The organism is Arthrobacter humicola (assembly GCF_022803015.1).
In the GTDB taxonomy this organism is placed as follows: Bacteria; Actinomycetota; Actinomycetes; order Actinomycetales; family Micrococcaceae; genus Arthrobacter; species Arthrobacter humicola_A.
Map to the genome: position 1 here is coordinate 1 of NZ_JAFKON010000002.1, position 55,587 is coordinate 55,587.

Sequence of the window (55,587 nt, forward strand, 5' to 3'; positions counted from 1 at the left end):
AGCATTTCCGCTGGTCTCCCTCGCGGCGACTTAGAAAACAATACACCCACCACGCCCCCACCGCAACTCCACCCCCCACACCCACCCCACCACCCAAAAACCCCGCCACCACAACCCAAAACCACCCAACCAGGCCCGCCGGCGTCGTAAGCCCGCAGTGTGTGGTGCGTCACCGCCGAAGGGAACAGTGGGGGCGTGAAACCGCCAAGTCCTTAAACGCGAGAAGGGCCGGCAACCAAATGGTTGCCGGCCCTTCTTCAAGCCACTGGCTTCAGGAGTACTGAATTACCAGGAAGACTTCGTGATGCCCGGGAGCTCACCGCGGTGAGCCATGTCGCGGAAGCGAACACGGGAGATGCCGAACTTCTGGAAGGTACCGCGCGGACGGCCATCGATGATGTCGCGGTTACGCAGACGTACCGGCGAGGCGTTGCGGGGCAGCTTCTGCAGGCCGAGGCGTGCAGCTTCGCGTACTTCGTCGGTTGAGTTGGGATCAACCAGGGCCTTCTTCAGTTCGAGGCGCTTTGCAGCGTAACGCTCGACGATGACTTTACGCTGTTCGTTCTTAGCGATCATTGACTTCTTAGCCATGTGTTTAGCGCTCCTCTCGGAATTCGACGTGCTGGCGGATTTTGGGGTCGTACTTCTTCAGGACCAGACGGTCCGGGTCGTTACGACGGTTCTTGCGCGTCACGTAGGTGTAGCCCGTGCCCGCGGTCGACTTCAGCTTGATGATCGGACGTACGTCCTTATCCTTTGCCATTAGAGCTTCACTCCTCGTGCCAGGATGGCGGCGACGACTACGTCAATGCCGCGTACGTCGATGGTCTTGATGCCACGTGCAGAGACCTGCAGGGTGACATTGCGGCGCAGGGACGGAACCCAGTAGCGCTTCTTCTGGATGTTCGGGTCGAACCGGCGCTTGTTGCGACGGTGCGAGTGCGAAATGCTGTGTCCAAAGCCCGGCTCGGCTCCGGTCACCTGGCAGTGTGCTGCCATGACGACTCTCCTCAAAAAATAAATGAAACGGCTAACGGAGTTCCCGTTGACCGTGCGTTGGGCGGCGTCCGCATCCGGCTCCCTCCCCCAACCGTCGTTGTCCGCGGGATTCAGGCAGACGGCACAAACCGTCTGGTTCCTCACTGCGGCGAAGATTGTGGGCCACGGGCACCTGGCGCCAGCGGTCTGTTGGACCGTCATTGCGAAGTGCCGGGATGCTGGGCGAATACAGGAATGCGCGCAACTTGAGCCCCTAACTACCGGCCTCCAGGCCGTCGATTTTTCAGACGGGTCCTGCCAACCGGAGCAATTGCACACGCTCCGCGCCACCTAGCGCCTACCAAGTCTACGAGTTCGGCGATTTAAAGACCAATCCGTCGCTGAATGGTGTATAGGGCGGTGGCCCCCAGCCAGGGCAGGCGTGGGGGCGGTGCCGTCCCAGGTCATATGCCCGACGAAGGCTTTTCACAGCGAAATGATAGGCAGCGGGGCAATTCTGGATCCATGAACACACAACTTCTGACGAACCGTCCCGGGATTCGCCGCAGCTCCGGCGGCGCTGTGAACCCCTTCAGGGCGCAGTACCGCCGGCGGTTGCTAAGAGCGGATCTGCTGACGGTCCTTTTCTGGGCGTCGCTGGCCGGCGCGGTCGCCTTGTGGCTGGCCGACGGCGGAATGGCCGGCTTCGCGACTCCAGCCGGTTCCTTCACCGCGCTGGGGATTGTGGCCGGCCTCGCCGGCATGGACCTGGTGCTTCTCATGCTGCTGCTGGCGGCCCGAATCCCACTCATCGACCAGACAGTCGGCCACGACCGCGCCCTTGAGTTTCACCGCAAGCTGGGCAAACCGGCCCTGTACCTGCTGCTGGCGCACGGAGTCCTCATTGCGATCGGCTACGGCATGGCGGAAGGGCTGGACCCCGTCAGCGAGTCGGTTGCCCTCTGGGTCCTTGTGCCTGACATGTGGCTGGCCTACATTTCCATGCTCTTGTTCATCGCCGTCGTCGTCACCTCCCTGGTAGCCGTCCGACGTCGGTTCCCTTACGAATTCTGGTACGCCGTCCACCTCCTGACCTACGCGGCCGTCCTGACCTCGCTCCCCCACCAGTTCAGTGTGGGCGCTCTCTTTGCCGAGGGAACCTGGCAGCGCTGGTACTGGCTGGCCCTCTGCATCGCGACCGGCGCCGCACTTCTCTACTTCCGGGTGGTCCAGCCTGTGGTGGCAACATTCAGGCACCAGTTGACCGTCAAGCGTGTGGTGCGGGTGGCCCCCGGAGTGGTCAGCATTGAAATGTCCGGCCTTCGACTGGACGAGCTGGCGGGCAGTGGCGGCCGGTTCTTTATCTGGCGGTTCCTGGCTCCCGGCCTGTGGTGGCATCCGCATCCGTTCAGCCTGTCCGCCGAACCCGTCCATTTCGACGCCGCCGGCCAGGGCACGCTGAGGATCACTGTCCGCAACCTGGGCAAGGGGTCATCCCAGCTGGCGTCGCTGAAGCCCGGCACCAAAGTGGCAGTGGAGGGACCGTACGGGCTGTTCAGCACGTCCGCGCGGAGCCGCAACCATGTGGTCATGGTGGGAGCCGGAATTGGCATCACGCCGGTTCGTGCCCTGCTGGAGAGCACGCCGTTCCAGCCCGGCAACGCCACTGTCATCCTCCGCGGCCACAGCGAATCCGAGCTCTACCTTGGCGAGGAGATCCTCGATCTCTGCCGGCGCCGCGGCGCCACGCTCTTCCACTTGACCGGCTCCCGCCCGGCCGGCGTCCAGACCTGGCTTCCGGAGCACGCCGCCCGTGCCGGCCACCGGCTTGCCAGTTATGACCCGAAGATCGCCGACGCCGACGTGTACGTCTGCGGCCCCTCCGTCTGGGCACACAACGTGCTTGAGGACGCCCGCGCAGCCGGCGTCCGGGAAGACCAAATCCACTACGAAAGGTTCGACTGGTGAGAACCCGCGCAGCAGTTTCAGCCGCCCTGGCGTCCGCCGGCATCCTCATCGCCGGCTGGCAGTCCGGCGTCCATGTAGCCGATACCGGCAGCTCCGTCGCAAGCGCGGCGGCCGGGACCACCGGGGCCACGGGTTCGTCCGGCTCAAGCGGAACGTCCAGCTCCAGCGGGACGTCCGACTCAACAGCTTCGTCCGGCGCGTCGGGGGCGGGCACCACAGGGGCCTCGGCCAAGGCCGTAGGGACGTACCCTGGCTCGGTCGTCCAGACCCGCTTCGGCTCCGTCCAGGTGCAGATCACCGTGCAGGCCGGGAAGATCACCGACGTCACGGCGCTCCAGCTGACCGATGCTGAACGCAAGTCCGTGCAGATCAGCAACCGGGCGGCCCCGATCCTGCGCGACGAGGTGCTCCAGGCCCAGTCCGCGGACGTGCAGACCATCAGTGGTGCCACGGTGACCTCCGAGGCGTACTTGAACTCCCTGCAGGCGGCCCTCGATGCAGCCAACCTCTGAGCTGGGCGGCTCTGCCCTGCAGGCCAGGACGTTTGGCTCGATGGGCACCGTTATCAGCCTGACCGTTCCAGCGGGGGCCGTCCCGGGAACTGCGGGCGGGGAGGGCGGGCTCGACGCCGCAAGCGCCGCCGTCGAGCGCGTCTTTGACGGGTTGGACGAAACGTTCAGCCTGTACCGTCCCGACTCCGAGGCGAGCCGGCTGGCGCGCGGGGAGCTTTCCCTGCGGGACTCATCCGCCGCGATGCGGGACCGCTACGCGGAGGCGCTCAGCTGGCGGCTCAGGACGGAGGGCGCGTTCTCCCCGGAACGGCCCGACGGCGTGCTGGACCTTTCGGGGCTTATCAAGGGCTACGCCATCGGACAGGCCGGTGAGGCATTGCGGAGCCGCGGGATCACCGACTGGTGCCTGAATGCCGGCGGCGACATACTGGTGATGGGCTCGCCCGTGCCGGGCAGCGGAACCGCGTGGGCGGCCGGCGTCGTTGACCCGATGGACCGCTCGGCGTTGCTTGCCGCCTACGAGCTGGGCGGACCTGGCACCCGGTGCGCCCTTGCGACGTCGGGCTCAGCGGAGCGGGGTGACCATATCTGGGCAGCGGGAGCCGGAAGCCGGACCGCGGGCTTCTCCGGCGCCGGGTTCGCCCAGGTCTCCGTGGCCGCGGCAGACATTGTCACCGCCGATGTGCTCGCGACGGCCATCGTGGCCGGCGGGACCGCGATGCTGCACCGGGCCACGGACGGTTGGGAGATCGATGTCCTCGCCGTCCGCCGCAACGGGGAACTGCTCGCGACGCCGGGGTTCCGCGCCTAGGGTGCCGTTCTAGAGGTGGGTCAGCTGGCCGTACTTCGGCTCCAGGCCGTCGCCGGACGACTTGCCGGTGACGCGCCGGACAACCCACGGGCCAGCGAATTCGCGGACCCACCGGGCATTCGCGCGGAGGGCGTCCACCCGGCTCAGCTCAGGAACCGGCGTCATGGGCGGGACGTCAATCGAGTGCTCGTGTGCCAGCACCGTGAGGACGCGCTTGGCCATGTTCGCGTGGCCGGCGGCAGACATGTGCATCCGGTCCGTGGCCCACATGCCCCAGTCGTAGTACTCGCTGAAACGCCAGTAGTCGACCAGCAGGGCCCCGTGGTCCCCGGCGATGCCGCGAACCAGTTCGTTGTAGATGGCCGTACGGCCGCGCATGGTGCCGAAAATCTTGGAGCCCCGCGCGTCGAAGCCGGTGAACATCACCACGGTGGCGCCGGTGGCCGTGAGCTTGCGGATCCCGGCATCGTATTCGGCCAGCAGGTCATCGATGTCGACCTTGGGCCGGAGGATGTCGTTGGCGCCAGCGTAGATGCTGACCAGGGTGGGATGGAGGGCGACGGCGGCATCGACCTGTTCGGCCAGGATCTGGCGGAGTTTCCGGCCGCGGATGGCAAGATTCGCGTACCCGAAGCCGGGATCGGCGGCGCCAAGCCCCTCTGCCACCCGGTCCGCCCAGCCCCGGACGCCGTTGGGCCGGGTAGGGTCGTCGTCGCCGACGCCTTCCGTAAAGGAGTCTCCAAGAGCTACGTAGCGGGACGTGAAATCCATGGATCCAGTCTGCCAGCAGTTGCCGTGAGCAACAAAGACGGGGATGCCCGACGTCGGACTGCGGCGCCTTCGGCTGTCGCGCTTAGATGCCGCGCAGGATCCAGTGGTCGTCGTCGAGTCGGGCCACGATCTTTTCGCCGATCCGGGCCAGGTCCGCGACGTCCTCGGGGCTCAGGGCGTCGAGGAACAGTGAGCGGACCGCCTCGACATGGCCCGGGGCGAGTTTCACAATCGTCTGCATCCCGGCATCGGTCAGGTGGGCCGTGGTCACGCGGGCGTCGCCGGGGTGCGGCCTGCGCTCCAGCCAGCCGCGGTTCTGCAGCTTGGTGACCACATGCGAGAGCCGGGACAGGGAGGCGCTGGTGCGCGCGGCGAGCTCACTCATGGGCAGGAAGCGCCCTTCGGCCTCGGAAAGCATCGCCAGCACGTTGTAGTCGAACAGGGAAAGCTTGCCCGCGGCGTGGAGCTGGGTGTCCAGGGCGGCCGGCAGCATGGTGTTGATGCTGAGCTGGGCCAGCCAGGCCCGGCGTTCGTCTGCGTTGAGCCAGCGGGGTTCGGTCATGGCTACATTCTAGGAGACTAGAAGCTTGACGATTCAACTTCAGCCGGGCATTTCCGGAAAACTTCCCGCCTGTCCGTGGCCAGCTACCGGTAGGCTGGCCGCATGTACGTAGTCTCCCTGACATACAAAGTCCCCGAGGACATTGTGGAGTTCCATCTTCCGGCGCACGTTACGTGGCTGCAGGCAGCCTTCGACGACGGCGTCTTCATGGTCGCGGGGCGCAAAATCCCCCGCACCGGCGGTCTGTTGCTCTCGAACGCGGACCGGGCCAGCCTTGACGCCGCACTGGCCAAGGACCCCTTCTACGTCAACGGTGTGGCTGAATTCGAGGTCATGGAATTCCACGCCAACCGGGTGGCTCCGGGCTACGAAAACCTGCTGGACAGCTGAGTCCCGGCGGCTACCTGGCGCCGGGCTGGCCGATGGCACGCTGGTCGTGCAGCAGTTTCTTCAAGCCGCCCTTGCGCGGGACCCGCACGGGTTCGGGCCAGCGCGGCCGGAGCTGATCGCCGAGGGTTACGCCGCGGAGCTTCCGCCCGAACAACGGCAATACCCAGTCGCGGACCCAGCGGCGCTGCCGGCGTTCCCACTCCCGCAGGCCCGGTTTCACGGGCGGTTCCCAATCCCTGGGTTTGATCTTGTGCGGCACGCCGAGGTGGTCCAGAACCTGTGAGGCGAGGTATTTGTGGCCTGCCTTGGACATATGCAGCCGGTCCGAATCCCACATCCGCGGGTCATGGAAGGCGTCGAAGCACCAGTAGTCCACCAGCACCGCGCCGTAGCGGCCGGCGATCTCGCGGACGCGCCGGTTATAGACGGCGTTGCGTTTCTTCAGCGGCTCCAGCAGCGCGGAGACCTTGACGTCGAAGCCGGTGAAGAGCACCAGGGTTGCCCCCGTGCCGGCGAGCGCAGCCACCAGGGACTCGTAGTCCCGCATGAGGGCCCCGATGTCCGTGCCGAAATCCAGGATGTCGTTGCCGCCCGCGTAGAGCGTGACGAGGGTCGGCTCCATGGCCACGGCGGGACCGAGCTGTTCGCCGGCGATGTGGCGCAGCCGTTTGCTGCGGATGGCCAAATTGGCGTACTCCCACCCCGGCTGCGCCTTGGCCAGCTTCTCCGCAACCCGGTCCGCCCAGCCCCGCACGCCATTGGGGAAGCGGGAATCGTAGTCCCCCACACCCTCGGTGAAGGAATCCCCCAAGGCAACAAAGACCCGCCGCCCGCCACGATCCGGAAGCAAAGGAATTGAATCCACCCGTCCAAACTAACCCCCGCAAAAAGCGGCCAGGGAAAGGGAGAGTTAACCCAAGGTGAGAACGGCACCGCGTGCAGCAGCGGCCGGCTTGCGTAGGAGCGCACCGAACGTGAGCCGAGCGCAAGGCCCTGCCGCCTCTTTGCAGGGAACGCACCGAACGTGAGCCACCCCCAAGACCGCCAGGCCGACGCCGGTGCTTTGCGAAGGAGCGCATCGCCGACCAGAGCCGAGAGAGGCCGCCCGCGGCGGCGGGAGGAAGGGCGGACCCGAGGGCCCCGAACTGAGCTTGCGAAGTTTGGGAAGGGTCCAACCGCTAAGCGACGGCAAAGCAGCGGTGGCGGGTGAAGCCCGGAAGAACTTGCGGAAGCGTCGCAGCAGGAACCGCAGGACCTGCAGGAGCGTCGGGGTGAGAACCGCAGGACCTGAGGGAGCGTCGGTTAGAGCTCGGCTTTCCCCTGCCGCCAGTACCCCATGAACGCGACCTGTTTCCGGTCAATCCCCACGTCCCGCACCAAGTACCGCCGCAACTCCTTGACGGTGCCCGCTTCGCCGGCGATCCAGGCGTAGAACGGCAGTGCCCCGGCGGGTTTGTCAGGGTTCTTGCCGGCTCCGATCGTCGCGGCGTCCATCCGGGCGGGGGTCTCCCAGAGGATGTCCTGGTCCACGTTCACGTCATCGGGTTCGGGCCCTGCCCCGCCGCCGGCAGCCTTGATGCCCACCCAGCCGGGTTCGGGAACGGCGGTGCGGACGGCTTCCTGCAGGAGTTCGCCGTGCGGACGTGAGCGGCCGATCAAGGCGCCGCGTGCCAGCCAGGTGATTTCGACGTCGGCGTCGGACCTCAGGTCCAGGAAGTCGCCGGGCTCGGGGACCTCCAGGAACGCATGTCCGCTGATGTACGACGGGAGGCTTTCCAGGATGGCGCTGATGGCCGGGACAGCGGTCTCGTCACCGGCAAGCAGTACGCGCTGGGCCAGGCCCGGCCGCCATTCGATGCCGGAGTAGGTCTCCGCCGTGACACAGTGCGCGGCCCGGTTGTTGGGTCCAATGAGGGTGAGGGCGTCGCCGGGCCTGGCGTTCAGGGCCCAGTTCGCGGCGGCTCCGCCGTTTCCGGCGGCGTCGAAGTGCATGACAAAGTCGACGTCGATCTCCGGATACACGGAGTCGAGGCGTTCCTGCCGCACTGTGTAGGTGCGCATGGAGCCACGGATCGCGGGATCCATGGCCAGCCATTCCTGGTGCCAGCCGGACTGCTCCGTGTGGAACACCGGCAGTGGCAGCTGGGTGCCGTCCCCGGCAAGGGACGGGATCATCAGCTTCACGCGCAGGTCCAGGGTTTCGCCGTGGACGCCGAAGCCACGCAGGGAGTACCCGCCGAAGGTGACCCGGCGGAAGTTGGGGCTGAGCTCCTGCACTGCGGCGACCGTCACGTCGAACGCCAGGGTCATTGGTTGGGTGGGCGGCTGGTTGCTTACGCCAGAGGGCGTATGGCGTACCCGCGACTGGCTGATGTCTGCTGCCGTGCCGCCTGTTGCACTGCCGGCTGTTGCACTGCTGTTAACTGCCCTCATGGGACCAACTCCAGGGTTGCTGTTTCTGATTTTGGGAACTCGGCGTGGTGCCGGCCGAGCGGGATGATCAACGGCGTGCCGGAAATGGGGTCGGGCAGCACCCGCGAGTCCAGGCCGAAGACGTCTCGGACCAGGTCCTCGGTGACGACGTCGGCGGAGGTGCCCTCGGCCACGATCCGTCCGCCTTTCATGGCGATGATGTGGTCCGCATACCGGGCCGCCAGGTTCAGGTCGTGCAGGACGATTGCCACGGTGGTGCCGCGGCGCCGGTTCAGGTCCGTGATCAGGTCCAGGACCTCCACCTGGTGGGCCAGGTCCAGGTAGGTGGTTGGCTCGTCGAGCAGCAGAATGTCGGTTTCCTGGGCCAGCGCCATCGCGATCCAGACGCGCTGGCGCTGCCCGCCCGAGAGTTCGTCGACGTTGCGTTCGGCGAGCTCCAGGGTTTCGGTGGCTTCCAGCGCACGGTGCACAGCGAGATCGTCACCCGCGCTCCAGCTGCGGAAGAACCCCTGGTGCGGGTAGCGTCCGCGGCCCACGAGATCCCGGACCAGAATGCCGTCGGGGGCGGTGGGGTGCTGCGGGAGCAGGCCGAGGATGCGGGCGAGTTCCTTGGCCGGGCGGGAATGGATGTCCTTGCCGTCGAGGGTCACGGTGCCGCCGGCCGGCTTCAGCAGCCTGGACAGGCCGCGGAGGAGCGTGGATTTGCCGCAGGCGTTGGCGCCCACGATCATTGTCACCTTCCCCTCGGGAATCTCCGCCGTGAGGCCTTCCACCACCCGGCGCTGGTCGTACTGCAGCGTCAGGTCCTTGGCGTTGAGAACTGCCATATCAGGCGTCCTTTCGGTTGGCCGTGACCAGGAGCCACAGCAGGAACGGTGCTCCCAGCGCGCCGGTGACCACACCGACGGGAAGGACGGTGCCGTCCAGCAGCAGGGGGGCGATGTTGGCGGCGAAGTAGTCGGCGGCCAGGACAATCAGGGCGCCGACGAACGCGCCGGCCGGAAGACTGGCCTTGCCCGTGAAGCGGCGCGCGATGGGGCCGGCCAGGAAGGCGACGAAGGCCACGGGCCCGGCAGCTGCAGTGGCGACGGCGGCGAGGGCGACGGCAACGGCCACCACGCCCAGCCGGGTGATGCCCACCCGGATGCCGAGTCCGGCGGCGGCGTCGTCTCCGAGTTCCAGGATGCGCAGCGGGCCGGCGAGGACGGCGGCGGCGGGCACCAGGACCAGCAGCGCCAGGGCCAGCACTCCGGCACGGTCCCAGCTGGCGGAATTCAGGGATCCGTTCAGCCAGATCAGGGCCTCGGCCGCGGTGCGGATATCGGCCCGCGTCATGAGGAAGGTGGTCACGGCGTTCAGTGCGGCGGCAATGCCGATGCCGGCCAGGATGAGCCGGCTTCCGGCTGCGTTGGCGTGATTGCCGCCGCCTGATCCGGGGGAACCGTTCCGCGAGATTGTGTAAATCAGGACGGCTACCGCCATGGCCCCGCACAGTGCCGCGCCGGACACCGCCGCTCCGGAGGCGCCGAAAACGACGATGGCGGTGACGGCGGCCGCGCTGGCCCCGTAGCTGATGCCGATCACGTCGGGACTGGCCAGTGGATTGCGCAGCATCGTCTGGAACAGGGTGCCCGAGAGCCCGAAGGCAATGCCGATCATGGTGCCGATGACTGCCCGCGGCAGCTTGGTTTCCATCACGATGAAGCTGGCGCCGGGGATCCGCTCGCCACCGGTGAGGCGGGCCGTGAGGATCCTGACGAAGTCCGGGACGGTGACGGTGTAGCTGCCCAGCAGGATGCTGACGGCGAAGAGCACAATGACGGCGAAGGCCAGCAGGGCCGTCCGGCCCATCAACGCACTGCCTATTAACACACTGCGCGGCGGCCCCACATTGGCGCGGACCGGGCCGGCGGGATCGGCCAGTTCGCACTCCGCGGGGGCGTTCTCCCCCAGCTCGCGCTTGACGTTGGCGAGGTCTGCCTTGCTCACAGCCCTGCCCCCTTCCCGCGGCGGACCAGCCACACAAAGACAGGCGCACCCACCAGCGCCGTCATGATGCCCGCCGGGACTTCGCCGGGCAGCAGGATGACACGGCCCACCACGTCCGACAGCAGGAGCAGCACCGGTGCCAGGACCAGCGAGAACGGCAGGATCCACCGGTAGTCCGGGCCGGTCAGGAAGCGGACGGCGTGCGGAATCACCAGGCCGACGAAACCGATCGGCCCGGTCAGCGCCGTGGCCGAGCCGCAGAGCAGCACAATGCCCAGCGCGGTGACGGCGCGGACCAGTCCGACGCGCTGACCCAGGCCGCGGGCGATGTCATCCCCGAGGGCCAGGCTGTTAAGGATCCGTCCGGTGAACAGGACAATCAGCGCCCCGGCGGCCAGGAACGGCAGCCCGGGCAGCACCACTGACCAGTCCCGGCCGGCGATCCCGCCGACCTGCCAGAAACGGAACCGGTCCAGGGTGTCCTGGCTGGAGACCAGGACGACGTTCATCAGCGAATACAGCCCCGCGCTCAGGGCCGCGCCGGCCAGTGCCAGTTTGACCGGCGTCGCGCCTTCCCTGCCAAGCGACGCGATCAGGTAGACGACGACGGCGGCTGCCGCGGAGCCGATGAACGCGAACCAGATGTAGCCGGTCAGGGACGAGACGCCGAAGACGTAGATCCCGGTGACGACGGCGAGGGCCGCGCCGGCGTTGACACCGATGATGCCCGGGTCGGCGAGCGGGTTACGGGCCACCCCCTGCATGGCCGCGCCGGCCAGTCCGAGGGCGCCGCCGGCGAGCAGGCCCAGCACGGTGCGGGGGATGCGGGCGTGGATGACGGCGTGGTTGCCGTCAGCGGGGTCGAACTGCGTCAGGGCCTGCCAGACGGTGCCGAGGGGTACCCCCCGCGCACCGACAGCCAGGGACGCCGCGCAGACCAGGACTAGTACGACGATGGCGGCCAGCAGCCAGACGGCCTGTTTGGCGGGGGCTTTCTTCCCGGGGGCGACAGGTGCGCCGGGCACACTGCCGGCGGGCGCCGTCGCCGGCGCCGTCGCCGTCCTGATTGTCATGGATGCGTGCTATTTCGCTGCGGTGGCGACTTTGTCCGCGGCGCCGGCCAGCTGGGGGAGGAACGTGTCCAGGGACCACGGCAGGCTCAGCGGCGACGAAGCGGAGATGGACAGGGTCAGCATGTTGTTCGAGTCGGCAACCAGCGCGCCGGTCTTGATGGCCGGGATCTGGCCCAGCAGCGGGCAAGCCTTGATGGAGTCGGTGGTGGCGGCATCCGGCACCCAGGTCACGAAGATGTCCGAAGTGAGTTCGTTGGCTTTTTCGGCGGACCACGGGATGAAGAATTCCTTGGAGCCCTTGGAGTTGTCCTCGACAACGGATGCGAGCTTCATGCCGATTTCGTTGAGGAAGCGGGGACGGTTGTCGTTGGCGGTGTAGACGTTGACGCCGTCGCTCTTGTCCGGTTCCAGGTTGCCGTAGATGAAGGTCTTTCCGGCGATCTGGGGGTACTTGGAGACCTTGTCCTTGATCGTGGCCTCGGTGTCGGAGACCAGCTTGGCAGCTTCGGCTTCCTTGCCAAGGGCCTTGCCGATGATGGTGGTGGAGTCCTGCCACGGCGTGCCGTAGGCCAGCTCCGGGTGCGCCACGACGGGGGCGATTTCGCTGAGCTTTTTGTAGTCCTCCTCCGTCAGGCCGGAGTAGGCGCCGAGGATGACGTCCGGGTTCAGCTTGGCGATCTCGGTGAAGTTGATGCCGTCAGCCTCGGAGAACTGGACGGGGGCCTTCGCGGAACCGAAACCGGCGCCGAGCTCTTCCAGTGCGGCGTCCTTCCACGGCGTGGAGCCCTTGTCATTACCGCCCCATTCGTTCTTGGGCACGCCCACGGGAACCACGCCGAGGGCGATCGCGACGTCGTCGTTGACCCAGGAAACGGTGACCACGCGCTTGGGCTGTTCCTTGATGGTGGTCTCGCCGAAGACGTGCTTGATGGTCACCGGGAAGGCTGTGCTGACCGGCTGGGAGGGAGCGTCCGCCGCCGTCGAGCCGGCAGGTCCGGTAGAGCAGGCGGTCAGGGTCAGCGCGACGGCGGCCAGAAGGGCTGCGGCCCGCACTGCGCTCTTGCGGCGGCGGCCGGCGGGGCGGCCGCCTGAACGGGTGAAAAGGGCGGAAGCCACGGAACTCCTTAGGTAAGTGATGCAAACCTAAGTAAGGCTAGCCTACCCTTTGTGCAATTAAGAAAGGTTTGAGTAACTTAATTATCTCAATTGCCCTGTGAAGTGCACCGGAGCATCGATGCGCCCCGCGTTGCACCATTAAAGACGTTGCACCACTCAAGGCGTTGCACCACTCAAGGCACAGCCACCCGGTGCGGGATGCGAACTGGACACGAATCCCGGGCTTTGCAAGGATGGCCTCGCCGGATAATCGGAACCGGCGATGTGTTGGGACGGGGGAAGTGAGCATGGACATCGCGACGATGACTGCTGCCACGGTTAGCGGGGTGGCCGCTGTGGCCTGCTCCGCGCCCTCGCTCCTGCCAGCCCGGCCCGCGCAGGCCCTTCCCGCGGAGTCCCGAACCAGCACGGACTAGTCCCGCGAGACGCCTTGCCCCACACCGGAGTCGCGGGCTGGCAGTCTTCTGCCCACAATCCGCCTGGCGGGCCGCGCGCCCGTCTGGCCGGAGCCATCCGATTTTCGAAAGTGTCCGTCATGCAAAAAATCACGGCGCAGCAGATCCGCTCGTCCTTCATCAACGCGAGCCGCTCAGAAGCCGCCAAACTCAATCTGCCCAAGAGCTTCGACACCCTGGATTGGGAAGCATTGGACTTCCTGGCCTGGCGGGACGCGAAGATGCCACTCCGCGGCTATCTCGTGGTGCAGGGGCCGAAGGGTCCCACTGGCATCATGCTCCGGGCCCCTGAAGGCGGGGCCAAGAAGAACCGTTCCGTGCTCTGCGAGCTGTGCCGGGACGTGTTCTCCAAGGACGACGTCCTGCTGTGGGTGGCCAAGCGCGCCGGGCAGTCCGGCCGCAACGGCAACACGCTGGGCACCCTGATCTGCGCCGATTTCCTGTGCTGCCGCAATGTCAGGGTGGAGCCTGCGGCCAACGAGATCAACCCGGACCCGGCCGCGGTCGTGCTGCGGCAGATCGAAGGGCTGGTGGCCCGCACAGCCCAGTTCGTGGAGCGCGTCCAAGGCAACTAGCCCCGACACAAGCAACGAGGGGTGAGGTCAGCGCAGGACGATGTCCACGGGGTTTGCCTCGGAGCGCCAAGTGCCCTCCGTGCCCGGACGTGCGGCAATCACCGGAGCCGTCAGGACGCCGGAACGGTTGGTGCGCTTGTCCCGGAGGATCTCCGTCACCGAGCCGAGGTGCCGGGAGAGGTCGATGACGTTCTCCGGCGCGGCCAGCAGGAGCTGGAAGCCGAACTCATGCAGCGCCTTGATGCCCGCGCCGGCGAATTCCTCCGAGGCGAGCACGAACGCCTCGTCCATCATGACAGTGCCGTACGTGGTGAAGCCCTGCTCGGCGATGCCCAGCTGGTAGCTCAGCGCCGCCGCCATGATGAACGCGGTGAAGCGCTGCCGCTCGCCACCGGACATGGAGCCGGTGTCCGCGTGCATGTAGACCTCGGTCTTCTTCGCGCCCTTCGCCGCCCCCTTGGCACCGGCGCCCTTGGAACCGGCACCCTGGACTTCGCGGTGTTCCTTGCACTGGATGAACAGGTGGCCGCGGACGTCCAGCACTTCGGCCCGCCAACGGCGGTCCTCCGGGGTCTGCGAGCCGAGCCGCTTCACGAGCGTTTCGAGCGACTTGTAGCGGGTGGTGAGCTCGGCGTCGTCGTCCCCCTCCGCCCTGGACGCAGCGGCGGACGTAGCGGCGGACGCAGCAGCGGACGCTGCAGTAACCGCCTTGCCGGGCCGGGTGTGCCGGACCTTGAGCGCGTTCTGGATGGCGTCCTTGAACTGCTTCGCCGTCGCCGGCAGCGTCTGCTTGATGTCGAGTTCCAGGAAGCTGCCCTCGTGGAAGTTGACCTCGGACAGGATCCCGTTCAGCGGCAGGATGCGGCTCGTGATGGCACGGCGCTCCTCGTCGAGCAGGTGCAGCAGGGTGGAAAAGGATTCGTGCGTCCGCTGGTTGAAGAACTGCCGGAACTCGGCCTCCTGGGCGGGCAGCCCGTCGCTGACAATCGCGTGGTAGCGGGATTCGAACTCCCCCGCGGCGCCGATCGAGGTGCCGTGGTCCGCGGAAATCGCCGTGCCCCACTCCCGGACGAAGCCCTCGAAAATGCGGGTGAGGCGCTCCGAGGTGGCCTGCCCGCGGGACTCGGCGACGTGCAGTTCGGCCAGGAGCCTGGTGCGGACCTGGTTGGCGAGGTTGTCGAGTTCGTGCATCTCCAGGACGTCACCGAAGCCGGTGAAGTACGGTTCCAGTGCGGCGACGCCGGCGTCCGACGGCGGTGTCTGCGCCAGCCGGGTGCGTGCGGCATCGAGCAGCGCACCAGCGGCGGTCATGCGCGCATCGAGGGCCTTGTACTCGCTTTGCAGCACGGCCGCGGATTCGGTGCTGGACTGGTGCTTGTGCCGCGCGGCTTCGATGCTGGCGCGGAGCGGTTCGAGGTCGGCCTGTGCGGCGAGGGCGTCCTTGAGGCGCTGCTCGATCCGGGCGAGCTCCTCGCCGGCCACGGCGGCCGAGACCTGTTCCCAGGGCCGGTGGTCCTCGGCCACCCGGCGCAAGGCTTCAAGCTGCCGGGTCATGCCCTGGTGCGACTCTTCCCGGCTTTGCGCCAGCTCGGCGGCCTTGGCCAGCTCCTGCTGCAGGTCCTCAACCTGGGCCGCCACGAGTTCGAGCTTGGCGGCATTGTCGAACCCGAGGACGTAGTCCTGGCGGGACGTGAAGCGGTCATCCTTTTCCACCGTGTGGCGGTTGCGCTTGACCACACCGCCCAGGCTCAGGCCCTTGTCCAGGCCGGCGAGCTCGTCCGGGTTTTCCACACACGGGTAGGCGAAGTCGAGGGCAATCCGTTCGCGGAGCCAGGCGCTGGACTGCGCAAGCGCCTGGGCGTGTGGCCCGGCGGGCAGCCCGGCATCGGTGAGGAAACTGAGCTTGGTCAGCAGGTCGCGATCGGCCACGTCCTCGACGGCCAGCGCACCGCCGGCCAGGGGCCGGGAGACGTCCACGGCACGCAGCGCTCCGCGCACGGAATGGTCGTTGAGGTAACGGGTGACTGCCGCGAAGTGCTCGCCCGGGACCAGCAGCGTGGTGGCCAGGCTCCGCAGCGCGCGCTCGGCAGCCGGGCGCCACTGTTCCTGGCCCTCGGCAAGGTCGATCAGCTCGCCGCCGAAGGGCATCTGCTCCTCGGGCACGCCCGCGGCAGCGGCAATGGCGCTCCGGTTTTCAATGCTCGACGGCGGCAGCAACGATTTGCGCGTCTTCAGCGAGACGAGCTCCTGCTGGGCCGCGGCGAGTTCGCGCTTCCGGGTGGCGTGGCCATCAAAGGCCTCGAAGCGCAGTTCCTTGAGCGCTTCGGAATCGTCCTGGAGCTCAGCCGAGCGTGCCGCGGCGTGCTCGTGGGCCTGATCCCAGCCGGCGGCCGACCACTGCAGTTCCAGCCCGGCGTCGGTCAGCGCCTTGCGGGTCGATGCCTCGACTTCCTGCCGGAGCTTGAGCCCCACCCGGGCGTTCTCCAGAGACTGCTCGATCGCGGATATCGCGTTGCCGCCCTGGTTGTTGTACTCGCCCTCCAGCTGGCGCAGTTCCTTGGCGAAGCCGTCACGGACAGCGCGTTCGGCGGCCAGGTCCGTGGCCTTCGCCTGGGCCAGCTCCTTCAGCCGCGCCAGGGTCTTCTCGTGCACTGTGACCGCGAGCTGCTGCTTGTAGGCCTCGAATTCCTCACCTGTTAGGTCCCGCAGCCGGTTCGCGTCCAGCAGCGCCTGCGCGTATTCCTTGTTCAGCCCGGGGACGGGAGCCAGCTGGTCGCGCTGCTGCCGGACGTCCTCGAGACGCTGCCGGATGGACATGAGGTTGCTGAATTCCTCGACCACGTCATCCGCCGCGGCCAGCGTGGCAGGGGCATCGAGGACCTGGTCGCGGAAGAAGGTGTTGACGCTGCCGCCGAGTCCCTTGCCGGCCTGGATGACGCGCAGCAGCGGAAGGGCCTGATCCGAGTTGATGCCGAGGAGGCGGCGGAATCGTTCGGCGAAGGCCTTGTGGACGTCGAAGATCTGGGCGTCCTGGAAGATCGCGTCCAGCGCCGACTTGGTGAACCGCTTCTCCGCGATGCCCTCGATCGCCGCGAGGTCCAGCGGCTTGTTATCGATCACGTAGTACCGGCCGACGCTGGATTCCGTGCCGTTCTTGGGCAGGTCGAAAAGCGCCGAGACCGTCACCCGCGTGCCGGCGGCGTTGTCGAACGTCAGCGCGACGGCGGACCAGGTCGCGCCGGGGCGCTGAAACGCACTCGCCGAGCCCTCCCCCACGGCCTTGTCGCCTACCTTGCCGCGCATGTACGTGAACGTGGTGCGCTTGTCCTCGACGGCGCCGCCTGCCCGCTGTGCCGCAGCTTCGTTGGAGCGCGGACGGGCATCGAAGACCCGAAGCATGGCATCGAACAGCGTGGACTTTCCGACGCCCGAATTGCCGGTCAGCAGTGTGCCGTTGCGGTCCACGTGCATCGTGTGGGCGCCATGGAATGTGCCCCAGTTGACCACCTGGACCAGGGCCAGGCGCATCTGGCCGGGGTTGGTAAGCTCGCCCATCGGGAGCATGGTTGCGATGCTCACTTGGTCTCCTCGGCTTCTTCAGTGTGGCTGGGTGACGACGACGGCGATGCCGCCCCTGCCCCTGCGCCGCGCAGCTGATCTTCGATCAGCTCAGCGCGCGGCTCCGACAGGCCCGATGCCACTCCCGGGGCGGCATCGCCGTCGTCGTCGCTGTTCAGGTCACCTTTGGCGTCCGTAGCGGTTGCTGCGCCGGTGTCATCATCACCTTCGGTGGCGGCGTCGGCGTCGTCGTCCGGGTCTTCCTCCGCGTTTGCCGAGGTGTCTGTGTCGAGCTCCAGGAGCGGCTCCGTTCCCGACTGGTCTGTGCTGGCTGCCACCAGGGCTTCGATTTGGGCCGGGATGTCGCCGATGTTTTCGAACGGCAGGGCCAGCGGGAGGGCGTTGGAGATGGTGTAGACCTCGTCCAGGCCCGTGGCGAGCAGGAGCTGACGGGCCAGGAGCTTGGTGATAGCGCGATTGACGACGTCGGCATCGCGCAGGGCGTCCTGCTGGCCGGTGGGCTGGTAGTGGGCGACGAGTTCGGCGATTTCCTCGCGCGTGATCGTCGGGTCCGTCTGTGCGGTGACGTGCCGGTCCAGGAGCAGGCGCAGGCGGAGCAGGACGATGGTCTCGACCCGGCTCAGGGCACGCTGCTGGCGCAGGATACTGGACCGCGTACTGCCGCCGATCGCCTCGGGGTCAACCGGGCGCAGGACGGCGACCTTGCGCTCGTGGTCCAGTTGCAGCGTCAGGAAGAGTTCGGAGAGGCGGCTGCGCAGGATCAGCTGGTTGTCCAGGAGCGTGGTCCACAGTTTTTCGTCGCGGCCGCCGTCGATGTAGGGGCCTTTGAGCAGCTTCACGAGCGCCTGCCGCACCTTCATGGGCAGCACGCCGGTGTCGCCCGGGAAGAGCGCGGCGCCGTCGACGAAGGTGTCCCGGGGGGTGACGGTGAAGGGGTCGCTCCGGACGTGGGCGCCATCGCTGTCCGCGGGCGCAGACTCGGACGCGGACAGCAGGTCCGCCGCCGCGGTCTCGGTCAGGGTCTCGGTCAGGGTCTCGGTCACAGTCTCTTCAGTCATGGTCAATCCTTCGCGAGCGTGACGACGGGCAGGTAGGCGGTGCGGGTGGTGCCGTCGATTTGTTCGAATTCGATTGGTCCCCAGGTCCCCCGGTCGAAGCCGGCGCCTTCGTGGAGGGTCTGCGACAACAGGGCCCGGATGGAGTTGATGTGGCGTTCCTCTGCCGGCAGCTGCGCCCAGGCCTCGGTGAGGGTTGAGGCCCCCGCGAGCGCGGCGCGGATGGCCTCCGGCTTGGCCTTGGCGGTCCGGGGCGAGCGCGCCCGGTCCGAGTCGGAGAACGCGATGGGGTCGGCCAGCTTGGGTGGAGCCGCGAATTCGTCAGGGTCGAAGAGCTTGACCATGGCCAGGGACTCGAAACCGGCGCTGAACAGCACCGGGCCGCGGACAAGGCCGGGCCGTTCGCGCTCGTACGGCAGGGTGCGGATCGCCTGCTCAGCCTCGCGCAGGACCTTCCGGAGCCGGACCGACTGCCGGAAGTCGTCACTTTGGACGTAGGTGTTGAGGCTCTCGCTGAGCTTGCCGTAGATCCGCTGGATCTGGCTGTGCTGGGTGCGGAGTTCGGCCACAAGGTTCTTGAGCGTCTCGCGTTCATCGTGGCTGAGCTCGTCCGCGAACTGCCGGCTCAGGACTTCGCCGATCGCCGACCGGAAGCGCAGCTGCTGTTGCGGGTCCTCCAGGAACGCGGTGAAGGAGCGGAACGTCCGGCCTTCGGGGCTCTGCCGCAGCCGCTTGTCGGCCTCGAGCACCTGGGCCATGGTGGCGCCCTTGCTGAGCGATTCCTCGATGATCTGGTTGCGCAGCTCCCCCACGAGCTCTTCGATCCGGTCACGCATCTTCTTGTAGTCTGCGGGCAGGCTGGCCGCGAGATCGAGGATGTTGCCTGCCGCCTCCACGGCCTCGTCGTCGTCGAGCAGCCCGTCGAAATCGCCGGAGCTGATGTCTTCCATCAGCTGGCGGCGCTCGTCGATCTCCTCCTCGAGGGATTCAATGCGAGCGCTCTGGTCCGGGTTGGTCTCGTTGGCGAGCTTCTCGACGTCGCCCAGCAGTGTGCCGAGCCGGGAGCCGTTCAGCGTGGACCGCTCACTGGAGAGGCTGTCCAGGAAAGCCAGGACGCGGGCAGCAGGCTCCGTGACTTCGTAAACGATCTGGCCCGACTGGTTCCGGCGGGTCAGGAAGTTCTTGCGGGTCCATTCGTCCGCGTATTTCTTTCCGGAAAGTGTGCCGTTGGCCGAGCCACTGTGCTGCTCTCCCGTGCCGGGGGCCTGCCGGCGGAGCTGCTCGAGGAAGGCGTCGACGTCGGCGTGGAACTGTTCCAGCGGCAGCTGCGCGCGCGTGCGGGTGAAGGAGGCCTGGAGCACGGCGATCACCCAAGGCGCCGAACGCGTCAGCGCCCAGGCAGGTCCCTTGGTAAGGAGCTCAAGGTCCCGGAGCCGGGTGCTGATGGCGTCGGCTGATGACACGGCGGAACGGGACACGCGCTCTCCTTCGGCTGCCAGGGGATGGTTTGGGGTGGCGTTGCGGGGCAGCGGATTCGAAAAACTGCCAGCTACAAGGTTAACGCAGGGCCCCGTCCGCATTTATCGTTGTCTGCTCCCCTATGTCGGCGCACACTGGAATGACCAGCCGAAGGGAGACGGTCATGCGCAAGAGAACGATCTGGATCACGGGGGCGGCCTCTGCAGCGGTGGTGCTGGGGGGAGCGTCAATTGCGGTCGGGGCCACCCAGGCCAGGGATGTCTGGTCCGGAAGTGCGGGCGCCCTCACCGCCAGGATCGGGAACTTTGAGATCGGTGACGATTCCGATGGACCGGCGCTCAGTGACGCCGACCGTGCCATGGCAACACAGGCTGCGTTGGCGAAGGTGGGCCAGGGCAGCGTCACCGAAGTGGAGCGGGATGACGACTCCGGCGCGGCCTACGAGGTCGAGGTACGCCTAAACGACGGGTCCCAGGTCGAAGTCGCCCTCGGCGCGGACTTCCAGGTCATGAGCCAGAGCGCCCCTGAACACGATGAAGACTGACACCGGGCAGCCTCCCGGCACTGGCAAGCGGTGCGACCCCCGCGATCGGCGAGGGTGCCGCAACACCGCCGTGACCTACGCCCCGGTAGCATTTCGATCCCGTATCAAGAGGCCGCCAATGTCCAAAGGACCCTAGTTCAGCACGCCCACGGCACCCTACGCTCGGGCTACTGGTTCAACCGGAGCAAATGGTGCAGGGGGAAGAATGCAGTTCGACCTAAGCGCAGTGGAAACCGGCACGATGGTGGTCATTGGAACCCTCGTGTTTGCCGTGATGATCGGCGCCTTCATGATGGTGTCCGCGTTCGCGGCCATGGTATTGGTCGGTGTCGGCCGGCTCGCCTGGTACCTCGTGGCCGGCGCGCTGGTGGGCCTGGTCCAGGGCATCAACCACAGTTGGGACCGGCTGGTCCACCACGCCTCAACGGTGGAGATGCCCGCCGATTTCCAGGTCGACTTCGGCACGGACTTCCGGTCCGACTTTCCGGGCCAGGCCTCCCCTAGCACAGGCACTTACCCGCGAGTAGTATTGCGGGACAGCTGAAGGGTCCTCCACCCGCGGCGGATCCAGGGCTCAAGCCGGTCACCCGGTTAGAGGAGATGCCCCGTGAGCTCCGCCATCGAAGACCCCGCCACCACACCCGGTACTCCAGCGTCAGATTCTCCAACATCAGGCATTCCGATTCCGGCGGCCGCCGGGGCCCCTGAGCACGTCGGCCCCGACGCGACGGCCGCCGACGCCCGCGCCATTGCCGAGGCCGCCCGCGAAACCAGCTGGACCCAGCCCAGCTTCGCGAAGGGCCTTTACCTCGGCAGCTTCGATTTGTCGCTGATTCACCCGTGGCCCGAGGCTCCCGCCGACGACGTCGAACGCGGCGAGGCGTTCATGGCCCGGCTGGCCGCCTACTGCCGCACGATGTCCGGGCGCACCATCGAACGCGACGACCGGATCCCGGACGACTATCTCAAGGGGCTCGCGGAGCTCGGTGTATTCGGAATGAAGATTCCCCGCGAATACGGCGGTCTGGGCCTCACGCTCGTGTATTACGGCCGCGCCCTGGCCCTGCTGGGCTCGGTGCACCCAAGCCTCGGCGCCCTGCTCTCCGCGCACCAGTCGATCGGCGTCCCGGAGCCCGTCAAGGTCTTTGGCACTCCGGCCCAGAAGCGTGAATACCTGCCCCGCTGCGCCGCCGGCGCCGTCACCGCTTTCCTGCTCACCGAGCCCGACGTCGGCAGCGACCCCGCCCGGATGGGCAGCACGGCCGTCCTCTCCGACGACGGCGACTCGTACCTCCTGGACGGCGTCAAGCTCTGGACCACCAACGGTGTTATCGCCGAGCTCGTCGTGGTCATGGCCCTCGTGCCGCCGCACACCGATGCGGACGGGACCGCCAATAAAGGCGGCATCAGCGCGTTCGTGGTCGAAATGGACACCCCCGGCATTACCGTGGAAAACCGCAACACCTTCATGGGGCTCCGCGGGATCGAAAACGGCGTCACCCGCTTCCACCAGGTCAGGGTCCCGGCCGCCAACCGGCTGGGCCGGGAAGGCCAGGGCCTGAAGATCGCCCTCACCACGCTGAACACGGGCCGGCTCTCCATCCCCGCGCTGTGCGTCGCCACCGGCCGGTGGAGCCTGAAGATCGCCCGCGAATGGTCCGACGCCCGCACCCAGTGGGGCCGGCCGATCGGCCAGCATGAGGCAGTGGGCAAGAAAATCGCCTTCATCGCCGCCAGCGCCTTCGCCCTGGACGCCGTGTTTGAACTCTCCGCGGAAATGGCCGACGCCGGGCAGAAAGACATCCGGATCGAGGCGGCCCTGGCCAAGCTGTGGTCCACGGAGATCAGCTGCCTCATCGCGGACGAGCTCGTGCAGATCCGCGGCGGCCGGGGCTTTGAAACGGCGGACTCCCTCGAAGCCCGCGGCGAGCGCGCCGTCGCCGCGGAACAGCAGCTCCGCGACATGAGAATCAACCGGATCTTCGAGGGATCCTCAGAAATCATGAGGCTGCTGATCGCCCGTGAAGCCGTGGACGCGCACCTGGCGGCCGCGGGAGACCTCGCCTCGGAGGACGCCCGCCTCTCCGACAAGGCGAAGGCCGCCGTCGGAGCCTCCGGCTTCTACGCGAAGTGGCTGCCCAAACTCGTGGCCGGCGCCGGCATGGACCCGCGCTCCTACAGCGACTTCGGCCGGCTCGCGAAACAGCTGCGCTACGTGGAGCGTTCCTCCCGGCGCCTGGCCCGGCAGACCTTCTACGGGATGGGCCGGTGGCAGGCCAAACTTGAGCACAAGCAGGCGTTCCTGGGCCGGATCGTGGACATCGGTGCGGAGCTGTTTGCCATGGCCGCCTGCTGTTCGCGCGCCGAGATGCTGCTGCGGACGCAGCCGGAACGCGGCGCCTCCGCGTACGAACTCGCCGAGGCGTACTGCGAACAGGCCCGCGTTCGCGTTGACGAATATTTCGACCGGCTGTGGCGGAACACCGATGACGCCGACCATGCCCTGGCCCGCAAGACACTGGCCGGGGACTACACCTGGCTGGAGGCCGGGATCCTCGACCAGTCCGAAGGGACCGGTCCGTGGATCGCGGACGCCAGCCTGCGTGCCTCCGTCCGGGAGGACCTGCACCGCAAGTACCGCCGACGGGCCGCCGCCACGGATAGTAAGCATCCTTGCTAACCGGATTCCGCCGTGGTTAGGTTGACGCCAGACCGGCACCTCCAGGGTGCCCGGTCATTCAGCGAAAGTGAGCAGCCCTCATGAGCAGCACCGCAGGCCCCGACGACAAGACAACACGCCACGCCGCGCAGGACGACGCCACAACCCGTCCGGTGACAGCAGTCCGCCACGACGACCCCGTCCGCGACGCACCGGTCCGCGAGACTGTCCACGACACTGTCGTGGAAGAGATCCCCACGCGCGAGACGGTAGTGGCCCGCGAGAAGGAACAGTTCGGCGGCATCAAGGTCGGCTCGGCATTCTTCGGCTGGCTGACGGCCACGGGTACGGCCGTGCTGCTCACCGCGCTGGTCGCTGCCGGCGGTACCGCCGTCGGACTGGCCACCAACACCGATGTGAACGACGCCGTCGACCAGGCCTCCAGCAACCAGACGGTCGGGCTGACCGGCATCATCGTGCTGCTCGTGATCCTCCTGGTCGCCTACTACTGCGGCGGATACGTCGCCGGGCGGATGGCCCGCTTCAACGGCGCCAAGCAGGGCTTCATGGTCTGGATCTGGGCCCTGATCGCCGCGATCGTCGTCGCCGTGCTGGGCCTGGTCGCCGGGCAGCGCTTCAACATCCTGGCCAACCTGAACAGCTTCCCGCGGATCCCGATCAACGAGGGCGAATTGAACACCCTGAGCATCATCGCGGCGATCGTCGTGGCCGCGGTGGCTTTGGTGGGCGCAGTGCTGGGCGGCCTCGCGGGAATGCGTTTCCACCGCAGGGTGGACCGGGCCGGCTTCAGCCCGGCAGCAACGGTTGAGAACCAGACCGTCAGGGACAACTCAGCCGGAGAGAACTCAGCACGGGACAACTCAGCCGGGCGCCCCTAGCCGCGACGGCGTCAGCTCCGGAGGCCTCAGCCGGCAACGACGCCATCTACGTAGTACCAGCGCCGGTCCACCCGCACAAAGCGGCTGCTTTCGCGGTGCAGGCCCCGTTCGCCCTCGTGCCGGTAGTGGGCCACGAATTCCACAGTGCCTTCGCTGTCCAGCGGGCCGCCGCGGCTGGTGGAGAGGATGTCCAGTCGTCGCCACTGCATGCCGGAGTCAAACTCCAGCTCAGCGGGCCGAGTGTCCGGGTGCCAGGTCCGGAGCAGGTACCCCGCGTCCCGGACCACGAAGGCGCTGTACCGGGAGCGCATGAGCTGCTCCGCCGTAGGCGCCTCGGCGTCCCCGCGATGGAACCGGCCGCAGCAGTGCACATACGCCTCGCCCGACAGGCACGGGCAGTTCCCCTCATACGACGCGGAATATGCCGCTTCCGGAATACTCACGGACCGGTCCGTGCCGGATGCTCCGGCGGGCTCGGAATCGGCTGCTGCGGCGTGCGTCATAAGATGTCCTTCCGGCGGGCCGGACGACGCCGGCGAGGCTGTCTCCGACTATAGACGCCCGGCCGGCGGGGCCCGTGCCCCGCCCCGCGGATAACGGCTTTGACACATATTCGCCACGACTGCCGCGGGCGGCACGGGGCCAGCGAAAAGTACGTATTGTTAAGGGGGCTCCTGCCCGCTGCGTGCTTGCGGCAGGGACCACGCTGAAGCAGGCCGGCAAGGAGAGGTGACATGGAAGATCCAACGACCATTGCGCTGAACCTGACTTTTTTCGGGACCCTCGGCGTGGCGTTCTTCATGTTCCTCGGCCTCTTCCTGGTCTTCGCCGCCACCCTCGTGCTCGCAGGGATCGGCCGGCTGGCGGCAGTCGTTGTCCTGGCCGTCGCCGGGCTCGTTCGCGGAACCCCGGTATCACGGGAAAATGGGGCTGCGGAAGAGCCGGCGCCGCACCGGCCGGCCAAGGCCGTGAAGCCCGCACGCCCCGCCCGGAATGCAGCCAAAAAGGAACCCGCGCTGTCCCCGGAGTGGGCGGCCGCCGTGGCCCGGGCAGATGCCCGCGCCGCCGCGAGGGCCAGGGCCGAGGCCGGACCCGCCGTCCGGGTCACCGTCCGGGACCTGCCCGACCCCCTGGCACCGGCACAGGACATCACGGAAGTCTCTGCCCTCGTGCAGTCGGCCACAGACACCAATGGAACACTTGGCGCCGTCCCGCGGGCGTTCAAAAAGCCGCCCATGCCCGCAGCGAAGTCCCTGCTGGACACCGGATCGCTCGTGGCGCTGCGTGGCACTCCGCCGGCCGGGAAGGCCAAACAGCCGCTCCAGGAACGCAAGGCCGGCTGAGCCCTTACCCCGGGCAGGCAAGTCCGCTACGTTGGAACCCATGGAATTCAGATACCTCGGGAACAGCGGCTTCAAGATTTCAGAAATCACGTTTGGCAACTGGCTGACCCATGGCTCCCAAGTGGAGAACGACGTCGCCACCCAGTGCGTCCGGGCCGCGCTCGACGCCGGTATCAGCACCTTCGACACGGCCGACGTGTACGCCAACACAGCGGCGGAGACGGTCCTCGGAGCAGCCTTGAAGGACGAGCGCCGCGAATCGCTGGAAATCTTCACGAAGGTCTTCGGCCCCACCGGGCCCAAGGGCCACAACGATCTTGGCCTGTCCCGCAAGCACATCATGGAATCCATCAACGGCTCCCTCACCCGGCTGCAGACCGACTACGTGGACCTCTACCAGGCACACCGCTACGACTACGAGACGCCGCTGGAAGAGACCATGCAGGCCTTCGCGGACATCGTGCGGCAGGGCAAGGCCCTGTACATCGGGGTCAGCGAGTGGACGGCCAACCAGATCCGCGACGGCCATGCCCTCGCCAAGGAACTGGGCTTCCAACTGATCTCCAACCAGCCTCAGTACTCCATGCTGTGGAGGGTGATTGAGGCCGAGGTGATTCCGGCGTCGGTAGAACTGGGCCTGTCCCAGATTGTCTGGTCCCCGATTGCCCAGGGCGTGCTGAGCGGCAAGTACCACCCCGGCAAGCCTGCCCCTGAGGGCAGCCGCGCCACGGACTCCAAGGGCGGCTCGCGGATGATCGAGCGCTGGATGTCCGACGAGGTCCTCACCGGCGTCCAGCAGCTCAAGCCGATCGCGGAGGAGGCTGGGCTGACCATGGCACAGCTCAGCATCGCCTGGGTGCTGCAGAACAAGAACGTGGCCTCCGCGATCATGGGCGCGTCCCGGCCGGAGCAGATCGAGAAGAACGTCGCGGCAGCCGGCGTGAAGCTGGACCCGGTGATCATGGACAAGATCGACGCCGTCATCGGCTCACTGGCCGAACGCGACCCCGCGCAGACCAAGTCCCCCGCCTCCCGCGAGGCCTAGGCCATGACCAACGCTCCCGAGCTTGCCGTCACCGGGTCCACCGGCCAGCTGGGCGCCCTGGTGGCCAGGCAGCTGTCCCAGGCCGGCAGCCAGCAACGGCTCCTGGTGCGGGACGCCGCCCGGGCACCTGAGCTCGAAGGCGCCGTCCCCTTCGTCACCACCTACGCCGAGCCGGAGCGGACGAAGACGGCGCTTTCCGGGGCGAAAACGTTGTTCATGGTCTCCGCAGCCGAGGCCGAGGACCGGCTGCAGCAGCACTATGCCTTCGTCGATGCCGCGGCCGCAGCGGGCGTCCAGCACATCGTGTACACCTCGTTCTTCGGCGCGGCGCCGGACTCCACGTTCACGCTGGGCCGGGACCACTTCGCGACGGAGGAGCGCATCAAGGCCTCCGGCATGGACTACACGTTCCTGCGGGACAACTTCTACCTGGACTTCCTGCCGCTGCTGGCCGGCGAGGACGGCGTGATCCGCGGCCCCGCCGGAGACGGCGTCATGGCTGCCGTGGCGCGGTCAGACATTGCCCGATCGGCCGTCACCGTGCTGCGGGACCCGTCCCTGCATGTGGGACGGACCTATGACCTGACCGGCCCGGAAGACATCTCGCTGGCCCGCGCCGCCGAACTCCTGACCGCCGGAACCGACCGGGCCATCACCTTCCACAACGAGACCCTGGCGGAGGCCTACGGGTCCCGCGCCTCCTACGGCGCCCCGCCATGGCAGGTGGACGCCTGGGTGAGCACCTACACGGCCATCGCCGCCGGCGAACTCGCCGGTCCGACGTCGGCGGTGCATGAGCTGACGGGCCGGGAACCGCTGAGCCTGGCGCAGTTCCTGGCCGAGGCGCACACGCTGTAGCCCCTGGACCGGAAGGGGCGGGACCGGTGCGTCCCGGTGTTGACGGTTTCCGGGCTGCGGCGTAGACCTGAGACCAGGTGATACCTACTAAACCGGCGGGTCCTTCACAGGACCGGGACCGGGCTGGTCCGGAAAGAATCGCGGCATGCCATGCCAAAGCAAATGTCCAGACACTCTTCTGTCCTGAAGAGTCCGCGCCGGCAGGCCGGACAACCCCGGGCGCATCCCGGCGAACCGAGCCACGGCCCGCTGACGGCGGAGGAACTCCAGCTCGCCGTGCGGAACCATTCCATGCCGCTCGAGGCCCTGCGGAGCGACACCACACCGCCCGGACTGCACTACGTACTCACGCACTTCGACATCCCGTTCATCGACGCCGAGCACTGGCATCTGTGGATCGGCGGCGCCGTGCAGCGGTCCTTCGAACTGAGCCTGCGGGCCTTGCTCCGGGCACCGAGCATCACCCTCCCGGTCACCCTGGAGTGCGCCGGCAACGGCCGGTCCCTCCTGCGGCCCCGCCCGCTGAGCCAGCCGTGGGTACTCGAGGGAGTCGGGACCGCCGTGTGGACCGGTGTCCCGCTCGCCTACCTGCTGACGCGGGCCGGAGTGGAGGACGACGCCGTGGAGGTGGTCTTCACCGGGGCCGACGCCGGCAGCCAGGGCGGCGTCGCCCAGCAGTACGCGCGCAGCCTGCCGATCGAGGAGGCCCTGCGTCCCGACGTCGTGCTCGCCTACCGGATGAACGGCGCGGACCTGCCGCCGCAGCACGGCTATCCGCTCCGGCTTGTGGTGCCCGGCTGGTACGGCATGGCGAGCGTGAAGTGGCTGACCTCGATCAAGGTTCTGACCAAGCCCTATGACGGTTTCCAGCAGGCGGTGGCGTACCGCTACCAGCATGATGCCGAGGATCCCGGAACCCCGGTCACCTGGATCAAGGTCCGCTCGCTCATGGTGCCCCCGGGCGTCCCGGATTTCTTCACCCGGAGCCGGATCCTGCCCCCGGGACCGGTGATGCTCACCGGCCGGGCCTGGTCCGGGCAGGGCGCCGTGCAGCGCGTCGACGTCGGAATCGACGGAAAGTGGGCCGCGGCCCATCTGGAGCACCCGGCAGCGCCGTTCGCGTGGTGTGCGTGGTCGATGCCGTGGGTGGCCGATCCGGGCGAACATGAGCTCTCCTGCCGTGCCACGGATGCCAGCGGCGCGGTCCAGCCGCTGGAACCGGAATGGAACTACCAGGGCATGGGCAACAACGTGGTGCAGCGGATCAAGGTCAGCGTGGCATAGCGCCCCACCCGGGGCGCGGGGAGTTAGCGGCCGCGCCGCAGGTGCTCCGCATTCAGTTCATCGAGCTGGGAATCCGTGAGCTCGTCAAAGCCGCGGGCCTCGCGTTTGTCGCTGCGGGAGAAGCGGATGAACATCAGGATGATCAGGGGCAAGTCGACAATTTCGCAGATGAACCACAGGACGTCCCCCGCCAGCTGCTGGTCACGCAGGGCGTTGGGGAACCAGCCCAGCGCAGACGGCGTCGATGCGACGTGATCCAGCACCTGGCCGTTGAGGCGCAGCAGGATCCCGGGCACGGCATCGACCAGCAACTCGATGAAAACAAACACGAACTCCATGATGAAGAACGCGCTGGAGCGGCGGAAGTCCGCGTCCTCGATGATCGGCAGGGCCATCATCATGCCAAGCAGCGGGACCCCGACTGTCAGGAGCGCCTCGGCCCAAGCGGCTGTGCGGAGGGTGTAGAACGCCGGAGTCAGGAAGGTGGAGAAGAGGGCAAGGCCCAGGAGCGGGGCGGCCATGGAGTTGCCGGCCAACCGCACCGCACCGTGGGCGAGCGCCCTGTTCAGCCGGCCGACGCCGCGCGGCGGCAGGGCCGTACGGGCGAGGGAGATGGGTTTTCCCAGGCCGATCAGCAGCGGCACCACGAAGAGCAGCAGGGAAATCTTGAGCGTGAAGGCCCACCGGAGCTGCGCGCTGTAGACGCCAGGGAACCCGCACGTCAGCACTGTCAGGGACCCAAGGCCCAGAAGATAGAACGCCAGCGTCCGCCACACGGGATGGCGGTGCCCGCGCGCCGCCGCGGCCCTCAGGCCCAGCGCATACAGCAACGCCGAGCCGCCGATCAGGGCGGCGGCGGCCCAGTCGATCTGCCAGGCGGTGAGGACTACATCAAGGGGCGGCACGGGCTCATGATAGATACCATTTCTTGGAAGACGCCGGGCCCGTGCCTGGCCGGGCGTCCCGGGGCAGGCCTCAGCATCCTCGTAGCCGGTCAGCACCTTGACCTTGTCCGCCGAGGCGGACGAGGGATCGAAGGTGTAGCCGATCCACTCCCGCGCGTGCCGCCGTGCCAGTTCCAGTCCCACCACGCGCTGGCCCATCGTGAGGACCTGGCAGTCGTTGGAGAGTACGGACCGCTCCACGCTGAAGCAGTCATGGGCGGTCGCGGCCCGGATGCCGTCCACCTTGTTGGCGGCAATGGCGACCCCGATCCCCGTGCCGCAGAACAGGATGGCCCGGTCCGCCTGCCCGTCCCGGATCAATTCGCCCGCGGCGATGCCCACGTACGGGTAGGGCTTGGCGAACTCCTCCGGGGCGTCGCCGCGGTTGACGCCTATATCGATGACCTCGGCCACCCGCGGGTCCGTCCGGAGGTCCGCCAGGATCTGGTCCTTGTAGTCCACTCCGGCTTCGTCCGCACCCACAATGAGCCGGATCCCTGCTCCCGGGCTCACGGGCGTGCCCCTGCAGCCTGCCGCACACCGGCAAGGTGCGGACCGAACACAGTGAACACCATCGCCAGGGACGTGGCTCCGGGGTCGGGTGTGCCCACGCTCTTTTCCGCCAGGGGCCGCGCCCGGCCCTTCAGCGGGCGCAGGGCCGCGGTGGCCTGGGCCGCGGAGGCAGCCTCCCGCGCAGCTTCCGCCCACCCGGCATCCGCCCCGGCCCCTGCGCTGGTGAGCCGGCTGAAGGTCCCGGCAAACGGGACCAGCGCGTCCACCATGGTCTTGTCGCCGAAGACCGTAAAATCACCGGCAATGCCGCGTCATTTTTCCGACTCCGACGGCGGCGCCGTCGGCCAGTCCGGTGCCGATCAGCCCGGCGAAGGCCGGGTAGTGCCCCGAGCCGCCGCCGGCCAGCACGGCCACCTTCGGTTGGCGGGGCCGGTACCGGCGGACGGCGCCGCCGGGCACCTGGCGCACCAGGTTCGCATGGACGTCGCAGAAGCCGGCGGGGGCTTCTTCGGCGAAATCGGACGGGTTGTTAAACATTCTGGTCATCGTGGGCTCTTTCAGCTGCTCGCGGTCTTCTCAACGGCGGGACTGCTAGTGGATGTGGCTTCCGCCGTTGATATCGATGGTGGTCCCGGTGAGGTAGGCGGACTCCTCGGAGGACAGGAAGGTGATGACGGCCGCGATTTCCTCGGTGCTGGCGTTGCGCCCCAGCGGAATTCCGGCGTTGATGGCCGCTTCCTGCTCTTCGGTGCTGCCCACGCGGATATTCGTGTCCACGGCGCCGGGGGTGATGGCGTTGACGGTCACGCCGGTGCTGCCGATTTCGCGGGCCAGGGCCTTAGTGAAGCCCAGGATGGCCGCCTTGGCCGCGGAATAGGGCACCTTGCCGAAGACGCCGCCGCCGCGCTGGGCAGAGACGGAGGACATGTTCACGATCCGGCCCCAGCCGCTGGCGATCATGTCCGGCAGGAAGGCGCGGGTGACAAGGTAGGTTCCCGTCGCGTTCACGGCCATGACCTTGTTCCAGAGCTCCAGGGTGGTCTCGAGGAACGGCACCGGGGAGGTGATGCCGGCGATGTTGGCGAGGGCCCCGACGGCGGGAAGGCTGCCGGAGCGGACTTCGGCGGCCACGGCGTTGTACGCGGCTGTCACGGAGTCCTCGCTGGCGACGTCGACCTCGTAGCCAAAGGCGGGAACGGTGAACTCGTTTCCGATCTCCGCTGCGACCTTGGCGGACTTCTCGCCATCGAGGTCCAGGATCACCACGGCCCAACCCTGGCTGGCGTAGCGGCGTGCGGTGGTGATGCCGATGCCCCGGTCCGAAGTTGCCCCGGTGAGGACGGCGGTGCGCTGGATGGTGCTCATGATGCTCCTTGGGTTGTTCGTTGGTGTGGCAAGTCAGATGAGGTCTGTGATGAAGCTCGCGGCCTTGGCGGCCGCCGCGGGGCGCTCCCCGTGGGTCACGTCCCGGGTCTCCAGCTCCAGGGAGAAGTGGCCGGTGTAGCCGTCGGCCGCGAGGGCCTCCAGACCGGCGGCGAAATCGGCCTGGCCGTTGCCGATGCTGAGGTTGATGTTCCCCGGCACGGCATCGCGCAAGTGAACATGGGCGATGCGGCCCTGATGGCGCCTGAGGTAGTCCAACGGATCCTCGCCGGCGGCCACGATATGGCTAAAGTCCATGACGATCCCGACCCCGGAACCGGCCAGCCGCCCGGCCAGCAATTCCGCGCGCTCGAGGTTCCAGCAGAACCGCAGGAAGTGCAGGGACTCGGTCCAGAGCTCGACGCCGAACACGTCGGCCCGCCGCTTGGCGGCGGTGAGTTGCGCGGCAATGGTGTCCAGGTCCTCGTCGAGGCTGCGGACCGGGTCGCGGCCGAGGGCGCCGCAGGGCAGGACCAGCGCCTTGGCGCCCGTGCCGGCTGCCAAGGTGAGCAGCGCGTCAAGGTGCCGGTTTCGTGCTGCGTGTGCGTCGGCGTCGGCGTCGAGCAAGGCGTTCAGGTCCCCGATGTCCCCGTTGACCGACCGGACCCGCAGCCCGGAGGCAACCACCTCGGCCGTGACGGCGGCGACGGCATCGGCGTCGAGGTCGTAGGGAACGTGGTCGCACACTCCGGGTAGCGCACCGAGATCTAGTTCCTCGAAGCCGAGGCCTTCGATGGTGCGCAGGGCCTCTGGCAGGCTCTGGTGGCGGAAGCTGATGGACGAGCAGCCGAGTCGGGAATTGAACATCGTCGTTAATCCTCTGGTTGCGCCCGGAGGCGGTGGTGATATGGACCACACTATAGAATTCGACTGTCAACAGTCAACCTTTGAAGTTGACTGTTGACATTGCCTTATGGCGCGGGTCACACTGGCGTATCATCTGTTAACAGTCGACAGTGTCGGTGCGGAAGCGTCGGCAGCTCTCTTCGAAAGGGATTGACATGAGCAACGAAGCTCTCACCATGCGGGGCCCGGTGCACGGCACCAGGGAAGCGAAACGGGTCGCGATCGGCTCCAGCGTCGGCGCCGTCATCGAAACCTATGACTTCATCGGCTTCGGCACAGCGGCTGCCCTGTACTTCGGTACGGCCTTCTTCCCCACCGGCGATCCTGTGACCGGAACCCTGGCTGCCTTCGCCACCCTGGGTGTCGGCTTCGCGGCGCGCCCGATCGGCGGCATCATCGGCGGGCACCTTGGGGACAAGGTCGGCCGCAAGCCGGTCCTGGTGGCCTCCCTGATCCTCATGGGCATCGCCACTTTCGTCATAGGCCTGCTCCCCACCTACGCCCAGGTGGGTCTGCTGGCTCCGGCTCTGCTGGTGTTTGTCCGCATCGTCCAGGGCCTGGCCTTCGGCGCGGAGTGGGGCGGCGCCATCCTCATGAGCTACGAACACGCACCCTGGAAATCGAAGGGAAAGTACACAGGCATGGTCCAGGCCGGCTTCCCGGTCGGGCTGCTGCTGGCCAACCTCGTGTTCCTCTTCAGCGTCCAGCTCGGCGGCGAACTCGCCTGGCGCATTCCCTTCCTGGCCAGCATCGTGCTGGTCGTCGTCGGACTGATCATCCGCTCCAAGGTCCCCGAATCCCCCGTCTTCGACGAGGTCAAGGACAGCGGCGACATCGTCAAGTCGCCCATCAAGGAGGTCCTGAAGACCGACTGGCGCAACATCGTCAAGGGCATCGGCCTGCGCATCGCCGAGACCGCCGGCTACGCCGTGTCCATCACTTACATGATTTCCTACCTGAACAGCCAGCACCTGGCCGACAAGTCGCAGACGCTCGTGGCCTTGTGCATCGCCTCCGCAATCGGCATCTTCGCCACCCAGGCCTGGGCACGGCTGACGGACAGGATCGGCCGGCGCCCGCTGTATATCTGGTCCTGCGCCTTCGCCGTTGCCTTCGCGGTGCCGATGTTCCTGCTGGTCAACACCGGACTGTTCATCTTCATCATCGCCACCCTCGTGATCTCCTACGCCGTCTGCCAGAACTCCCTGGCCGGCGCCCAGGGCCCGTGGTTCCCGGAGCTGTTCCAGGCCAAGACCCGCGCCTCCGGCGCCTCGCTGGCCTACCAGATCTCGGCCATGGTCTCAGGGTTCACCCCGTTCATCACCACATTGCTCTTCGTCAGCTTCGGCTGGATGGGACCGGCACTGCTCTTCGGCACCTACGCCGCCATCGGCCTGTGGGCCGCCGTCGCCACCCGTGAAACCTGGGGCAAGCGCGAACGGGATTTCGCGGATCAGGCTACCAAAAGCACCCCCACCCACGTGAGCGCGTAGATACGCACCGCCCGGAAGCCGTCGAAGGCCTCCCGCAGCAGCTCGCCACGTCATATCTGAAAGGAAGAATCGTGGTTTCAACACAGGAAATAACCACCCGAGGCAACGCCTCCGACGCCGAGGCAGAACGCCTGGCACGGGTCGAAGGGGCCGCCTACCGGATCCGCCACCATGCCCTGAACATGGGCGAAGTCCAAGGCCAAGGCTACGTTGGCCAGGCCCTCGGCGCGGCCGACATGCTCGCCGCGGTCTACGCGGACCAGCTCCGGTTCCGCGCCGACGACCCTGAGTGGGAGGACCGCGACCGGTTCCTGCTCTCCACCGGCCACTACGCGATCGGCCACTACGCGGCCCTCGCCGAGGCCGGAATCATCCCCGTCAAGGAACTGGAGACCTACGGCTCGGACGACTCCCGGCTGCCGATGTCCGGGATGTCCACATACACCCCCGGCATGGAGATTTCCGGCGGCTCCCTCGGCCACGGACTCTCCATCGCCGTCGGCGCCGCCCTGGGCCTGCGCTACCAGGGTTCGGGTTCCCGGGTCTATAACTTCCTCTCCGACGGCGAACTTGACGAGGGATCCACGTGGGAGGCCGCGATGGGCGCCCACCACCACCACCTCGGCAACCTCACCGCCATGGTGGACATCAACGCCCTGCAGGCCGACGGCAAGACCGACACCGTGCTGCGCACCGAGCCCGTCACCGAAAAGTGGCAGGCGTTTGGCTGGTACGCCCAGCGCGTGAACGGGAACGACGTCGGCGCGCTGCTGGCCGCGTTCGACAACGCGGCCGCCCAGGCGGCCGCCGTCGGACGTCCCTCCGTGATCCTGTGCGACACGAAGGTGGGCCGCGGCGTGCCGCTGCTCGAGGACCGCGAAAAAGCCCACTTCATGCGCATCGAAGAACACGAATGGCAGCTCTGCCGCGAGCAGCTGACCGCAGGTTTCGAAGGAAAGGCCGCACGATGAGTACCGCAACAACACCGAAGCTGAAAACCTCTGCCATGATCGCCTCCTTCGCGGACCCGGGCCAGAAGACCGCGTCCGCGCCGTTCGGGCACGCCCTGGTCAAGGCCGCGCAGGTGAACGACAAGATCGTGGGACTGACCGCGGACCTGGGCAAGTACACGGACATGCACATTTTCGCCCAGGCATTCCCGGAACGCTTCTTCCAGATGGGCATGGCCGAACAGCTGCTCTTCGGCGCCGCGGCGGGCCTGGCTGAGACCGGCCTGGTCCCGTTCGCCTCGACGTACTCGGTGTTCGCTGCCCGGCGCGCCTACGATTTCCTGTGCCTGGATGCCGCCGAGCCAAACCTCAACGTCAATATCGTCGGCGGGCTCCCGGGGCTGACCACCGGCTACGGTCCAAGCCACCAGGCGACCGAGGACATGGCGATCTTCCGCGGCATGCCCAATCTGACCATCGTGGACCCGTGCGACTCGCTGGACATCGAGCAGGCCGTCCCCCAACTGGCCGCCAGCGAGGGCCCCACGTACCTACGACTGCTGCGCGGCAACGTCCCCACCGTGCTGGACGAGTACGACTACACGTTCGAACTCGGCAAGGCGAAAGTCCTGCGTGGCGGCCGTGACGTCGTCTTCATCTCCAGCGGGCTGATGACCATGCGGGCACTCCAGGCGGCCGAGGCGCTGGCTGCCCACCACGTGGATGTCGCCGTCGTCCACGCCCCCACCATCAAGCCGTTCGACGCCGCGACGGTCCTCGCCGAGCTGAACACCGACCGCCTCGCGGTCACGCTGGAGAACCACAGTGTGGTGGGCGGGTTGTTCGAGACCGTGGCCTCGGCCGTGGTCACCGCGGGGCTGGGTAAACGGGTGGTGCCGGTAGCGCTGCCGGACGAATTCCTGGACGCGGGCGCGCTGCCCACCCTGCACGAACGCTACGGCCTCTCGGTGCAGAGGGTCGTTGCCAAGGTGCTCGCCGAACTCGGCTGAGCCGGAGGGAACAGCCTACGGGCGGGGGCCGGCAGCTGCCGGACCCGCCCGTGCCGTACCATCAACTGTTAACACACGAACTGTAAACAGTTGACCACTGACAAACAGTTGACCGCTGAGCGTGAGGACTAACAATGGCCGGAGCAACAGCCCCGCTTCTCGGACTGGAAAAGAAGAGCCTCCGCGAGCAGGCGCTATCTGCCCTGCGCACGGCCATCACGAGCGGAGAGCTGGAGCCAGGACGGCATCTGGTGGAGACCGAACTCTCCGACATGCTCCAGATCAGCCGCGGAACACTGCGCGAGGCCCTGCGCCAGCTGGAGCAAGAAGGACTGCTGTCGGCCGGACCGCGCGGCAGGCTGTCCGTGCGGCACCTGGACGGCAAGGAAATCCGGGACATCTTCGCTGTCCGGGCCGCGCTCGAATCGCTTGCGGTCCGGACACTGTGTGAGCTGCCGGACCGGGCCTCCGTGATTACATCCCTGTGCTCGGCCGTCGATGCCATGGCCGCGGCCGCCGAGGCCAGCCTGGAGGAACGGATTGAATCCGATCTGGAGTTCCACCGGACACTGTGCCGGCTCACCGGAAACGAGACCCTGCTGCACTCCTGGGAGTCGCTTGAGGGCTCCATTCGGATGTCCATCATGTTTGCCGGGATCGAGAGGGCCGTCAAGAACATGAGCGTGGACCGGCACCACGACATCGTCGCCGCGATCGAGACCGGCAACGCGACACTGGCCCGCACGACGGTCCTCGAACACATGGACGTCGCCGCAGCCAACCTGGTGGCCTGACCGGCGTCAGTAGTCCACGATCGCGCCGGCGGAGATGTTGACGGTAGCGTCCGTGATGGCCGCCGCCTTGTCCGAGACGATGAAGGAGGCCACGTTACCGACGTCCGCCAGCGTGGCCGTCCGGTTCAAATGCGCGGCCCTGGCAATCTCCACCACGATCTCATCGCGGCCCTCGGCCTGCCACGGGATGGTTTCGATAATGCCGCCGGTGACCATGGTCACCACCCTGATGCCGTGTTTTCCCAGTTCCAGGGCCCATTGCCGGCGTAGTCCTTCCATCGCGTCGAGCGCCACCTTGAAACCGCCCAGACCGGGGATCGTCTGCGGGCCCGAGCCGCCGAACATGAGCACGACGCCGGAGCGTTGCTTGACCATGTGGGCGGCGGCCGCGCGGGTGGTCAGGAAGTGCGTCCGCGCGGCCAGGGTGATGGGCTGGGTGAAGTCATCCACATCAATCTCCATGAGTGGCTGCTGGACGTCGCCGAATGAGATCACGTTGAAGGAGATGTCGATCCTCTTGCTCTTCTTCGCCACCCGGCTTACGAAGGCATCCACCTGCTCTTCGTCCAGGGCGTCGACGACGGCGGTTTCGGCTGTGCCGCCTGCCTCGCGAATGTCATTGGCTACTTTTTCCAGCCGCGATTCCGTCCTTCCGGCAATGTGCACCGTGGCGCCGTCGGCCGCGAAAGCCCTTGCCACCGCCCCGCCGACCGCCCCGCCGCCGCCGTAGATCAGGGCGGTCTTGCCGTGAAGCACGCCGTTTTCCGGAATCCCGATGTTCACCATGGTCGCCTGCCTAGTGCCGCGGAGTACGTGAATTCCCTCAACTATGTTCTTGCGGAGGGCGGGTGGCAAGAGGACCGGGCGCAGCGCCGCATTAGCTTCTGGGCAGCCCTCCGGGTCCGGTGGCTGGTCCTCCGGTTCCGGGCGCGGGCCCGGGTTCGGGCGCGGGCCCGGGTCCTGGTCCGGCGGAGGGTCCGGGTCCGGGTCCGACCGCGGGTCCGGTGGCTGGTCCAGGACCGACGGGCCCGGGTCCTGGTCCGGCGGGTCCGAGCGCGGGTCCGGCGTATGCAGGCACCGGCAGCTCGCCCGGATCGACCGGACCTATATCAAGGTGGAATGGCGGATATTCGTCCCGCATGAGGGCAACGTAGGCGATAACGCGGTAGATCCAGCGGTTCAGGCCAAGCAGGAGGTCGAAGAGCCCCCGCCGGTATTGGCCCGTGAACAACAGGATCACGCCGGCGATCAGGACCAGCAGCCCCAGGAGGGAGATGCCCACACCTTGCTGCACCCACTCGCCGTCCCGGTACTCCCACGTCCTCGCGGTCCCCGTCAGCAGGCTGATAAGCAGCAGATGTGGAATGGCCAGCAGCCAGGATTTCACCAGCACCAGGCCGCGGGACAGCCGTTCGGGATAGTCGACGTCGAAGTCCGCCGGGTAATCGGTGCGGGCCAGGGTGAAGGGGGGATAGACATCCGTGCCGATAGCGCTGAAGGCGTAGAAGGCCACACGCCAGTTCCAGCGGATCACACCGACACTGAAATTGAACAGCGAGCGCGGGTAGCGCGCCGTGAACAGGATCGCGAACCACGCCACAATCGTGACCACTCCGAAGGCGAACCAGAGGATAAACAGGACGATGAAGTGCGGGATGGCCAGGAACCACTTCACGAGCCACATCCACCGTGACAGGTTCGGGTCGAGGTAGCCGTGGAGACGGGCGGGGTACACATATGCGGTCGTAGCACCTGGCGCCACCGGATACGGAGTCCCCGGCGGGGCAGCGTAGGCCGCCACGGCACCCGGCGGGGCCGCACTGTTCTGCTGGCCGGGGGTGACCCTGGGCGGGTAGGGACCCGCGGGATACGGCTGGCCGGGGTGGGCCGGCAAGCGGCCGGGAGGGACACCGCTGCCCGTCCCGCCTTGGCCCGGGCCGCCGCGGCCGAGTCCAACGGCGCCCAGCACTATCAGCGGCACGCCGATCAGCAGCATCACGAGTCCGCCGATCAGCAGGCCGATGAACACCGGCAGGAGCAGGTCTGTGCGTGCCCCTGCCTGCAGATTCACGCTCACCGGAGACGTCGCGTCGGCATTCATGACCACCACTGCCCAGGATCCGGAGCGGAGGTCCCAGGTCAGTTCCTGTTCCCCCGGGCCTGTGGCAGTCGCGGCCCAGAAGGTCTGCTGCGCCGGGGTGGACGGGATTTGGGAGCCGGCCACTTCGCGGTACCGCGCGCGGAAGGGGTTGAACCTGACGTCGACGATTTCGGTGCGCCGGACACCGGCCAGGTACGTCGCGACGTCGGCCCGCGGGGCAATTCCGATGAAGATTTCCTTGCCGGGGTCGGTGGAGGAACCGCGGAGCAGCACGCTGCCCGCAATGTCCACTGGAACGCCGTCGTCCACGCCGCCGCCGGTCATGAGGTCCAGCCGGGGGGTCGTCAGCGCGTAGGAATTGCCTGAGAAAGGCGCCGACGGCGTGATGAAGTACCTGCCGTCACGTTGCTGGTAGTTGACCCAGCCCGCAAAACCGGCGCCCGCCAACAGTCCCAAACCGACCAGCGCGCACAGCGAGCCGATCACCAGCATGACAATCCGGCCTGCTTTCATGGCCGCCGTCCTTTCAGATGGTCCGTTTGCCACGCCCGGCCGGGCGTGGCTTCCGGAAGCTGGCGGCCCGGGCCGCTACCGCCCGAGCGAGATCACGAACGGCTTGGCTTCGTCGATCGCGCCGGCACTGCCGGAGTGGAGGACGACGAGCGCTTTCATGCCGTGATCACGACTTTGAGGGCCTTCGTCTCCGCGGCGCGGGCAAAAGTGTCGTACGCCTCCATGAACTCGTCAAAGGTGAAGTGGTGGGTGGCGAAACTGTCCGCGGGGATCTTTTGCTGTGCCACGAGCTTGAGCAGCATGGGGGTGGTGTTGGTGTTCACCAGGCCCATGCTGATGTTGATGTTCCGGATCCAGAGGTCTTCGACGTGAAGTTCCACGGCTTTGCCGTGCACGCCCACGTTGGCCACGGTGCCGCCAGGACGCACGATGTCGGTGCACATCGTGAAGGTCGCCGGGACGCCCACGGCCTCGATCGCCACGTCCACGCCCTGCCCGTCGGTCAGGAGCATGAGCTGCTCCTTCCAGTCGGCATCGGATGAGAGGACCACATCGGTGGCTCCGAATTCGCGGGATTTCTCGAGCCGGTTCGCGTCGAGGTCGACGGCGATGATCGTGGCGGCGCCGTAGAGGCCGGCGGTGGAGATCGCGGCAAGTCCCACGGGGCCCGCGCCGATGACGGCGACCGTGTCGCCGGGCTTGACCCGGCCGTACTGCACGCCGATCTCAAAGCCGGTGGGGAGGATGTCGGAGAGCATGACGGCCTGCTGGTCGCTGACTCCCTCAGGCAGGAGGTGCAGGGAGTTCTCTGCGTAGGGGACGCGGACGAACTCGGCCTGCGTGCCGTCGATCAGATGTCCGAAAACCCAGCCGATGCCGGAGGTTCCCTCCTCCCCCAGGCAATGGGAGTACAGGCCGGTCTTGCAGTTGGCGCAGTGCCCGCAGGACTTGATGCATGAAATGATGACGCGGTCCCCGACCTTGAGGCTGGTCACGGAGGCGCCGATCTCCGTGATGGTGCCGACCCCTTCGTGGCCCAGGATGCGGCCCTTGGCCACCGCGGGGACGTCGCCTTTGAGGATGTGCAAATCGGTCCCACAGATGGTGGTGGTGTCCACTTTGACGATCACATCGCTGGGATTCTGGATGGTGGGGTCGGGGACCTCGGTCCACGATTTCTCCCCGGGACCGCCATAGACGAGGGCTTTCATACGTGCTCCTTGGTTTTGAGGATGACCAGCGGGTCCACGAGGCGCAGACGGCACGGAGTCTCCGTGCCATCGATCCCCGAATACAGCAACGAGGCGCGGGCACGCTCACGGAGTTCCTCGATCGCGGCGGCCGACACCCGGGCATGGGCGAGGTCGAGCACGAGTTCAAACCCGGGAAGCTTGCTTGTGACGCGGCGGCAAACGACGTACAGCGCCCGCACGTTGGCCACGGTCACCACACCATGCACGTCGATCCGCGCTGTTTCGGCGTCGGCGTTCAGGCGGATGAGCACCTTGAGTTTAGGGTCCCCCGAATGGTGGTGGATACTCATGTGGCCGTGGTCTCCTGCCTTTTCCTGCTGAAGCCGGAAAGTGCAAACGCCATTTCCTTCCCCAATTCGCGGTGAGACCCGTGCCGTATTACGTGAAGTGGTTCTTCGCTCGACACGTCCCCCAACTGGCCGTGCAGCAACCTCCCCACACATTCAGCTTGGGGGGCGCTCGTGGCAGAGGTAAGGGGCGAAAGTCCCGTGTGCGCCTGTTGGGTCCTGCGGCGTCGCACGCCTAGCCTGTTCCTATGTCTGATCCGCTCGATCCCCGCCGACCCCCGGATCTCGTGCTGGCCTCCGTGCGGCACCCCGGGGAGGAAATATGCTTCGACGTTCATCTTCGCGCCGGGGCCGTGTCGGCGATCATCCCGTCGCGCCCGGGCTCGGGTGCGCTCCCCGCTGCAACCCGGGTGGTGGATCTGGAGGGCCGCTACGCCGTTCCTGGGCTGTGGGATGAGCACGTTCATATGACGCAGTGGGCGCTGGCCTCCAACCGGCTTGACCTCTCCGGTGCCGGCTCGGCGCGCGAGGCGGCCGCCGTCGTCGGGGCCCATATCGCCGGGGCCGGAAGCGGCGCCGGAGCTCCGGGTCCCGTCCAGACGCTGGTGGGCGTCGGTTTCCGCGATGCCATCTGGCATGACCTGCCCAGTCTGGACCTCCTGGACGGCGTGACGCGCGGCCGGCCTACGGCGCTGATCAGCCACGACCTCCACTGTGTCTGGCTCAACTCCGCAGCGGCCCAACAGTACGGAATGCCGGTGGATGCGGGCGGGCTGCTCCGGGAAGAACCGGCGTTCGCCCTGACCCGGGAGCTTGGCCAGCTGCCGGACGCGGTGGTGGATCCGTGGGTGCGGCAGGCAGGGCAGGCTGCGGCCGCGCGGGGCGTGGTCGGGATTGTGGACTTCGAGATGACGTGGAACCGCGACGCCTGGCTGCGGAGGATCTCCAGCGGCTTCGCTGCCCTGCGCGTTGAAGCGGGCGTCTATCCGCAGGACCTGGACCGGGCCGTGGCAGAGGGGCTGCGGACAGGTTTGGCAGTGGCCGGCAGTGGCGGGCTGCTGAGCGTGGGCCCCTTGAAGGTGCTGATCGACGGCTCGCTCAATACCCGCACAGCGTATTGCGTTGACCCGTATCCGAACGGCGGCCACGGGCTGCTGACCGTGAGCGAGTCGGAGCTGCTCGCCCTGTTGGTCCGGGCGCGGCAGGCGGGTTTTGTGCCGGCGGTCCACGCAATCGGCGACGCGGCCAACCAAGTCGCCTTGGATGCGTTTGAGGCGGCGGGCATCGCCGGACGGGTGGAGCATGCCCAGTTTGTCCGGAGCGAGGATTTCGCCCGCTTCGGCCGGTTGGGCGTGACCGCGAGTGTCCAGCCTGCGCATGCCCTCGATGACCGGGACGCCGCCGAGGCGAACTGGCCGGGGCGAACGGACCGGTCCTTCCCGCTCCGTTCATTGCTGGCCGCCGGGGCGACTCTCGCCCTGGGCTCGGACGCTCCGGTGGCCCCGCTGGATCCGTGGATTGCCATGTCCGCTGCCACGGCGCGGGCCCGGCTGGATGGCCGCGGGCCGTGGCATGCCGAGCAGGCCCTCACGCGGCAGGAGGCCCTCACGGCCTCGACCCGCGGTCGCGGCCGTCTCCGGGTCGGGGATCCCGCCGATATTGCAGTGCTCGACGGCGACCCTCTGACCGTGTCGGATGCGGAGCTTGCGGCCATGCCGGTGGCCGCCACGTTAGTGGCGGGACGGTTCACGTACGGCGGCTAAGCACCTTTGACGCGCGCCTGGACTAAGTTGGCGTACGGCAGGCGGCCGTATTCTTCGATGAATGCGGCATGGCACCGGGCTTCGGCCGCGTTGAGTTGCTCAACGGGCAACTCTTTCCACGCGATGATCAGGGACCCTGCCGCTGCGAGCTGCCAGATGAGCCGGCCGTCCCAGTGGCCCGGCGGCCTGCCTTCGCCGAAGTCGACGAATTCCTGGATTTGCCGGCGCAGTCCACGGTTGCCCTTGCTTCCGGGGCCGGCTTTGCCCACGAAGAGGACATCGGCGCCGTCCACCCATTCGGCGTCGAGAGCGTCTGTCTTGAGGGTGGGGTTCTTCTTCTTGAAGATGCCGGCGGTGCTCCTGGCCAGGAACTGGGGCCGGAAGCCCTCGGGCCGCAGTACCGCGAAGATCCCGGGCTTCTGCGGGATCCGGTTGATGTCAAGGTCCTGGAGCGGCCGGAAACCGGTGAAGCCGTCCTGTTTCAGCGACTGTGTGTTGATGGGCATGGGTTCCTTGGATCGGGGCTCGTGGCGTTCCTTTGAAGCTTACGGAAGAAGCTCACTCACTGAAGTCCGGGCTCAGCCGCGGATGAAGGTGCCCAGCCCGGTCTGATCGTAGAAATCGAGCCTGACGCTCGAAGCCGTGCCGCCTCCGGCTGCGGCGTCCGCGCCGGGGGCGAAGATTGCCCCGGCAAGACCGTTGGCGTTCTCGCCGATTGATTCAAAGCTGAAGGTGTCGCCGTCAAAATGAGTGAGCGGGAACTTGGTGGTCCTGCCGGCCGGGCCCAGCTCAAGGGTCAGCACGCCGTTCTCCACCGCGACGGTGAGCGGGCCGTAGTAGGAGTTCGCATAACTTCCGGTGTAGAAATCGTTGCCCTGCGCCGGTTTGGCCTGGGCCGGCGCCTTGGAATAGTCAACTTTTGGCTTCTCCGCCTCATCGATCTTCTGGAAGACGCCCGAGGTGAATCCGATCCAGTCCACTGTCGGGGCGCCGTTCTGGGCCGTGTCCAGGAATGCGGCGCAGATGGCTTCGGGGATGCCCTGCGGCCGGCCATTGGTCAGGGCAACAATGCCCAGCTGCTCGCCGGGGAGCAGTGAGACTGCGGTCGCGGCACCAAGGTTGAAGGCTCCCGAGTGCCCGAGCATCAGCCGGGCGTGGTCGTCGTAGGAGACGTTCCAGCCCAAGCCGTAGAAGCGGGTGCGGGCACCCGGCGTCGACGGTGGGCCCGAGACAGCGTGCGGGACATGCGTGATACTAAGCGCGTCCGGATCGATAACCTCGCTTCCCTCAAAGCTGCCGTTGGCGAGCTGCAGGCGGATCCAGCGGGCCAGGTCGCGCGCGGAGGAACTGGCCCCGCCGGCGGGTGCTTCGGCGTCGGCATCCCGGGAGTATTTGGCCACCCAGGTCTTGTTACCGGCTGGGACGTGGATCAGTGCCTTGTTCGTCGCCTTTTGGTAGTCCGCGTGGCGATAGCTCGTGGATGGCATGCCCAGGGGCTTGAACAAGACTTCTTCGGCGAGGTCTGCCCAGGGCTTGTTCATGGCATCGGCGACAGCCTGTGCACCAGCCGTGTAGCCGAAGTTGCTGTAGTTGTAGCTCGACCGGAATGAGTCCAGCGGCTGCTGGTTGAGGTGGCTGAGGATATAGGACTGGTCGAATCCGAGGTCTTCCAACAGATCGCCCGCCCCCGTACTGAGGCCGCCTTGATGTGACAACAGGTCCGCCGCCGTGGCGTTCCGCGTGACGTAGGGGTCTTTCAGGGCGAAGCCGGGGGTGTGGTTGATCACCGGTTCCGTCCAGGAGATGGCCTTGCGGCCCACGGCCACGGCCGCCACCGTGGAGGCCAAGGGTTTGGACACCGAGGCCAATTGAAAAACGGTATCCGCGTCCACTGTCTCGGGCCGGCCCGATTCCCGCACGCCGAACCCCTTGGCGTAGACCATTTGGTCCTGGTAGACCACGGCCACGGCGACTCCGGGAACACCGGTACTCTCCATCACGCCCTGGACCATCCCGTCCAGCTTTGCCAAGGCGGCGTTGACCTTCTGTTGGTCCAGGAGCGGTTTGACCTGCGGTTCCGGCGCCGGAAGCAGAGACGCCGACGGCGTACCGGAGGTGTCAGAGGCACTGCTTCCGGCACCGGCGGGGGCACTTTGGGCCGTGCAGGCGGCCAGCAGCGGCATGCCCGCTATACCCGCGGCGCCGACGCCGACCGCTTTAAGTAACGAGCGGCGGTCCGAAGGCAGCGAGCTGATCCTCGTCGCGATAGATTCCCTCTGGTTCATGGACAATCCTCCGCCCGGTTCCGCCTGGGGCGCAGAGCTAACGCCCCCTCCCATGATGGACCCGTGCCCGTGTTTGAGACAGGGGCGATGCGCTCGGGTGGGGGTCGTCGGACGCCGGGAACTCGCGGCCGGACCTCCACAACCGCCAACGAATCCCACCAATCCCGCTAACCTCGCGGCCTCCTTCTGGTTGCCCTATTAATGTCGGATCCCCGGAGGAGACTGGATTCATGGACGGCAATCAGGGGCCCGAAGTGGTTCCGGCGGGAGACGGCGACGGCGGCCTCGGCCGCGCCGGGAGCGGTGACGACGGCGTCCAGGATTTGCTCGCATTCTGCTCCAGCGCGCTCCAGGACGTGCGTCAGGCCGAGGATCCCGCCGGGATGATCGAACAGTACCGACGGCTTGACGAGTTGCACTCCGCGCTCGACGGGTTGCGGACGCGTCTTCAGCTCGACATTTTCTTGGGCAGCGTCTCGGGAGTGACTTTGGGACCTGGAAGGTCGCCGATGGCTTCCGAAGCGGTGGAACGGCTGCGGAGGGCCATAAATGTCATAGCCCGCAGGGACACTTAATTCATGGACGGCAATCAAGGGCCCGAAACCGCGCCAGCAGACCCGGCACCGGCAACTGCGGTGACGGACCTGGCCGCGCTCCTGGCAGTCGTCCCGGCCCCGGACAGCGCCGCCGAACTGATCGACGAGATCCGGGACCTGGAAGACCTGAAATCCGCCATGGCAGCCCGGCAGGCCCGGCACGCCGTCGCGTTCGACCTGCTCCAACGCCGCGAGCAGGCCGCCGCCGGAGTCCCGGCCGAGAAGCTCGGCGCCGGTGTCGGCGCTCAGATTGCCCTCGCCCGGCGCGAATCTCCGGCCAGGGGCGGCCGGCTCCTCGGCCTGGCCAAAGCCCTGATCACCGAGATGCCTCACACCCTCGCCGCCCTGGAAACCGGGCAGCTCAACGAATGGCGCGCCACCCTGCTGGTCCGCGAAACCGCCTGCCTGACCCCGGCCGACCGGGCCGCCGTCGACGAGGAATTGGCGCCCGACGCCGGGACGTTCGCCGGGGCCGGTGACCGGTCCCTGGTCGCTGCGGCCCGGGCCGCCGCGTACCGGCGCGACCCCCGCACCGTCACCGAACGCGCCGCGCACGCCGCCACCGAGCGGCACGTCAGCCTCCGCCCGGCCCCCGACACCATGTGCCATCTGACCGCCCTGCTGCCGGTGGCCCAAGGCGTCGCCGCCTACAAGGCGCTGAGCGGGCACGCCGACACTCTCCGTGCCGCCGGGGACCCGAGGGGCCGCGGGCAGCTCATGGCCGATGCCCTGGTCGAACGCACCACCGGGACCCCCGGCGGGATCAGCGGCGTCGAAATCCAGCTCGTCATCACCGACCGCGCCCTCTTCCAGGCCGGCGCCGAACCGGCACGGCTCCCCGGTTACGGCACGGTCCCCGCCGGCTGGGCCCGCACCCTCATCAACGGCACAAAGGGTCCACAGAGCGGCGAGGGCGGCAGTTCCCGGGGACACAGTGGTCCCCCGGGGCCGGGCGCCGTGGCCACGATCACGGACAGAAACGGTGACGGCCAGTCCGGTGGTCGCCCTGGACCGGGCGGCACCGCCGGGAGCGGCGATGACCCCGCGTTCACCCTCTGGCTCCGGCGGCTCTACACCCACCCCGGCACCGGCGAGCTCGTGGGGATGGACTCCCGGGCCCGGCTCTTCCCGCCCGGGCACCGCCGCTTCATCCAAACCAGAGACGACACCTGCCGAACTCCTTACTGCGACGCGCCCATCCGCCACCTGGACCACATCATTCCCTGGCACACCGGCGGAGAAACAACCAGCACCAACGCCGCCGGCCTCTGCGAAGCCTGCAACCACACCAAAGAAACCCCCGGTTGGAAAGCCCGCCCCGCACCCGGTCCCCGCCACACGCTCAAGCTGACGACACCGACAGGCCACAGCTACTACTCCACGGTGCCACCCCTGCCGGGAACTCCGCTTCGCCCATCGGCCACAGACCAGCCGGGGTCCCAGCCAGGCTCCCGCCACCGGCGCCAGCTCCGGCACCAAGCCAAAACGCTCAGGCGTGGAAAGCCCAAAGTTGGGGCTGCGGCATAGGGACCAGTTCGTTGGCTGCCGTGCGGGCCCAAACTAACATTGGCTCGGCCTCGGGGCACAGTTGCCGGGCGACGGGCCGTTATTCGAAGCACTCGATTCGCGGCTCTTGCCCTCGGCCCCGCCCCGCTTCATCGCATCCGGCAGGCCGGGCGGCAAAGAAAAGCGCCCGACCACCTGGGCGGCGGCGGACGTCAGGCCTGCAGGTACCTTCGCGATCTCGCTAAGAGACGGCTCGGACACTTCAATGTCCCGAACAACCCGGAGTCATCAGATGGTTACCTGCAGGCGCTTTAAGCCTACGCCCGCCTCACTGCCGTCACCAGAGGGCCGTTGACTCAGGGCAAACCCCTGCGCAGCCCCGGCCGAATAGGTCCGGCCGAAACACCCCCTGCCGCGAAAGCGTAGAGTGGAGGAAGCCGCCTGATTCTGGACGCCAAGTGCTGAGGGAGAAATCGTGACGATTGACTGGGACGAAAAGAAGACCCTGCTGCAGGAGCCGAACATCGCCGCGGTGACGCAGCTGTGCGACGAACTCATGGAAAAGAAGCCTGGATCCGTGGTCCCGTACATCGACCCCATCCATGACGAGGACGAATGCCGGATCGTCAGCCTGCATATCAGCCCGGGCAAGGGCACCGAATCGGGCTTTGTCTCGCACTTCAACGACGATGAAGCCGCCCGCCGCGCCACCTCCATCTACGAGGCCGCAGAGCTGGACCCCCGCTATGTGATGCCGTGGAACGCCTACCCGTGGATCCGCGATCCGGAGGCATCCTCGGCCCTGAACGTCCAGGAGAAGACGGACGGCCTCCGGCCCTTCCGCCAGTTCCTCAAGATCAACAAGCGCGTCTCGGCCGTTATTGCGCACGGCGCGGACGCCCACTCCTTCCTGACGCTTTTCGAGAAGACCTACCATTCCTCGCTGAAGAATCATGGTGTCAAGATCTACAAGGCCACCGCACTTGGCGGCCGCGCCTTCGCGGTATCTCCGGCCAAGCAGGAAGAGCTCCTCGCCAAGAACGTTGAGGTCTACAAAGACGCCATGCAGCGGGCGGGCATCCAGCACCTCTGAGGCTCCATACAACGGCATCCGTCAGCGGCATCCGGCGCAAGCCGAGCCGGCGCCGGCGGCATCACCCGGCCAGCAGCCTGCGCCGGTGCTTGAGTTCCTTGACCCAGTCGCGGGTGACCGTCGCTGAAAACGGCGAGGCGCCGTCGTCGGTCATGGAGCGGAACGCCGTGCCCGCCTGAAGGTCCGCCAGCAGCGGTTCCGAGGCCTTCAGCGCCAGTTCCAGCACCTGGACGGCGGCACGTTCAGTCAGCCCCATCCCCGCGGCCCAGCCCAGGAAGTGCTTCCGGGATATCCCTGTGCGTTTGCCGTCCAGGGTCAGGGCGAGTGTCTTGTCCCCGTAGACGACCGTGGACGGGATGTCGTATACCGGCGCGATGGACCACTCCCCGGCCGGCTGCTGCACCATGGAAACGTTCTTCGCGTGCAGGTCGCCGTTGCCCGTCAGCCACGCAAATGCCGCCTGGAGGGCCAAATTCCGCACCGCGGGCAGCGGAGCCGCGCAATAAGCCGCAAGCGCACGGCACACCTGCCCGTATCCCACGTTGTACTTGTCCGCAGGGTAGAGGCCCAGCACCTGCGCGCCGTCCTCGACGGCGAGCCGCTGCACCGCCCGCGGCGACCTGGCCGCCGCCTTGGGCCCCGACACGCCGGCGACAGGCCCACCGGATACAGGCCCACCGGATACAGTGCCACTGGCTACAGGCACCCGGTCGAAGCGTTCCACGAGCAACCCGGGCCGCCCGGCGACGTCGCGGATCAGCTGGACCCGGCTCAAAGGGATCCGCAGCCGCGCCGCGTACCGGAACATCGCGTACTCGTTTTCGACGACGTGCGGGAACTCGGGCGCGTTGAGTTTAAGGATGTAGCGCCGGCCGGCGCTGGCCACCGGCATGGAGATCATTCCAGCGGACAGCTTGTCCTGCACCCCCGCCAGGGCCACCGGGTCGATCAGCCCGGAGTCGCCCAGCAGGGCCTCGAAATCCACGGGCGTTGCGGGGTCAAGCTCGACGGCGTGCTCGTCCGGGTCCAGCTTCTCGCCATGGCCAACGATCTGCACATCACCCACCGGGTTGGCACCGGCCGCGATGAGCAAGGACAGCTCATCATCCACACTGGTCTTGATGGAACGGCGCAACGCATTCAGCCGCCGGCCCTCCGGCAGAAGCCCAGTGAAATACGGCGGGGCCGCTCCCGCCGCGGACAGCACGGGTTCCGGAGTTAGCGGCAGGGAGCTCGCGACGGCGGGGCCCCCGGACGCCAGATAGGCCGGCAGGTAGCTGAACCTGGTGCCGCCGTCGTGCCGTTCCAGCCGGGCCGCCAGCACGCCGGCCTTATAGATATCCGCGATGCGGTGCCTCATGGCCGGGCTTCCGGCCCGTCCCGCAGTTCACCGTCGGCCCGCAGGCCGGCCACCGGACTGGCCACCGGGCCGGTGAGGGCACGGGCTGCGGCGCTGGTCCGGGTCTGGACCCGGAGTTCCAGCCCCAGTGTGTCCAGGAGCGCCAGCAGGGAGTCCAGCTGCACCGTGCGTTTTCCCTGTTCGACGAACCGGACGAAGCGCTCTGAGACTCCGGCCAGTTCGGCCAGCTCACGCTGGCTCAGGCGGAGCGACCCGCGCCGGGCCCGGGCTTCGGCAGCGAGTTCGCCCGGAAATGCGTTCCCCATGGCAGCCTCCCGTTAATCAACACACGTCCGAGGGTCCGGCGTTCGTGCGTACGAACCCTGTGGGTTCGAACCCTGTGTGCGTACCAACCCGTGGGATCGAACTCTGTGGGTTCGAACCCTGGCGGTACGAACGTGCCGCTTTGCAGGCATTTCCAGTATAGGACGGGCCAGGATGCCTGCACAGAGCTATAACGGCACGTACGTACCGGCGCACTGGGCAGGCAGGGGCAACCGCCGGCGATCGAAGGCACCCGCCGTCATAGCCGGCTGGCGCAGCCCTGCCGCCACAGATTGGGCGGTTCAGCCGCGCGCGGGCGCGGCGGTTCACAATGGCCCGTAGGATTTAAGGGACTTAAGCGACAACCAGACCCCACGGAATCCGGAAAGGACTGCACACGATGACGCGCGCTTCCTTCCGGCTGTTCCGCACAGGCCTGATCGGATCCATCATCGTGGCGCTGGCAGCCGGCGGCCACCTGGCCGGCGGCGGACGGCTGCCCGAGCCGGCGATCGTGACGGCGCTGTGTGCCGTGGCGATGGTTCCCGTCGCCGTACTGACCCGCGTCCGCCTGTCCTTTCCGGCCCTGGCCGGCCTGCTCGGCGTAGGGCAACTGTGGCTGCACTGGTCCTTCGGCGCCTTGTCCTCAGGGGCGCCCGCAGCCCTCCAGGGCCGGATGGCTGCGGGTCATCCGGGCCATCCGGGCCATTCGGCGGCTGCCATTGCCCCGGCGATGCCCGACCCTTCCATGGCGGTTTCGGCGGCCGACATGGGCGGAGCCATGTTCGCCGCCCACGCGATGGCGACGCTCGGCACGGCACTTTTGCTCGCCCGCAGCGAGCGGGCCCTGTCCGCACTTGCTTCCTGGCTGCGCCCGCTCGTGCAGCTGCCCCAGCCCTCCGCCGCCACGCCCCTGCGCGTCCCCGGCCCCTGCGCGCTCAACCTGGTCCTCCCCAAAGCCCGGGCTGGCCTCCGCCTGCCGACCAGGCGCGGACCTCCGGAGTTGTCGCCCGCCGCCTGACATCAATCCCTTTCACATACGGACGGGGACAACAGGCGGCCACCCCACTGCTACCGCCGGACGGACAACGCACCGGACGGCTCCCACCTGATATCCGTTAGTGAAAGGCACCTTTGCCATGAAGTCCCCCCTTCGCCGTACCCTCAAAACCGCCGCTGCCGCCACGTTGACCGCGGGCCTGCTCGCCGCCGGCGCAGCAGCCGCCTCCGCCCACGTCCACGTCGACACCGATGATCCCGCCGCAGGCGGCTACAGCCACCTGACGTTCAACGTCCCCAGCGAGTCGGAATCGGCCAAGACCAGCAAACTCGAAGTCACGCTGCCCACGGACACCCCGTTCACTTCGGTGTCGGTGAAGCCTGTCGAGGGCTGGAAGGCCGTCATCACCACGAGCGAGCTGCCGAAGCCGATCACGGTCGCCGGCGCCACGGTCACCAAGGCCCCGAGTTCCGTGGTCTGGACCGCTGACGAGGCCCACCAGATCGGACCGGACGAGTACCAGGCCTTCTCACTGTCCGTCGGCGTCCTGCCGGACGCGGGAACCACTGTGACGCTGCCGACGGCCCAGACCTACACCGATGGAACCGTCGTGAAGTGGGACGAGAAGACGGTCGAGGGCCAGGCTGAACCCGGGCACCCGGCACCCTCCTTCGTGACCACGGCCAAGGACGCCGACGCCCACGGCGCAGCCGTCCCCGCCGCAGCCACGACGACCGCACCCTCGGCGGCCCCGGCAGCGGCAGCGGGCACGTCCAGTGACGGCGGATCCGCCGCCGGCTGGATCGGGCTGGCTGCAGGGCTGGTCGGACTGGCCGCGGGCGTCACCGCGCTGGTCCGCACCCGCCCGTCCAAGGTCCAGTAGTCCCGGCTAGCAGCCCGGACACAAACCCAGGCAGGTAGGCCGCCGCCGGAACTCCGGCCCGAGCGGCGACGGCGGCCCCGGACCCCGGGGCCGCCGTCATACTTGACACGCCGATGTGATCTCTGCCATGTTTTAAAGCGTGAACCTGTCAGACAGCCGGACAGCAGGACAGCCCTTGGCTCGCCTCAGTGCCGCCGAAGCCGTTTTCAACGTCCTCCGCACCGAGATCGAATCCGGCAAGCTCGGCGTCGGCGCCAAGCTGAGCTCCGAGGCCACTCTTGCCCAGCAGTACGGCGTGAGCCGCTCCGTGGTCCGCGAGGCCTTGCGCTCCTGCACCGCCCTGGGTTTGACGGTCACCAAGACCGGGCGGGGCACGTTCGTCGTCGCCAACCGCGTGGCAAAGGACCTGGTCCTGGGCCAATACTCGGCCCGCGACCTCACGGAGGCGCGTCCCCATATCGAGGTTCCTGCCGCCGGACTGGCTGCAGAACGCCGTTCGGCCGAGGAGCTGTCAATGCTGCGCGAAATCGTTGCCGCGATGAGCGGCGAGGACGACCCCGAAGTGTGGGTGGGCCTGGACTCCAGCTTCCACGCGTTGATCGCGCGGGCCAGCCGAAACAAGGTCTTCGAGAACGTCGTCGCGGACATCCGGGACGCCCTCGCGCACCAGTCCGAGACCCTGAACATGGTGGCGGACCGCCAGCACGCGTCCGACGAGGAGCACCGGCGCATCCTCGCCGCGATCGAAGCCGGCGACGCGGCGACGGCGCGCATCGCCATGAGCCAGCATCTGCACGCCGTTGGCATTGCCCTCGACTCGATCCTCAACGCCTGACGTCAGGCGCCTGGTGCCGTCAACAATGCCGGAAGCAATCCGGGCGGCCCGGCAAGACCAGCACCAACACAGTGACCAGCCACCACAACCGCATCAACCGCCACCCTCACCGCCACCGCCAAAGGACGCAATGACTTCCCCTGCTCTCGCCAACACCCCGACACCGCTCGCCCCGGAGTGGCTGCCGCAGCACGTCCCGCTTGCGGTCCAGACCCGGGACGGGCTGGTCGAGAGTGTCCACTACGGCTCGGTCATCGCCACCGCAGCGGACGGCCAGATCCTCCTCACTGCAGGGGAGCCCCTCGCCCCGTTCTACCCGCGGTCCGCCCTGAAGCCCCTGCAGGCCGTCGCCATGGTCCGCGCCGGGCTGGACCTCCCGGACGACCTCCTCGCCCTCGCCGCCGCCAGCCATTCCGGCGCAGCCAGCCACCGTGACGGCGCCGGGCGCATCCTGGAGCTGCACGGCCTGACGCCCGCGGACCTCGAGAACAGCACCGACCTCCCCTACGGCGCCCGCGAGCGCGAAGACTGGCTCGGCGGCGGCGGCCAGGCCACCCAACTGACGCAGAACTGTTCCGGAAAGCATGCCGCCATGGCGGCCACCTGCGTCATCAACGGCTGGCCGGTCCAGGGCTACCTGGACCCGGCGCACCCGCTGCAGCAGCTGGTGGCCCGGACCGTGGCGGACCTGACCGGTGAAGACCCCCAGCGCACCACCACTGACGGCTGCGGCACCCCGCTCTTCGCGCTCACGCTCCGCGGCATGGCCCGCGCCTTCGGCCGCCTGGCCGCGGCCGCCGCGTCCGGATCCAGATCCGGCGAAACAGAAGCCGGCGCAGCGGAAGCCGCCGTCGGCCGCGCCATGCGCCGCCACCCCGAGATGGTTGCGGGCGAGGACCGGGACGTCACCGCGCTGATGCGCCTGGTCCCCGGCCTGCTCGCCAAGGACGGCTTCGAGGGCGTCCAGCTGGTGGGCCTCCCGGACGGCCGCGCCCTCGCCGTGAAGGTTTCCGACGGCGGAGACCGCGCCCGGATGCCCGTCACCGTCCGGGTCCTGGCCGCGCTCGACGTCGACACCTCCCCCCTGGCGCGCCTCGCCGCTACCCCTGTGCTGGGCGGCAGCCGGCCCGTCGGGCTGCTGCAGGCCACCGATTTCCTCGCTGACCCCAAGTTCTCCCACGCCCCCAAAGACCTGTAAGGGACCGCCATGACCTCGCACGACGAACGCGCAGAATTCCGCTCCGAACACGACCTCCTGGGTGACCGGGACGTTCCCGCCGGCGCCTACTGGGGCGTCCACACCCTCCGGGCCGTGGAGAACTTCCCCATCACCGGCCAGCCGCTGTCCTCCAACATGCACCTGGTCCGCGGGCTGGCCGCCGTGAAGCTCGCCGCCGCCCGCACCAACCACGAGCTCGGACTGCTCGACGCCGGGCGTGCCGCCGCCATCGGGGAAGCCTGCACCGAGGTCATGAACGGCAAGCTCAGCGAGCAATTCATCGTCGACGTCATCCAGGGCGGCGCCGGGACCTCCTCGAACATGAACGCCAACGAGGTCATCGCCAACCGGGCCCTGGAAATCCTCGGGCACCCGAAGGGCGACTACTCCCGGCTGCACCCCAACGACCACGTCAACCTCAGCCAGTCCACCAACGACGTCTACCCCACCGCGGTCAAGCTCGGCACGATCTTCGCGGCCCGGGAACTGCTCCAGGCCCTCACCGAGCTCGAAGACGCCTTCGCCGCAAAGGCCCTCGAGTTCCGCACCGTGGTCAAGATGGGCCGCACCCAGCTCCAGGACGCCGTCCCCATGACCCTCGGCCAGGAATTCGGCACCTACGCCGTCACGATCGGCGAGGACCGGCTCCGCCTGGCCGAAGCCGACCTGCTGATCCACGAAATCAACCTCGGCGCTACCGCGATCGGCACCGGCCTGAACGCCCCCGCCGGGTACGCCGAAGCCGCCTGCCGGCACCTGGCCGAAATCACCGGCCTGCCGCTGATCACGGCCGTGGACCTGATCGAGGCCACCCAGGACGTCGGCGCCTTCGTCCACCTCTCCGGCGTGCTGAAGCGGGTCGCCGTGAAACTTTCCAAGATCTGCAACGACCTCCGGCTGCTCTCCTCCGGCCCGCGCGCCGGCTTCGGCGAGATCAACCTCCCCGCGGTGCAGTCCGGCTCCTCGATCATGCCCGGCAAGATCAACCCGGTCATCCCGGAAGTGGTCAGCCAGGTCGCCTACGAGGTGATCGGCAACGACGTCACCATCACCATGGCCGCCGAGGCCGGCCAGCTCCAGCTCAACGCCTTCGAACCCATCATCGTCCACAGCCTCCACAAGAGCATCTCCCACCTCGAAGCCGCCTGCCGCACCCTCACGGCCCGCTGCGTCCGGGGCATCACCGCCAACACCGAACACCTCCGCCTCACCGTCGAACAATCCATCGGCCTCGTCACCGCCCTGAACCCGCAACTCGGCTACGCCACGGCCACGGCCATCGCCCAGGAAGCCCTCGCCACCGGCAAAGGCGTCGCGGAACTAGTACTCGAACACGGCCTGCTCACCGACGAGCAGCTCACCGAGCTCCTCAGCCCGCACCGCCTGGCCAACCTGAGCAAGTAGCGCACCTCCGAACCCCGAAGGACCCCCATGACTTCTCCTGACACTGCCCGCGCCCAAAAACTGCCCGCTCAACAGCAGACCCAGCAACAATCCGCCGTCACCGACCACACCATTCCGGCTCATGCCCACGCCTCGGGGGCCGCGCTCCACGCCGAGGACCAGGGCTACCACAAGGGCCTGAAACCCCGGCAGGTCCAGATGATCGCGATCGGCGGCGCCATCGGCACCGGCCTGTTCATGGGCGCCGGCGGCCGGCTCGCCAGCGCCGGGCCGGCCCTGATCATCAGCTACGCCGTCTGCGGGTTCTTCGCCTTCATGATCCTGCGCGCGCTCGGCGAACTCGTGATGCACCGGCCCTCGTCCGGCTCGTTCGTGTCCTACGCCCGCGAATTCTTCGGCGAGAAGGCCGCGTTCGTCACCGGCTGGCTGTACTGGCTGAACTGGGCCATGACCGCGATCGTGGACATCACCGCCGTTGCGCTGTACATGAACTTCTTCAAGAAGTACTGGGCGCCCATCGCGGACGTGCCGCAGTGGGCCTGGGCGCTGGCCGCCCTGATCCTGGTCCTGGGTCTGAACCTGATCAGCGTCAAGGTGTTCGGCGAGCTGGAATTCTGGTTCGCGCTCATCAAGGTCGTGGCGCTCGTGTCCTTCCTGCTCGTCGGCATCTACTTCGTCATCTTCGGCACGCCCGTGGCCGGCCAGGAGGTCGGCTTCAGCCTCATCGCGGACAACGGGGGCATGTTCCCCAACGGCCTGCTGCCGGCCATCGTGGTGATGCAGGGCGTCGTGTTCGCCTACGCCTCGATCGAACTGATCGGCACCGCCGCCGGCGA

The 55,587-nt window shown here is 67.6% G+C and carries 53 protein-coding genes and 3 pseudogenes (1 of these 56 only partly in view); 27 read left to right on the forward strand and 29 right to left on the reverse strand.

The window, feature by feature from the left end:
• Positions 1-285: 285 nt before the first annotated feature.
• The 3 genes from rpsN to rpmB are packed head-to-tail and all read right to left on the reverse strand — an operon-like array spanning position 286 to position 999.
• A complete protein-coding gene (rpsN, locus tag ARTB_RS04945; protein WP_026266887.1) occupies positions 286-591 on the reverse strand; it encodes a 30S ribosomal protein S14 in 306 nt (101 codons plus the stop codon).
• A 4-nt stretch (positions 592-595) separates the two neighbouring features.
• Entirely contained in the window at positions 596-763 is a 168-nt protein-coding gene (gene rpmG, locus ARTB_RS04950) for a 50S ribosomal protein L33 (RefSeq protein ID WP_003798558.1), read from the reverse strand.
• The gene (gene rpmB, locus ARTB_RS04955) at positions 763-999 is read right to left on the reverse strand and encodes a 50S ribosomal protein L28 (RefSeq protein ID WP_011693744.1); all 237 of its coding nucleotides are present in this window, start codon (positions 997-999) and stop codon (positions 763-765) included. Before rpmB ends, rpmG begins: the two co-directional genes overlap by 1 nt.
• A 504-nt stretch (positions 1,000-1,503) precedes the next feature.
• Between rpmB and ARTB_RS04960 the strand changes: the two genes are divergently transcribed.
• The 3 genes from ARTB_RS04960 to ARTB_RS04970 are packed head-to-tail and all read left to right on the forward strand — an operon-like array spanning position 1,504 to position 4,269.
• Positions 1,504-2,946 carry a ferredoxin reductase family protein gene (locus ARTB_RS04960; RefSeq protein ID WP_243178006.1) on the forward strand — a complete coding sequence of 481 codons (1,443 nt, stop codon included), beginning with the start codon at positions 1,504-1,506 and terminating at the stop codon, positions 2,944-2,946.
• The gene (locus ARTB_RS04965) at positions 2,943-3,458 is read left to right on the forward strand and encodes an FMN-binding protein (protein ID WP_243178007.1); all 516 of its coding nucleotides are present in this window, start codon (positions 2,943-2,945) and stop codon (positions 3,456-3,458) included. The genes ARTB_RS04960 and ARTB_RS04965 overlap by 4 nt, the downstream gene beginning before the upstream one ends.
• Before the next feature lie 40 nt (positions 3,459-3,498).
• Positions 3,499-4,269, forward strand: a complete 771-nt coding sequence (locus tag ARTB_RS04970) for an FAD:protein FMN transferase (protein ID WP_243178372.1) — start codon at positions 3,499-3,501, stop codon at positions 4,267-4,269.
• 9 nt (positions 4,270-4,278) lie between these two features.
• Here ARTB_RS04970 and ARTB_RS04975 read toward each other — a convergent pair whose 3' ends face one another.
• Together ARTB_RS04975 and ARTB_RS04980 are read right to left on the reverse strand one after the other, a co-directional pair.
• Positions 4,279-5,040: an SGNH/GDSL hydrolase family protein gene (locus ARTB_RS04975; protein WP_028276862.1), complete on the reverse strand. Its 762-nt coding sequence runs from the start codon at positions 5,038-5,040 to the stop codon at positions 4,279-4,281.
• A gap of 82 nt (positions 5,041-5,122) precedes the next feature.
• On the reverse strand, positions 5,123-5,602 hold the full coding sequence (locus ARTB_RS04980) for a MarR family winged helix-turn-helix transcriptional regulator (RefSeq protein ID WP_243178008.1): 480 nt from the start codon (positions 5,600-5,602) through the stop codon (positions 5,123-5,125).
• Between the two features lie 102 nt (positions 5,603-5,704).
• Between ARTB_RS04980 and ARTB_RS04985 the strand changes: the two genes are divergently transcribed.
• Complete coding sequence (locus ARTB_RS04985; protein ID WP_018776102.1) at positions 5,705-5,992, forward strand: YciI family protein; 288 nt, start codon at positions 5,705-5,707, stop codon at positions 5,990-5,992.
• A gap of 10 nt (positions 5,993-6,002) precedes the next feature.
• On the opposite strand, the gene ARTB_RS04990 is transcribed toward ARTB_RS04985, so the two are convergent.
• The 6 genes from ARTB_RS04990 to ARTB_RS05015 form a co-directional block, all read right to left on the reverse strand.
• Complete coding sequence (locus tag ARTB_RS04990) at positions 6,003-6,857, reverse strand: SGNH/GDSL hydrolase family protein (RefSeq protein ID WP_243178009.1); 855 nt, start codon at positions 6,855-6,857, stop codon at positions 6,003-6,005.
• A 437-nt stretch (positions 6,858-7,294) separates the two neighbouring features.
• Positions 7,295-8,302, reverse strand: coding sequence for a siderophore-interacting protein (locus tag ARTB_RS04995; RefSeq protein WP_243178010.1), 1,008 nt, complete (start codon positions 8,300-8,302; stop codon positions 7,295-7,297).
• A gap of 119 nt (positions 8,303-8,421) precedes the next feature.
• On the reverse strand, positions 8,422-9,252 hold the full coding sequence (locus ARTB_RS05000; RefSeq protein ID WP_243178011.1) for an ABC transporter ATP-binding protein: 831 nt from the start codon (positions 9,250-9,252) through the stop codon (positions 8,422-8,424).
• Between the two features lies 1 nt (position 9,253).
• Positions 9,254-10,276 carry a FecCD family ABC transporter permease gene (locus ARTB_RS05005; protein WP_243178374.1) on the reverse strand — a complete coding sequence of 341 codons (1,023 nt, stop codon included), beginning with the start codon at positions 10,274-10,276 and terminating at the stop codon, positions 9,254-9,256.
• Positions 10,277-10,410: 134 nt separating this feature from the next.
• Positions 10,411-11,487, reverse strand: a complete 1,077-nt coding sequence (locus tag ARTB_RS05010) for a FecCD family ABC transporter permease (protein ID WP_243178012.1) — start codon at positions 11,485-11,487, stop codon at positions 10,411-10,413.
• 9 nt (positions 11,488-11,496) lie between these two features.
• On the reverse strand, positions 11,497-12,603 hold the full coding sequence (locus ARTB_RS05015) for an iron-siderophore ABC transporter substrate-binding protein (RefSeq protein ID WP_243178013.1): 1,107 nt from the start codon (positions 12,601-12,603) through the stop codon (positions 11,497-11,499).
• Positions 12,604-13,138: 535 nt separating this feature from the next.
• Between ARTB_RS05015 and ARTB_RS05020 the strand changes: the two genes are divergently transcribed.
• Complete coding sequence (locus ARTB_RS05020; RefSeq protein ID WP_243178014.1) at positions 13,139-13,633, forward strand: FBP domain-containing protein; 495 nt, start codon at positions 13,139-13,141, stop codon at positions 13,631-13,633.
• 27 nt (positions 13,634-13,660) lie between these two features.
• On the opposite strand, the gene ARTB_RS05025 is transcribed toward ARTB_RS05020, so the two are convergent.
• The 3 genes and pseudogenes from ARTB_RS05025 to ARTB_RS05035 form a co-directional block, all read right to left on the reverse strand.
• Positions 13,661-17,212, reverse strand: coding sequence for an ATP-binding protein (locus ARTB_RS05025; RefSeq protein ID WP_243178015.1), 3,552 nt, complete (start codon positions 17,210-17,212; stop codon positions 13,661-13,663).
• 200 nt (positions 17,213-17,412) lie between these two features.
• Positions 17,413-18,270, reverse strand: a pseudogene (locus ARTB_RS05030) (DUF4194 domain-containing protein); the annotation flags it as partial.
• 2 nt (positions 18,271-18,272) lie between these two features.
• Positions 18,273-19,745: a DUF3375 family protein gene (locus tag ARTB_RS05035; protein WP_243178016.1), complete on the reverse strand. Its 1,473-nt coding sequence runs from the start codon at positions 19,743-19,745 to the stop codon at positions 18,273-18,275.
• A gap of 164 nt (positions 19,746-19,909) precedes the next feature.
• On the opposite strand from ARTB_RS05035, the gene ARTB_RS05040 reads away from it, so the two are divergent.
• The 4 genes from ARTB_RS05040 to ARTB_RS05055 all read left to right on the forward strand — a co-directional run bounded on the left by ARTB_RS05040 (position 19,910) and on the right by ARTB_RS05055 (position 23,848).
• Complete coding sequence (locus tag ARTB_RS05040; RefSeq protein WP_243178017.1) at positions 19,910-20,290, forward strand: PepSY domain-containing protein; 381 nt, start codon at positions 19,910-19,912, stop codon at positions 20,288-20,290.
• Between the two features lie 205 nt (positions 20,291-20,495).
• Positions 20,496-20,834, forward strand: coding sequence for a hypothetical protein (locus tag ARTB_RS05045; protein WP_243178018.1), 339 nt, complete (start codon positions 20,496-20,498; stop codon positions 20,832-20,834).
• A 63-nt stretch (positions 20,835-20,897) separates the two neighbouring features.
• A complete protein-coding gene (locus ARTB_RS05050; RefSeq protein WP_439954084.1) occupies positions 20,898-22,970 on the forward strand; it encodes an acyl-CoA dehydrogenase family protein in 2,073 nt (690 codons plus the stop codon).
• Positions 22,971-23,050: 80 nt separating this feature from the next.
• Positions 23,051-23,848, forward strand: coding sequence for a hypothetical protein (locus ARTB_RS05055; RefSeq protein WP_243178019.1), 798 nt, complete (start codon positions 23,051-23,053; stop codon positions 23,846-23,848).
• A 26-nt stretch (positions 23,849-23,874) separates the two neighbouring features.
• Here the strand turns inward: ARTB_RS05055 and ARTB_RS05060 are convergent, their stop codons facing one another.
• Positions 23,875-24,291 (reverse strand): YchJ family protein, encoded by a 417-nt coding sequence (locus tag ARTB_RS05060; protein ID WP_243178380.1) that lies wholly within the window; start codon positions 24,289-24,291, stop codon positions 23,875-23,877.
• A gap of 291 nt (positions 24,292-24,582) precedes the next feature.
• Between ARTB_RS05060 and ARTB_RS05065 the strand changes: the two genes are divergently transcribed.
• From ARTB_RS05065 to ARTB_RS05080, 4 genes are all read left to right on the forward strand, one after another.
• On the forward strand, positions 24,583-25,191 hold the full coding sequence (locus ARTB_RS05065) for a hypothetical protein (protein WP_243178020.1): 609 nt from the start codon (positions 24,583-24,585) through the stop codon (positions 25,189-25,191).
• A gap of 40 nt (positions 25,192-25,231) precedes the next feature.
• A complete protein-coding gene (locus ARTB_RS05070) occupies positions 25,232-26,236 on the forward strand; it encodes an aldo/keto reductase family protein (RefSeq protein ID WP_243178021.1) in 1,005 nt (334 codons plus the stop codon).
• A 3-nt stretch (positions 26,237-26,239) separates the two neighbouring features.
• A complete protein-coding gene (locus ARTB_RS05075; protein WP_243178022.1) occupies positions 26,240-27,094 on the forward strand; it encodes an SDR family oxidoreductase in 855 nt (284 codons plus the stop codon).
• 162 nt (positions 27,095-27,256) lie between these two features.
• Positions 27,257-28,378: a sulfite oxidase gene (locus ARTB_RS05080; protein ID WP_243178023.1), complete on the forward strand. Its 1,122-nt coding sequence runs from the start codon at positions 27,257-27,259 to the stop codon at positions 28,376-28,378.
• Between the two features lie 23 nt (positions 28,379-28,401).
• On the opposite strand, the gene ARTB_RS05085 is transcribed toward ARTB_RS05080, so the two are convergent.
• From ARTB_RS05085 to ARTB_RS05110, 6 genes and pseudogenes are all read right to left on the reverse strand, one after another.
• The gene (locus ARTB_RS05085) at positions 28,402-29,379 is read right to left on the reverse strand and encodes a cytochrome c oxidase assembly protein (protein WP_308197226.1); all 978 of its coding nucleotides are present in this window, start codon (positions 29,377-29,379) and stop codon (positions 28,402-28,404) included.
• Positions 29,362-29,817, reverse strand: a pseudogene (locus ARTB_RS05090) (RpiB/LacA/LacB family sugar-phosphate isomerase); the annotation flags it as partial. The pseudogene ARTB_RS05090 and the gene ARTB_RS05085, both read right to left, overlap by 18 nt.
• Before the next feature lie 14 nt (positions 29,818-29,831).
• Positions 29,832-30,104 carry a DAK2 domain-containing protein gene (locus ARTB_RS05095; RefSeq protein WP_243178024.1) on the reverse strand — a complete coding sequence of 91 codons (273 nt, stop codon included), beginning with the start codon at positions 30,102-30,104 and terminating at the stop codon, positions 29,832-29,834.
• A gap of 55 nt (positions 30,105-30,159) precedes the next feature.
• Positions 30,160-30,381, reverse strand: a pseudogene (locus ARTB_RS05100) (dihydroxyacetone kinase subunit DhaK); the annotation flags it as partial.
• Positions 30,382-30,426: 45 nt separating this feature from the next.
• A complete protein-coding gene (locus ARTB_RS05105; protein ID WP_243178025.1) occupies positions 30,427-31,200 on the reverse strand; it encodes an SDR family NAD(P)-dependent oxidoreductase in 774 nt (257 codons plus the stop codon).
• Between the two features lie 33 nt (positions 31,201-31,233).
• The gene (locus ARTB_RS05110; RefSeq protein WP_243178026.1) at positions 31,234-32,064 is read right to left on the reverse strand and encodes a sugar phosphate isomerase/epimerase family protein; all 831 of its coding nucleotides are present in this window, start codon (positions 32,062-32,064) and stop codon (positions 31,234-31,236) included.
• Between the two features lie 194 nt (positions 32,065-32,258).
• On the opposite strand from ARTB_RS05110, the gene ARTB_RS05115 reads away from it, so the two are divergent.
• The 4 genes from ARTB_RS05115 (at position 32,259) to ARTB_RS05130 (ending at position 36,350) form a co-directional block, all read left to right on the forward strand.
• Entirely contained in the window at positions 32,259-33,596 is a 1,338-nt protein-coding gene (locus ARTB_RS05115; protein WP_243178027.1) for an MFS transporter, read from the forward strand.
• A gap of 89 nt (positions 33,597-33,685) precedes the next feature.
• Positions 33,686-34,567, forward strand: coding sequence for a transketolase (locus ARTB_RS05120; protein ID WP_439954096.1), 882 nt, complete (start codon positions 33,686-33,688; stop codon positions 34,565-34,567).
• A complete protein-coding gene (locus ARTB_RS05125; RefSeq protein WP_243178029.1) occupies positions 34,564-35,556 on the forward strand; it encodes a transketolase family protein in 993 nt (330 codons plus the stop codon). Before ARTB_RS05120 ends, ARTB_RS05125 begins: the two co-directional genes overlap by 4 nt.
• Before the next feature lie 134 nt (positions 35,557-35,690).
• Positions 35,691-36,350: a GntR family transcriptional regulator gene (locus tag ARTB_RS05130; RefSeq protein ID WP_243178030.1), complete on the forward strand. Its 660-nt coding sequence runs from the start codon at positions 35,691-35,693 to the stop codon at positions 36,348-36,350.
• Between the two features lie 6 nt (positions 36,351-36,356).
• On the opposite strand, the gene ARTB_RS05135 is transcribed toward ARTB_RS05130, so the two are convergent.
• The 4 genes from ARTB_RS05135 to ARTB_RS05150 form a co-directional block, all read right to left on the reverse strand.
• Positions 36,357-37,136, reverse strand: a complete 780-nt coding sequence (locus ARTB_RS05135) for an SDR family NAD(P)-dependent oxidoreductase (protein ID WP_243178031.1) — start codon at positions 37,134-37,136, stop codon at positions 36,357-36,359.
• Between the two features lie 91 nt (positions 37,137-37,227).
• Positions 37,228-38,964, reverse strand: a complete 1,737-nt coding sequence (locus ARTB_RS05140) for a DUF4389 domain-containing protein (protein WP_243178032.1) — start codon at positions 38,962-38,964, stop codon at positions 37,228-37,230.
• 155 nt (positions 38,965-39,119) lie between these two features.
• Positions 39,120-40,175: a zinc-dependent alcohol dehydrogenase family protein gene (locus ARTB_RS05145; RefSeq protein ID WP_018776072.1), complete on the reverse strand. Its 1,056-nt coding sequence runs from the start codon at positions 40,173-40,175 to the stop codon at positions 39,120-39,122.
• Positions 40,172-40,507 (reverse strand): hypothetical protein, encoded by a 336-nt coding sequence (locus ARTB_RS05150; RefSeq protein ID WP_028276886.1) that lies wholly within the window; start codon positions 40,505-40,507, stop codon positions 40,172-40,174. The genes ARTB_RS05145 and ARTB_RS05150 overlap by 4 nt, the downstream gene beginning before the upstream one ends.
• A 245-nt stretch (positions 40,508-40,752) precedes the next feature.
• On the opposite strand from ARTB_RS05150, the gene ARTB_RS05155 reads away from it, so the two are divergent.
• A complete protein-coding gene (locus tag ARTB_RS05155; protein WP_243178033.1) occupies positions 40,753-42,267 on the forward strand; it encodes an amidohydrolase in 1,515 nt (504 codons plus the stop codon).
• On the opposite strand, the gene ARTB_RS05160 is transcribed toward ARTB_RS05155, so the two are convergent.
• Entirely contained in the window at positions 42,264-42,773 is a 510-nt protein-coding gene (locus ARTB_RS05160; RefSeq protein WP_243178034.1) for a hypothetical protein, read from the reverse strand. The genes ARTB_RS05155 and ARTB_RS05160 overlap by 4 nt on opposite strands.
• A 72-nt stretch (positions 42,774-42,845) precedes the next feature.
• Positions 42,846-44,552, reverse strand: a complete 1,707-nt coding sequence (locus ARTB_RS05165) for a serine hydrolase (RefSeq protein WP_243178035.1) — start codon at positions 44,550-44,552, stop codon at positions 42,846-42,848.
• A gap of 230 nt (positions 44,553-44,782) precedes the next feature.
• On the opposite strand from ARTB_RS05165, the gene ARTB_RS05170 reads away from it, so the two are divergent.
• The 3 genes from ARTB_RS05170 (at position 44,783) to ARTB_RS05180 (ending at position 47,747) form a co-directional block, all read left to right on the forward strand.
• The gene (locus ARTB_RS05170) at positions 44,783-45,127 is read left to right on the forward strand and encodes a hypothetical protein (RefSeq protein ID WP_243178036.1); all 345 of its coding nucleotides are present in this window, start codon (positions 44,783-44,785) and stop codon (positions 45,125-45,127) included.
• Positions 45,128-45,130: 3 nt separating this feature from the next.
• Positions 45,131-46,675, forward strand: coding sequence for an HNH endonuclease (locus ARTB_RS05175; protein WP_243178037.1), 1,545 nt, complete (start codon positions 45,131-45,133; stop codon positions 46,673-46,675).
• Between the two features lie 454 nt (positions 46,676-47,129).
• The gene (locus tag ARTB_RS05180) at positions 47,130-47,747 is read left to right on the forward strand and encodes a uracil-DNA glycosylase (protein WP_028276890.1); all 618 of its coding nucleotides are present in this window, start codon (positions 47,130-47,132) and stop codon (positions 47,745-47,747) included.
• 61 nt (positions 47,748-47,808) lie between these two features.
• Here ARTB_RS05180 and ARTB_RS05185 read toward each other — a convergent pair whose 3' ends face one another.
• Positions 47,809-49,107 (reverse strand): type II toxin-antitoxin system HipA family toxin, encoded by a 1,299-nt coding sequence (locus ARTB_RS05185; protein WP_243178038.1) that lies wholly within the window; start codon positions 49,105-49,107, stop codon positions 47,809-47,811.
• A complete protein-coding gene (locus ARTB_RS05190) occupies positions 49,104-49,412 on the reverse strand; it encodes a type II toxin-antitoxin system Y4mF family antitoxin (protein WP_243178039.1) in 309 nt (102 codons plus the stop codon). Before ARTB_RS05190 ends, ARTB_RS05185 begins: the two co-directional genes overlap by 4 nt.
• 398 nt (positions 49,413-49,810) lie before the next feature.
• Here ARTB_RS05190 and ARTB_RS05195 point away from each other — a divergent pair, with 398 nt between their 5' ends.
• From ARTB_RS05195 to ARTB_RS05220, 6 genes are all read left to right on the forward strand, one after another.
• Entirely contained in the window at positions 49,811-50,431 is a 621-nt protein-coding gene (locus tag ARTB_RS05195) for a hypothetical protein (RefSeq protein WP_243178040.1), read from the forward strand.
• 118 nt (positions 50,432-50,549) lie between these two features.
• Positions 50,550-51,293 carry a YcnI family copper-binding membrane protein gene (locus ARTB_RS05200; protein WP_243178041.1) on the forward strand — a complete coding sequence of 248 codons (744 nt, stop codon included), beginning with the start codon at positions 50,550-50,552 and terminating at the stop codon, positions 51,291-51,293.
• Positions 51,294-51,432: 139 nt separating this feature from the next.
• Positions 51,433-52,128: a FadR/GntR family transcriptional regulator gene (locus ARTB_RS05205; protein ID WP_243178042.1), complete on the forward strand. Its 696-nt coding sequence runs from the start codon at positions 51,433-51,435 to the stop codon at positions 52,126-52,128.
• Positions 52,129-52,258: 130 nt separating this feature from the next.
• Complete coding sequence (locus tag ARTB_RS05210; RefSeq protein WP_243178043.1) at positions 52,259-53,326, forward strand: asparaginase; 1,068 nt, start codon at positions 52,259-52,261, stop codon at positions 53,324-53,326.
• A gap of 9 nt (positions 53,327-53,335) precedes the next feature.
• Positions 53,336-54,751, forward strand: a complete 1,416-nt coding sequence (locus ARTB_RS05215) for an aspartate ammonia-lyase (RefSeq protein ID WP_243178044.1) — start codon at positions 53,336-53,338, stop codon at positions 54,749-54,751.
• A 27-nt stretch (positions 54,752-54,778) separates the two neighbouring features.
• A protein-coding gene (locus tag ARTB_RS05220; protein ID WP_243178045.1) for an amino acid permease crosses the window boundary here: on the forward strand, positions 54,779-55,587 show its 5' portion. 775 nt of this gene lie beyond the right edge of the window; only the first 809 of its 1,584 coding nucleotides appear in the window; its start codon is at positions 54,779-54,781; its stop codon lies beyond the right edge, outside the window.

What these genes read in the sequence shown, in the direction of transcription:
- rpsN (WP_026266887.1), bottom strand. Translation starts at nt 591, where the DNA reads ATGGCTAAGAAGTCAATGATCGCTAAGAACGAACAGCGTAAAGTCATC.
- rpmG (WP_003798558.1), bottom strand. Translation starts at nt 763, where the DNA reads ATGGCAAAGGATAAGGACGTACGTCCGATCATCAAGCTGAAGTCGACC.
- rpmB (WP_011693744.1), bottom strand. Translation starts at nt 999, where the DNA reads ATGGCAGCACACTGCCAGGTGACCGGAGCCGAGCCGGGCTTTGGACAC.
- ARTB_RS04960 (WP_243178006.1), top strand. Translation starts at nt 1,504, where the DNA reads ATGAACACACAACTTCTGACGAACCGTCCCGGGATTCGCCGCAGCTCC.
- ARTB_RS04970 (WP_243178372.1), top strand. Translation starts at nt 3,499, where the DNA reads ATGGGCACCGTTATCAGCCTGACCGTTCCAGCGGGGGCCGTCCCGGGA.
- ARTB_RS04975 (WP_028276862.1), bottom strand. Translation starts at nt 5,040, where the DNA reads ATGGATTTCACGTCCCGCTACGTAGCTCTTGGAGACTCCTTTACGGAA.
- ARTB_RS04980 (WP_243178008.1), bottom strand. Translation starts at nt 5,602, where the DNA reads ATGACCGAACCCCGCTGGCTCAACGCAGACGAACGCCGGGCCTGGCTG.
- ARTB_RS04985 (WP_018776102.1), top strand. Translation starts at nt 5,705, where the DNA reads ATGTACGTAGTCTCCCTGACATACAAAGTCCCCGAGGACATTGTGGAG.
- ARTB_RS04995 (WP_243178010.1), bottom strand. Translation starts at nt 8,302, where the DNA reads ATGACCCTGGCGTTCGACGTGACGGTCGCCGCAGTGCAGGAGCTCAGC.
- ARTB_RS05000 (WP_243178011.1), bottom strand. Translation starts at nt 9,252, where the DNA reads ATGGCAGTTCTCAACGCCAAGGACCTGACGCTGCAGTACGACCAGCGC.
- ARTB_RS05005 (WP_243178374.1), bottom strand. Translation starts at nt 10,276, where the DNA reads ATGGGCCGGACGGCCCTGCTGGCCTTCGCCGTCATTGTGCTCTTCGCC.
- ARTB_RS05010 (WP_243178012.1), bottom strand. Translation starts at nt 11,487, where the DNA reads ATGACAATCAGGACGGCGACGGCGCCGGCGACGGCGCCCGCCGGCAGT.
- ARTB_RS05020 (WP_243178014.1), top strand. Translation starts at nt 13,139, where the DNA reads ATGCAAAAAATCACGGCGCAGCAGATCCGCTCGTCCTTCATCAACGCG.
- ARTB_RS05040 (WP_243178017.1), top strand. Translation starts at nt 19,910, where the DNA reads ATGCGCAAGAGAACGATCTGGATCACGGGGGCGGCCTCTGCAGCGGTG.
- ARTB_RS05045 (WP_243178018.1), top strand. Translation starts at nt 20,496, where the DNA reads ATGCAGTTCGACCTAAGCGCAGTGGAAACCGGCACGATGGTGGTCATT.
- ARTB_RS05055 (WP_243178019.1), top strand. Translation starts at nt 23,051, where the DNA reads ATGAGCAGCACCGCAGGCCCCGACGACAAGACAACACGCCACGCCGCG.
- ARTB_RS05065 (WP_243178020.1), top strand. Translation starts at nt 24,583, where the DNA reads ATGGAAGATCCAACGACCATTGCGCTGAACCTGACTTTTTTCGGGACC.
- ARTB_RS05070 (WP_243178021.1), top strand. Translation starts at nt 25,232, where the DNA reads ATGGAATTCAGATACCTCGGGAACAGCGGCTTCAAGATTTCAGAAATC.
- ARTB_RS05075 (WP_243178022.1), top strand. Translation starts at nt 26,240, where the DNA reads ATGACCAACGCTCCCGAGCTTGCCGTCACCGGGTCCACCGGCCAGCTG.
- ARTB_RS05080 (WP_243178023.1), top strand. Translation starts at nt 27,257, where the DNA reads ATGTCCAGACACTCTTCTGTCCTGAAGAGTCCGCGCCGGCAGGCCGGA.
- ARTB_RS05095 (WP_243178024.1), bottom strand. Translation starts at nt 30,104, where the DNA reads ATGGTGGACGCGCTGGTCCCGTTTGCCGGGACCTTCAGCCGGCTCACC.
- ARTB_RS05105 (WP_243178025.1), bottom strand. Translation starts at nt 31,200, where the DNA reads ATGAGCACCATCCAGCGCACCGCCGTCCTCACCGGGGCAACTTCGGAC.
- ARTB_RS05110 (WP_243178026.1), bottom strand. Translation starts at nt 32,064, where the DNA reads ATGTTCAATTCCCGACTCGGCTGCTCGTCCATCAGCTTCCGCCACCAG.
- ARTB_RS05115 (WP_243178027.1), top strand. Translation starts at nt 32,259, where the DNA reads ATGAGCAACGAAGCTCTCACCATGCGGGGCCCGGTGCACGGCACCAGG.
- ARTB_RS05125 (WP_243178029.1), top strand. Translation starts at nt 34,564, where the DNA reads ATGAGTACCGCAACAACACCGAAGCTGAAAACCTCTGCCATGATCGCC.
- ARTB_RS05130 (WP_243178030.1), top strand. Translation starts at nt 35,691, where the DNA reads ATGGCCGGAGCAACAGCCCCGCTTCTCGGACTGGAAAAGAAGAGCCTC.
- ARTB_RS05135 (WP_243178031.1), bottom strand. Translation starts at nt 37,136, where the DNA reads ATGGTGAACATCGGGATTCCGGAAAACGGCGTGCTTCACGGCAAGACC.
- ARTB_RS05140 (WP_243178032.1), bottom strand. Translation starts at nt 38,964, where the DNA reads ATGAAAGCAGGCCGGATTGTCATGCTGGTGATCGGCTCGCTGTGCGCG.
- ARTB_RS05145 (WP_018776072.1), bottom strand. Translation starts at nt 40,175, where the DNA reads ATGAAAGCCCTCGTCTATGGCGGTCCCGGGGAGAAATCGTGGACCGAG.
- ARTB_RS05150 (WP_028276886.1), bottom strand. Translation starts at nt 40,507, where the DNA reads ATGAGTATCCACCACCATTCGGGGGACCCTAAACTCAAGGTGCTCATC.
- ARTB_RS05155 (WP_243178033.1), top strand. Translation starts at nt 40,753, where the DNA reads ATGTCTGATCCGCTCGATCCCCGCCGACCCCCGGATCTCGTGCTGGCC.
- ARTB_RS05160 (WP_243178034.1), bottom strand. Translation starts at nt 42,773, where the DNA reads ATGCCCATCAACACACAGTCGCTGAAACAGGACGGCTTCACCGGTTTC.
- ARTB_RS05165 (WP_243178035.1), bottom strand. Translation starts at nt 44,552, where the DNA reads ATGAACCAGAGGGAATCTATCGCGACGAGGATCAGCTCGCTGCCTTCG.
- ARTB_RS05170 (WP_243178036.1), top strand. Translation starts at nt 44,783, where the DNA reads ATGGACGGCAATCAGGGGCCCGAAGTGGTTCCGGCGGGAGACGGCGAC.
- ARTB_RS05175 (WP_243178037.1), top strand. Translation starts at nt 45,131, where the DNA reads ATGGACGGCAATCAAGGGCCCGAAACCGCGCCAGCAGACCCGGCACCG.
- ARTB_RS05185 (WP_243178038.1), bottom strand. Translation starts at nt 49,107, where the DNA reads ATGAGGCACCGCATCGCGGATATCTATAAGGCCGGCGTGCTGGCGGCC.
- ARTB_RS05190 (WP_243178039.1), bottom strand. Translation starts at nt 49,412, where the DNA reads ATGGGGAACGCATTTCCGGGCGAACTCGCTGCCGAAGCCCGGGCCCGG.
- ARTB_RS05195 (WP_243178040.1), top strand. Translation starts at nt 49,811, where the DNA reads ATGACGCGCGCTTCCTTCCGGCTGTTCCGCACAGGCCTGATCGGATCC.
- ARTB_RS05200 (WP_243178041.1), top strand. Translation starts at nt 50,550, where the DNA reads ATGAAGTCCCCCCTTCGCCGTACCCTCAAAACCGCCGCTGCCGCCACG.
- ARTB_RS05210 (WP_243178043.1), top strand. Translation starts at nt 52,259, where the DNA reads ATGACTTCCCCTGCTCTCGCCAACACCCCGACACCGCTCGCCCCGGAG.
- ARTB_RS05215 (WP_243178044.1), top strand. Translation starts at nt 53,336, where the DNA reads ATGACCTCGCACGACGAACGCGCAGAATTCCGCTCCGAACACGACCTC.